Here is a 57,671-nt window from a genome sequence, read left to right as displayed (position 1 = left end):
TATTGAACGGTTTTCCCCCAGGTCACTGTGTCATGGGGATATTCCAGCACCAGCGCCCTTACTGCCGGAACTCCTGTCTGTGACGCTTCGTGGCACAGGGTGTACATGTAGGGGGTAAGCCGCTCCTTGATTTGTAGGTATTTCCGGTTAATGCCCGTGAAGGGTTCGCCAAACAACCAGGGTTGTTTGTCCTTGATTCCGTTCTTGTTGTTATAGGCCCAACCGGACATGGCCATGAAGACCGGCGTGAAGCATTTCCATTCCAAATCCCGCGTGTATGTGGAGTCGCTCCCTCCAAAGATGCCATCTACATCTCCCGTCGCGTAATTTTGTGCTGATAGGCCGCTCCCTATTACCGTAGGTATTTGCCAGCGAATGTAATTCCAACTGCCGGTATTGTCGCCTGTCCATAATACGGAATAGCGTTGGGCTCCTGTCCAACCGCATACCATCCAGACAAAGCCCCGTGCGTTGCTGTTATCCTCGATCCCTGCATAGGCCGTCCTGGCTGCATTCATGGCAAAATGAAAGCCCGGGCCAACCCACGCGACATCCAGTTTGCACAGCCGGGAGCCGTCCTTCCCTACTTCCCTGGCAATCTTCGCTACACCGTTCTCTGTCCATAAACCGGTATAGAACCCTCTTTCTTTCAGCGATCTGACCACCGAATCCAGATGTGTATAGCCACAGCCATACCCGTCATTGGGGATGATCCATCCCCGCGGCATATCTTCCTGGATATACTTGTCGGCTATCAGGTGGATCACGCTGGGAGTTAGTCCGTCATAACCGGTACTGGTGGAGCCATTGGTTTTCCCTGATTTTGCTCCCCGGTTGTAGCAATTGGAATCACCCATGCCTAAGCCCCATTCCGGTACCATGAAGGGTTTGCCCGTCAAATCGGTATAGTCATTGAGCAGCCCTTTTAATGTGGGGTTGACAAAGTAGTAGCAATCGAACCGGCTCTCGTTGTGTACCAGCTTGACGGTGTCCTGAAAGGAATAATAGCCTGGCGCGTAGGTATTCCTCACGGCTCCGTAGCCCCGGGTACTCATATAAAAGGTGGCGGGATTCGGGTTGCCGCTGTCTTCCCAGTTGTAATCGATCGTGAGCTTGATGGTGTCTCCCCGGTGCGAGAATCGCCCGTTTTGCATCCCTCCTCCATAGAACTGTTCTTCTTTGCCTCTCCTGAGGTATTGGATGGTTTGTTTTCCGTAGGTGATTCCCCGGGTTTCTTCCCAGACCAGCGTACGGTTGTCCGCCTTGTACAGGGCAAACCGCAGCGGGTGCTTATAGGCCCGTAATGACAGGTCGGGGGTATGCATCAAATAGTAGTCGCCTTTGTCTTCCGTGGTCAGCTCTACCGGAACATCGGGCGTGTGGATGATCAGATCGTTGCCTGCCGGATTGCTGAAGATGCCGTCATAGACCATCCACAGCCGGAACATGTCATCCCGCAGGAATTGTATCCTGAATGTGCTCCTGTTGCATTGGAGTTTGACCGTGTCCTTTTCCCTGCTAAAACCGGTGATGTTCCCTAAGCGACAGGCCTGGGAGTAGAGTTCCATCTTCAGGGTATCGTTGCTGGTGCGCATGTCCCCAGGCTGGGCTGTGTAAAATGTAATCTTGTGGATGCCGATATCGGTCAGATCTATTCCTGTGAAGCGAACCGTCATCGTATCTATGATCCCGAAGGGGTGTGACCCCGAGGCTTGTATCTCCGCCTTGAGTAGCGGACGCTGGTCGATCTGCAGGTAACACGGAAAATCGTGTTCTACCGGATAGGCGCCTAAATTGACGATCTTAAAGGAGAGGGTGTCTGCCTTCCGGAAGGTATTGCCTTCTACCTTCCTCCCGCTCAGGGCCAGGGCTGCCATATCCCTGTCATAGCCTTCCGACAGGCTGATGTTCCCTACCATCCAGTACCATTGGTACATGTGGTGCCACCAGAAACGAAGGTAGACGTGCTTGTAGCCTGCTGCTTCCCGCGTGATGTTCATCTCTACTTCCATCGGGTTGGGACAATCTTCTGCAGGCCCTATCCCGTTATGGACATCATAGTCCTTCCATGTTTTCCCGTCATGGCTTACGCCTACCAACAACCCCGAGTGGGTCATGTTTTGTTCCCATTCGCCCCAGAAAAAGTTCTGGGCAAAACGCAAAACAACCGACTTCTTCCCTGAACAGTCTATCGCAGGACTCTCCACACAGGCATCCGGATACAGGCCTGCCTTGCCCCATTCCCGCGCGTGTTTGCCTACTTTTACCCCGGGCGAAATCATCAGGTAGTATCCCCCGCCCGGCGATGCCAGCGGAGGTGCCTGGTAGTTCCGCCCATAAGAACCCGGATAGGGCTGGTCTGTCACTTGCCAAACCACTGAACTGTCATTCATCGCCTCCGACTTCCACCCAACTGGTAATACCCCACTCTTAAACGTCTCTTCCCAAAATACACGTGGTAACTGACTTTGACTGAACGTTAATACTGAACTTAATAATAGAATCCCTGTATAAAAAATGTTTTTCATGCTGATGATCGTATGGTTTCAAGATAAAAGGTGTATTTATTCCTATTCCTTTTTTGTTAAAATTATTCCACCCCGTTCATTTTGCTTGTCACGGGTTAGATAAAACTCCAATTCGGTACATGTCTCCCGGGTGACCTGCTGCGTTTGATTGACACTGTAATCCAACGGGCTCTCTTTGATCAAAAACTCCGGGGAAGATCGCTCTCCCTGGAAATAGAGCTGGACGCTGTCAACATGAAATGTGTTTAATCCTCCGTTTTGCGTAGGTACCAGCTTTACTTCATATTGACCCGGTTCCGGAATATAAGGGGTTAGATTGACTTTTAACCGGCAATGACCGCCTTTAAATAAATTTGGGCTCCATTCCGCACATTCCTTCCAGTCTGTTTTCCCATTATCCGGGAAGGGCTTGAATCCGGAAACTTCATATACGGCAAAGGAACGAATATAGGGCAGTGCGGCTGCCTGCAGAATCCGTAATCGGACGCGTGTTACTTTGATCGTAGGAAAATAGTCGATTTTCTTGCGCCCTACGGATATGCCTTCGGCAAGCTTTCTCCATTGCCCGTTCTCATATCCTTCTATTTCATAGGAGCGGATGCGTTCTCCATGCCGGTAATCTTCCATGGTGATGGCATGATTGATGGCTGTTGGAGACTGAAAGGTGATTCCTGCCATGTTCCCTCTTATATGTGCAACTTGCCCTGCCGGGTGGCTAAACCTGTGCTTGATCTCCTGTCCTAGCGCTGCATATAGCTTTACATCTGCCGCCGGGATAAGGCCTGTGGTATCCGGAGTTGCATTCAACAGCATAACGCCTCCATAGCCTACCGATTTATAATATATCTTCATAAGCTGGGATAAGGTTAGGCTCGTTTTCTCTTTCTCAGGGCTCCAAAACCAATAGTGGGTATATAAAGGGACATCTGCTTCTAATGGAGCCCACGCATCTCCATTGGGATTGCTTTGCGCTTCTGTGGCAACTCCTGTTTTCAAATCTTTTCCCGTTAGTGAATTCCATGCGGGATAGCTTAATATGCCGTCTTCATTACCTGCCCACCGGATTGTGGCTTCCGGCCCCTGGAAGACAACTGCGTGTGGTGCATATTTGGCTAATATGTCCTTGACGGGTATCATGCAGCTTCCATCAAACCAAACCTCCTTAATAGTGCCATATCGGCTAAGCACTTCCCTGAGTTGTTCCCGGTATATCTTATCGTAGCGTGCTTGTTGCGATGGATCTTTGGTTTTGCCCGCACTGCCAAGTTCTCCGGGATAGACATATATGCCTAAATTCAATCCGTATTTCTTACACGAAACTGATAGTTGCTTCAGTACGTCTCCTTTCCCTCCTTCATATGGAGTGTGGCTGATGTCGTAATCTGTCGTCTTGGTTGGCCACCAGCAAAAGCCTCCTACGTGTTTGGCAACAAAGAGGATTTCTTTCGCCCCCCATGATTTTGCTACACGGCACCATTGATCGGTGTTTAATTGTTTCGGATTTATCCGCCATAAGGGGGTTGAGTGGTTGTCGTATTCCCTTCCCTGCCACGTCGCAGGCCCATAGGTGATAAACATGATACGTCCTTGTTCGTGCCACGAATATTGATCCGGCGTGGGAGTGGCCAGTTTCGTAGGTTGTCCAAAAACATTAGGGCCTGTCAAAAGAAAAAACAAAAATAATAAGACTGTGATTTTATTTTTCATATCAAGATTACAAGTAGTGGGGTTAGTAAAACGTATTTCAATGACGGAGGTACTTAATCGTGATTTTTGATTTCAACATTCCCCTTTATTTTCAATACAATGACAGAGGAAATCTTATCGGGAGCCGACTGCGGCACATCCACTATCACGCTTTGGTTGTCCTGATGTATCTTTAGTCTCTTGTGGTAGCCAAATAAATTTCTTTTTAGTAAATAGGCCTCTGAGATGTGATTCTCCAATCCAGGGACTTCCAGCTTTCCATCTTTCGGCCAGTCAAATACATTGAGATAAAGCAGTGTCCCTCCTTTGCAGGATTTCAGGGTGCAGCGCCCCCAGGGTAACTGCCTCGTAAAGGGACTGGCGCTGGTGCCATAAATGGACTGCCCGTTGGCCTTCATCCATGCTCCCATGGCTTTGAGCCGTTGTTCTTCCGGCAGGGGAATAACGCCTGTGGAATCAGGCCCGACATTGAGTAAATAGTTGCCTCCTTTACTGGCTATATCAATCAGGTTATGTAAGAGTGTTTCTGTTGATTTCCAGTTATGGTCCCCGGCATCATAACCCCAGCTCCCATTGATGGTCATACAGGTTTCCCAGTCATGCCCCGGCAGACCATTGGAGGGAATCCTCTGCTCCGGCGTCTCGTAATCTCCCACGCCTTTTACTCTGTCATTTATAATTAATGCAGGATCTAATGCCCGCAGGTAATGGTATAGCGCCTGCCCGTCCTGTTCTGTCCATCCGTTCATCCATTCGCCGTCAAACCAAATCAGTCCGGGATGGTATTCTTCAATCAGTTCCTTGAGTTCGGTTTTCATATATGTGATATAGGCTTGCTTCTTCCCTGGCATAAAATGGGTCGGGTTATAGGTGGGATGCAGGGCGTTGGTATCGGCTGCCTGCTGGTCGGGACTGTGCCAATCCATGATGGAGTAGTACACACAGAACCTGACACCATATTTCCGGCATGCCTTACGTAATGCAAGTAAAGGATCCTGGTGCCATGGCGTGGCTTCTACGACATTGTATTGTGTAGCTTTAGTGTTGAACATGCAAAAGCCGTCATGATGCTTCGATGTGATAACCAGATATTTCATCCCGGCTGCTTTGGCTGACTTGACCCATTGGTCTGCATTAAATCTTGCCGGATCAAACCGTTTCGCATACCCTTCATATTGCCTGAGCGGCACATGTCCATTGGACATATACCATTCTCCCTGTGCCGGAACGGCATAGATGCCCCAGTGGATGAACATCCCAAACCGGGCTTTCTCCCACCATGCCATGCGCTGGGTGGAATCCGTGGTGGTGATGGCTGGGGTGGCGGTTACCCCTGACACTGTTTTGTCCCCCGCTTGTGCTGCTTTAGCTACGGTTATGCCTAAAAAACAGAACATGATGCCTGAAAATAGAATCCGGAAAGGTTTTCTTTGCCGGAAAGATTTTGAATTTGTGTGTCTCATAGTGTAATGAATTAGATCGTTGTGTTCTTTATCCGAATGGGTAATTATGTACTTTCAATCATTTCTGCTTGTGCCCGGAGGTTAATGTCCCAACATGAGGGATGGGATATCTTGTGGTGCTTCTCCTTCTTTATTGTATTGCAAATGCAGGGTGTATCCTCCGCCGCCTTCTATAAAATCAAGGGAGATGGGGTGTTCTCCTTTTTGTAATGCGATCTCCCCGTCTCGCTCTGTAGCACTGTGCAGCCCGTCATTGGCTACTACGGTTTTCCCGTCAATGTAGAGCATGCTTCCATCGTCCGAGGTGAGGGTAAAACAGTATATGCCGGTTTGTGATATGTGCAGGTAGCCGCGGAACTGTAAACCAAAGGCCGGCGCCTTGATATCCGGGGGGACTTGAATCGTATTGACCTGATAGGTGTATGCCGGAGTGGAGTGCATCATTCCTTTTGTATTATCAAACTGCCCAATGTAATAGATACATTTCAACCCTTGGCTAAGTGAGTTTTCTAATTTTACCGGAGGGATATAAGTCTCTTGGGTATATTGTACTGTATAGGTATCTCCCCTGTTCCCTTGTGGTGTATAAGCCGCCAACTTAATGGTTTCCGTATGATGGATGGGCAAATGGGCCGGTAAGAGGAGGGATTGCTGGGTGGGGATCTCTCCATTGAAGGTGTAATGGATATGCATGTCTGCCAAGGGTTTCTTTACGGTTAACAGGGTGCTGTCGATAAAAACGTTATGATCTGCAAATCCAGACAGGTCGGGCAAACGGTAATGGATATGCTGCAAATCCCAACGGTAATACTGCTTTTGTAAGCGTTCCAAATAGGAGTTATAATCCTTTGGGGTATTTGTCCAGGCTACTTCTGCCAGGGCCGTCATGCGGGGCATGGTCATATAATCAGCACGCTTTTCCGAAGGGATTCGCTCTGTCCATACACAAGCTTGAATACCAATAATATTTTTCTTTGCTTGTGCATCCAGACCATTAGGATAGGGATTGAAATGGTATATGTTGTATAGGGAGTTCTTATCCGGAAACCGATCAAAATAGAGGGGTTCACCCGGTGCCATAATCACTTTGTTCCCGTTTTCTGCTGCTTCTATTGGGGCTTTTGGCACCCATGTCCTCCAATACATGATCATTGCACTGGTGTCTATCCCGCCTTCCAGGATATCATCCCATCCTACCAGTCGCTTGCCATGGGCATGGAAAAACTGTTCCATTTGCTTTATAAAATAGCTTTGCAACTGGGATACATTGGTTAATCCTTCTTTCTGCATCAGTGTCTTGCATGCAGGACAGTTGGCCCATGTGGTTTTGTCTACTTCGTCTCCTCCGATATGGACATACCTGGAGGGGAAAAGGGTAAAGATCTCTTTATATACATTTTCTGCAAACTGGTAGGTCTTTTCCTGGCAGGGGCATAAGGGTTCCGAAAATACTGCCCCATGCCCGGCTTTCCCTGTACAGCTTAAATCGGGGAAGATCTTAATGGCTGCCATCATGTGTCCGGGCATGTCCAGTTCGGGGATAATGGTGATGTGCCTTGCTGCGGCATACCGGATGATGTTCCGCATTTGTTTTTGTGTGTAATAGCCTCCATAGAGTGTCTTCCCATCCCGGTGTATGATGTGGCTGGGGTCAATGGCAAAATCCGGATTGTCTTTCGATAAGCGCATGCAGGCTGAGTCATGGGCGTCAAAGGTTCGCCAGGCGCCTTGCTTTGTCAACTCCGGATATCTCTTTATCTGGATGCGCCACCCTTCGTCGTCCGTGAGGTGCAGATGCAGCTTATTGAGCTTGTAGAAGGCCATCCGGTCGATAAACTTCTTCAAATAGGCTTCCGAAAAGAAATGGCGTACTACATCCAGATGCATGCCACGCCATGCAAAGGCGGGATGGTCTTCAATGCTCACAGCCGGGATGTGTAGTTCTTTCGCTTCCTTGATCCCGGGATCATTTGATGGCGGAAGCAACTGCCGGATCGTTTCAATCCCCCAAAACAGCCCCGTAGGTGTCCGGGCCGAGAGTATGACCCTGGCGGAAGTAATCAAAAGGGTATAGCCTTCCGGATTGATGATGCTGGTGTCTTTCTTTAATACGATACAATTGTTCGGCATGGCATGCCCCTTATGCAGGGTGATTCCTCCTACATGCTTAATTAATGCGATCAAATCTGAGGCGTCCTGCCCGAAAGCTTTATCCTCTATATAAAGGGTAGTGTTGGCATTGATGGTAAATGCTCCTGTCTCCGGAATCAGTTTAGCCGGATAGGGAATGATCGGATAACGCTCTGAATTTGACATCGATTGCCCTTGTACTATAAAATTACATAGGACCAGAATGAGTAGCATCAATCCATATCGGAATCTAAAAATAAGAAATGTGTTCATGGGTATTTTATTAAAAAAGGAGATTCATATGCTATTTCTCTCAAATTAATTGACTCTATGTCTATTATTACTGGTTCTGGGAAAAGAACGCCCCGGGTTGCCAAAGAAATTACAGACAGGGGGGCTATTGTTCTACCAAAGATATTTTCTATTATAGCTTAAAGTTACACGCTTTAGGTTATTACCATAAAGGTTCTTTGCCTCATCCCCAGCAGTTGCGTTTTTACGAAAGCATCTGAAAATGACCTGCCTCATCTTAAAGGGATAACTCCATATTTGAAAAATAACATCTATTTTGGCAATAAAATCTATATTAATATTAAATTATGACAAAATATGAAACATTTGAACAATTCCATTATGTTGACACCAATTAAAGATATCAAAGGGCAATCTAAACTGGAAAAACAAAGATATAAGGCTTATAATGATTTGTTTTCAAAGACCGTATCTTCTATCAGACAACTAATTGAATAGCAATTCAATTGGCTTATTGAAACAACTAATATTCAGAAAGCCTCCAAAGTGCGCTCTACAAAAGAATTGTTATCCTTTCTCTGCGGAAGAATTGCAGCTGCTTTCATTCACTTGATTCTTTAATACCAACTCTTAATTCGCATTATATATAAACAAATAGATCAATAACACGATACTGCCAACATTCTCTAGTTATTATAAAACGAAAGGAATGTCCCTTCCCATTCATCGCATGCTCTATCCACAGGTATCTTGCTATCTCTGTTTTTTTAAAGTCAAAAGTATTCAATCAATTCTTATTCTTCCTTAATCATTCATTTATAGACAACAGGCCCAATCTTCAATTCCTGATCCTCATTAGTAGTGTCCCATTTGGCCAGTGTGATATGAAAGTCTGCCCATGAAGCAGGAACGCCTCCCAAGATATTGTTCAATATGATCATCTTTACCGGATAATATCCATTTGTGAATGGAACGGCTATATCTGTCCGTACAAACTTCTTAATTTGCCCTTCATTATCAATCAGCTTCTTCCCGTTAATCCACAGGACATCCGCATTGCTGTGGAGCCTGTATTCTCCCGGGTCTGTAATGTGAAGATACCCTGTGAGGATGGCGGCTCCCCGGGGCTCTCCAGGATAACTCTTCCCATCGGTATAGGTAGGTACCAAGTTGAAAAATTGATTGGGATTCGAAACAATCGTGTCCTTCCATTGTTTGACTGTTGTGAGTTGGCTAGTCCGGGTATAGTATCCTTGTCCCGTATAACGAAGCCGGATGCCTGCTTGGGTGTTGGGCAGGGTAGCTATCCCCTGCATGGAGGATGTCTTGGTTAAATGGATCGTCCGGACTGCACTCATCTTTCCCTGGGGTAAGATGGTTCGTAGTTTTAACGTCGTGGTTTTGGTGATTAAAATGGGAGTAGTATAGGTTTTTGATTCTCCTGTGGGAGTGGTGCCGTCAAGGGTATAGACTACGCGGACCGGTCGGTTCGTGGTAAAGGGTAACCGAAGGGAATCGGTAAATTCCATGTAATTCAGATTGCCCTCGGGCATCGGAATGTAGTAATGGATATGGTGTTCGTCCAGGCGGATTTGCTGGTCATCCATCCTGCGGATAAAGTCGTCTGTATTTTTATTCTCCGGTTGTGTCCACCCTGTCTCGGCCACGGCCAATGCTCTTGGGAAGAGTTGGTATTCGAACTCGTCGGGGGTATACAGGTATTCAGACCACAGGTTGCCCTGTAACCCCAATACATGGTGTTTCATGGCCGGGGAAATGGCTTTGGGGATCGGATTGTAGGCATACATTTGTTGCAGGGTGGTCAGACCTCCGATTTTAACGGGTTCGCATAAGGGGCTTCCCTGATAGTGATCCAGATATAATACGGAGCCGGGGGTCATAATCACGTCATGTCCTGCATTGGCGGCATCGATCCCGCCTTGCTCCCCTCTCCATGACATGATGGTGGCTGAAGGAGCTATGCCGCCTTCCAATATTTCGTCCCATCCAATGATCTTCCTTCCTTTCTTTGCTACAATCTTTTCCATCCGCTTGACGAAATAGCTCTGTAATTCTTCTTCGTTCTTTAATCCCTCTTTTTTCATAAGAAGTTGACATTGCGGGCTCTCTTTCCACCTGTTTTTGGGGCATTCGTCTCCTCCTATATGAATATATTGGGAAGGAAACAGGGTGCACACTTCGTCTAAAATGTTCGATAAAAAAGTGTATACCGAGTCGTTGGCCGGATTATAGACATTCTCTTCTACGCCCCAGACCGTACGTGGCTTAAATGGTCCTCCTGTATTCGAATATTGCGGGTAAGCTGACAAGGCGGCTAATGCATGCCCCGGCATCTCTATTTCCGGGATGACTGTGATATGGCGTGCGGCTGCATATTTTACAATTTCCCTTATCTGATCCTGGGTATAGTATCCGCCATATGGCTTCCCATCGTCTCCTATACGGGTTGATCCGATCTGGGTAAGCTTCGGATAGCGCTTGATCTGGATCCTCCATCCCTGGTCATCGGTCAAGTGCCAGTGAAATCGATTCATTTTATACATTGCCATTACATCCAGTATCTTCTTGATGCGCTCCGCCGGAAGGAAATGGCGGCATACGTCCAGCATGATGCCCCGGTAGCGAAAGGCGGGCGCGTCTTTGATCTGGACACAGGGGGCTTGCCATCTTGCTTTGGTATAACAGGGGCTTTCAATCTGGGGTGGCAGTAACTGCAACAGCGTTTGCACACCGTAATAGAGCCCTGTCTCCGTAGAGGCTTGCAGCAGGATGTGATGCGGCGTTACGCTTAATTGATAGCCTTCCGGGGATTGTATGGCACTGGTATCAATCTCCATGGTAATGGCAGATTGTTTATTTGTTCCATGGCGCAATCGGATCCCTGCGGCTGTGGAGAGTTTCCTTTCCAGCAATGCGGCTGCTCCGCTGTGTCCCGGTGAATATACCTGCATGCCTTGCCGGAAGGTAAAAACACCCGATGTTTCTTTTACATAATTGGGGCGCGGCACTACATTGATCATCGACCGGGCTCCCTCCATATGCATAAGCAATAATGTAGCTACTAAAACAAAATAAGTGGAAATTCGTTTCATAATCAAGATTATTTATTAGACTTAAATACTATCATTAAAGATAAGGCATAATCATATATAGAGCATCTATCTCCCAATTTTACTCATTCTCCTATATTACAAATCAACTTTTTTATCAAAATATTTTTTGAGAATTCATTTTCAAAAAACAACATCAAAGTTTCAGGATTCACTCTTCTATATGCCCTTGATAAACATTCGCAGATCGAATCCCTGGTTTTAGTTCTCCTCCAACTATAATAAAACTCTTTTTGTTGGTTATTAATGCACCTCCTGCCCGTGCTGTATGTTCAGTTTGGCCAAGGCATTCCCATTGTTTCAATTTAACATCATAAATCAAGACATCAGGATTATATTGGTACCATTGGACATCATGTGAAAGATACTTTTTCTGTTGGGATGAAAGTCTTTTAACTTCCGATTCATTTCTGGCAGCCTTCGCTTCCATTAATTGGTGATCAATCAAGAGTCCATACCGAAAAATTGTTTTATTAACACCACCAAAACATATAATATACCTGTTTAGGAAAGCCATTCCTGATCCACCAGCAATGGAGATGTCTTGATTGAATAAATGAGGAGACTTGATTTCCCGCCATCTGTTTAATGACGGGATAAAGACATATCCATTGGTATTAACTGTTCCCTGAATAGTATCAGAATAGGGGGTATAACCGCCTAACAGGAAAAAGCAATCTTCTCCGTTCATTTTCTGTCCTACTCCCACCGGTTGTACCCGTGGAGCACCAGGGAATGAAGCAAGAGCCTGCCATCCATTTTTTATATTACCAAGATCCAATCGGAAGCAAAAATTACAGGCCTTTCCATTAGCATTACCTCCCCCAACATAAATATAATTTCCGACTTTAGCACCTGTCATATTATCAAAGGTAAAAGGGAGGGATGGTAAAGGCTGAACAACAGAATGTTGCATCTGTTTATCCCATTTTAATAATAGGACATTCGAAAATTTGTGATTCGTATTACATCCCCCAATGCACAGGATTCCATTCGGTAAAGTTATAGAAACGCCATAACCAACAGGATAAGGGAGGGTTCCGCATGGTTTCCATCCTTTGTTTGGCTGGGAACCCTCCCGAAGGCAATATACAGATTTATAAAATACTTTTGATCCGCCATCGGCAACCGAGGTATTAGGAAAATTTGCCCCTCCTGCAACAAATAAAATGCCATCTATCGTTCCCGCAAAAGCCCCGGAGATTCCTTGAGTTCGATTTGTACCTACCGATAAATCCGGTAACTCCTTCCATCGGATATTGATCCCTTTCACACAATAAGGGAATCCAATCAAAAACAAAGCGAACAAACGTATGCCTACTTTCTTTGCCATCTTAAATAACCGGTTAATAAGAAACGAGCATGTACCCTATTTACATTCAAGGATATGATACGATTAACATGCAGGTTCCATGTGCCCTTTTAAAAACAAATTATAAACACATAAATTAAAAAATATCCCCTGTTTTAAATGTAGAAGCAGGAAATCCTGCCTTATTTACCAAATTAGCTCTCGTATAAGGCGTCCAGCCATAACGAACATACGCCGGATTCTTAACCCTGGGAGAAAATACCTGGACAGTATTCCCTACGATAGTAGCTTTGGCAGAATAGTAAGCACCATCCTGTCCGGCAACTTCAAAAGTACGTAATGGCTTCCCGTCGGCACTTCTTAGCCCCTTCGCAAACTTAAAATGCAAAATAGCAATTGATTTGCGAAATGTCACCGACTGAAATATGGGTCCCGATGGGATTACCGGATGTTTGTAAAGATAATACAAAGCACTACAAGCTAACCGTTCTCCTACCGGACGTTTATTTCTGGGGTGTACATTCAGAGAGTCACCAACATCGGAAGACACCGTCATGTAAATGTTAGGTATTTCTTGTGCCATAATGCGCTGGGCATTTCGGAAATTCGTCCAACTGGGACGGTCCAGACTTGGGAGCTGGACAAAATAAAAGGGGAGAGATTTTTTCCACACCTGCCTCCAGCTTTGAATCAATAAGGGGAAGGTTTCTTCATATAGTTCCATATTTTGGGCATCAGATTCTCCCTGATACCAGATAACGCCTCTGATGGAGAATGTATCTAATGGAAGGATTCCTGCCTCATATGCATAACATGGTTCGTAAGGATGGCGTTGCAAAGGATTTTTTGAAAGGGCCAGATTGGTATCAGTTCTTTGTTGAACCCAATCCTGGAACATGGGGTTTGTCCGCCAATGAAAGAATAAATTGACAAGATGGGAATTATGTTCAAGAGATGACCTATCAATCCAGGATGCAATATCCGAACCAGGGATTGCATTACATATCAAACCAACGGTCACGTGCAAGCTATCTGCCAACATCTTTCCAAAATAATACGCGACAGCGGAAACCTGAGCAGCATTCTTGCCCGAGAGAAAACTCCATTGAGTATGTTGATAATAATGCAGCTTATTAATCTGCGACAAGGCAAAAGAATCCCATGCCACATTATCTGTAGGATATTTAGGGAGGAGATTCAAAACACGCAGGTGTTGATCAGGATGATTTACCTCAGCCTGGCCTCCGATAGCAGCTCCCAAAGGGAAAGCCATATTGGATTGCCCTGAACAAAGCCACACTTCTCCAACCATTACATTCTTAAAAAGAAGCGATTTGGCTGTCGTTTTAACCGATAATTCATACGGACCACCCGCCTTCATGGGAGATAGCTGGACGTTCCAATGTCCATTTGCATCCGTTATAGCTTTTTTCTCCTGAGCACCTATCCTGACAACCACTGTATCCCTATAGTTCGCAATCCCGCGTATGACAATAGGAGTATTGCGTTGCAGCACCATATTATCGGAATAAGTAACTGGCATCTGAAGCCCGCCAAAATTTCCGGAGATAGCTTGATATGCCCGTTGTGCAAGCAATTTTGCTCCTTCCGCATTGGGATGCACCACATCATTGAACAGATCGGGACGATCAAACAATGGAGACTTAAAATCGATGAGGCCTGTGTGTGCCACTGATGCTACTTTCCTAATGCATTTTTGAATCAGATCATACCACGTCAAAGTTCCCGCTTCAAAACGGGGATGCAGTGGTGATATAGGCGTCATCAGGCAAATCCAAACTTTACAGAAAGGATTTACTTTTCGCAAAGAATCTATCAATGACAAATAATTAGGGATAAAACTACCTCCATAATTAGGCCAATCACGTGGGTCGGTATCATTTAAACCAAGATCTATAATGACCCGGTCGGCAGCAAAATGCATAGCCTCTTGAAATTCTTTCTGGGCAACATAAGGCCGATGTCCCTGATAAAGCAATGTAGCCCCTGATTTTCCAAAGTTTCTGACGTCATACTCTTTCTCTAAAAGCAATTGTAATTGAGTCGGATAACAATTTGTTTCACGATTATGTATCGTATACCCGTAGGTAACACTATTGCCGATGCATGCAACTTTTATTTTCTGTTGCCCAAACAAAGAGGCACTTATTATTAAAGTCAGAAACAATAAATATGATCTCATAGTTACCTAATATAAGGAATGATTATTTTCTTCCAAAGAAGATATCCCGGGCCTAACAAATGAAGACCATCGTTTGTATATTTAGGGTTCATTTTATCATCTCCTGGCTCTTTAAATGAATCATACAAATCGATATAAGTCAAATGTTTTTTCAGACATAAAGCCTGAAGCATTTTATTTGTATCAATCACCTCCTGCCCCTTGGATGTGTGATCTTTAAACGTGCTAAAGGTATTATTCACAGGTAAAAGACTTTGTATAAATAATTTGGTTCTGGGAGATTCACGTTTAACCCGATCCGCAATTTTATGAATCCCTCTTACAACACTATCAGGAGATGTACCTCTTGCAAGGTCATTAATCCCTATCAACAGAAAAATTTTTTCCGGTTGCCCTTTTAAGATCGGCTCCAGCCGATCATAAACGCCCTGAACGATATCTCCACTGATTCCTCTGTTTTTAACATGTTTGTTATTGAATAATTCACTCCACTCACATCCATTGGTAATACTGTTTCCCAAAAAGATAATATCCGAAGAATAAACCGGCAATTGTGCAAAAAGCGTTGCCCGTTGATAATAAAATGTTGAATACTGATGTGGATTTGCTTGCAACAACCACACATTACATAAAACAAAAATAGAAACCAAAACTGTTTTCATAACTCAAACAATTAATTAGTTAAACATTGTATCTACATTCAATCTGTATAATTTTTCGCTGTAGCAACCTTTATAGGACAAGTCCCTATTTAGATCTATCAAGAGAATAGCTGATGTTTGGAATAGCATCAGATCCATCCTGCGTAACAAGCACAAAAGAAAACATCCATTTGACAAGTCGTACTTGTTTCGTAGTAAAGCTTCCCACCGGAAGTTTTAACAGTATCTTATTCCATCCTTTCTTCAGAGAAACCGATATAGGGGGACGGGAGAAACTATTTTCATTCATTAATGATGGATCGGAACCCCGATACCAAACAGGGGGTAAGATAGGTTTCCCATTAATCCAAACCTTGCTTCCCTTAAAGTCCCACGCTCCCTGTGGAGGCGGAGTATCATGTTCCGAACGACTATAATCCTGAAACTCAACAAAAGCACCAATATTTTGTGAAATACGAGAATATACCCATGTGTATGCATAAGCGGTACAATCAGATTGTGGATCTTTATAAAAAGTAGGAGAAATCTGAGGTCCCCAGGTATGCCGCAAATAAACAGTTGCCCCAACAACTTCTTTTGTCCCATATTTTTTCCCCTGAAACAAATATGTTCGCTGTAACTTCACTTCTGGAGGGAATTTTTTCTCCAAATTTCCTCCATTGGGGAATGGGTCTGTAATATTCCATATTATGTTCGACTGGCGTACATAAGGGAATGGTTCTCCATGCAATGTATGACGCTTCTGATATAACAACCGATTTTCAAAATCAACGAAACGACGATACCAGAAACTTCCCTTTGGGGGCATTCGAGTCCCAATCTGAGCATAGGGAGCCATCCCTCCACCTCTCCATCCTCGTTCTGCCAGGGTTAGCATAACAGGATAGAAGCTATTTACCAAAAGTAACTTTCTGGTGGGAGTAATTACCCGGTCATTCCAAACAGATGCAATAGCTCCCGCCAACGTATCGTTTCCAATAGAGTGCCCTAATATCTTACAAAAAAAGACAGAAGACAAATCGGCAAACGGGTCAAAATGATTTAAGTAATAATAACGGGAATCAATTGCAGGAACACCTATAGGAGGAACTCCATTTGCCCAAAGCTGAACCATATCAATACCGCCGGCCTTAAAGTGCCAACCAGGATCCCAGGCTATTACTTTTTTACCTAAGAAATGCAGATAAGTTACCATGGAAGGGACAAAAGCCGGACTCTGGAATTTGACCTCATCAGTACCAATATGAATATAAGGGACATCTGAAAACAGGGAACAGACATTTTTCATGATGGGCTTCAATATTTTCATCCCTTCTGCACTTTGCATATTGCAATGAAACGCACGGGTAAAAGCATCGCTATGTCCCGGCATATCTATCTCAGGAATAATCGTGATATAATGCTCTTTGCAGAAAGCTAACAAATCCCTAACCTCAGAAGGAGTATAAAAATCTCCTTTAAGAGCCGTCATTGATGTTGAATCCGTTAATTCAGGATATTGCTTTATTTCAAGACGCCATGCAATATCTTCCGTTAAATGCCATTGAAACACATTAATCTTGTAATATGACAGTAGTGCTAATTCTTTTTTCAGTTCAGAGACAGGAATAAATCCCCGGCCTACATCTTGCATAAACCCCCTTATCCGAAAAGCAGGCCAGTCGGTTATATCACACCCTTCTATTAATCTCTTCCCCCTTTTTTTAATGATCAACTGATGAATTGTTTGAAGCCCCCGGTACACGCCTTCATTATCTATGGCTTCTATAATAACATGTCGGTTCCCTACATGCAACCGGTAAGCTTCTTTTTTATTCACCCTTGCTTGCTTAATATTAGAAACTTTATGAATGATAACATCATATCCGGTTTCTCGTCTCGATAGTGGCATCCCAAGAGAAGATAAAAAACCAGTCGCCATTTTTTGTGTCGCTGAATCGGAAGGACTAACCTTTAAAGTTACGCCTCCGTCTATAGGGAAATATCTATAATTGATTGTAAAATATTGTGGGTTGGGAAGTAAAACAGCTTTCTGCCCCAACAGTATCCCGGGGAAACACAACAATAACAATATCCAAAAACTTCGCATAACATCTAATGATATTTATTCTGAATAAACGCCAGATATTCAAGAGATTTACTGCTGGTTACTCTTGTGTACGGGGTTTCACAAAATACAAAGAAGCGGAAGCCAATAGGAGGCACCCTGAAGCAATGATAAAGACCACCGATAAGTCCACATGTGCATCTTTCAGAAATCCTGCAATATAGATCATCGTTCCACCGCAAATCGTAGAAAGGAAATTGAGGATGCCATAGCCTGTAGCACGAAGACGATCATCAATTACCTGACATAAAATAGGCATTAAATTAGAATCTGAAAATCCTCTTGCTACACCAAAAATACTTAGTCCAACAATAGCAAGCACGAATATATTAGTAGTTGCCGTGACAAAAAGAGCCGGTGTTGCAAGTACAAAACCTATTACCGGAAGGTATATCCTCCCTTTAATCGACCTTTTAATCCAATGGTCAGATAAAGTCCCCCCTATAAGGATTCCGGCAAAGGAGGCAATCTGAATGTATAATGTAGCAGAAATGCCGGCAACCCCTACGCTTAATTTAAAATGTTCTTCTAAAAAGAGGGGCAACCAGCCTGTAATAACCCAAAACGCCACTCCCAACAAACTAAAATAGCTGACCAGTAAAAGGAAAGAAGGATTTTTAATTAGAGAACCAAATGAAGATAAAAAACGGATTGAATTTTGGGGCGGTTCCACCGAGGGCACCTCTGCCTCATGTGTTTTCTTTTGCGTGGTACCTGAAAAATCATGTAAAAAGAAAGCCATCAATATGATATAGATAACTCCAAAAATACCTAAAAAATGGTACCCATAACGCCATCCAAAATATTGAGCAATAAATCCACCCAAGCCACCTAAAATATACCCCGTATATAAGCCGCTCATGTGAATACCTGTGGCCAAGGACCGGGTACTCTGTTTATGATAATCAACAATTAACGCCAAAGCAGCAGGGATATAAAATGCCTCTCCAATGCCCATAATTGACCTCAAAAACAATAATTCGGAATAAGTATGAACATATCCCATCCCTAGCGAAACTAATGTCCATACAAATAAACTGAACAATATAATTTTCTTACGGCTGAATTTATCTGCCAGAAACCCCCCTAATGGGCTGCTAATGCCATAAACCCATAAAAAAGCAGAAGTCAATGCCCCAAATTGTTTATTGTCCATAGGTATGCTGGCAACCAACGAATCGTGCATTGTGGTAAGCATAACACGATCCAGATAATTCAGCATTGCAATAACCCATAACATCCCGACAATATACCAGGCATAGGAAGAAGTGAGGTGGTTTTTCATGTCTATATAAATCTTGATATATAAGTTATAAATAAAATTGAGTGAAACGTTAAGCGTCTCATGGGAAAATGTTCGTATCCCTATTCAAGCACAACAAATAGGGTATAAAGCACTATTAATGAGAAAATTTGCAAACCATGTACATAGTATCAACTTACATCTCCAAAAAACATGACATTATTAGAATGTCAATTGCCGAAGTCTATTTTATTACTTTGGTTTCGTAAAAACATCAACTCCATTTGTCAGCCAACTCAATGAAAAGTTGATAAAATACAATGAGATTGGATCATTTTCTTCTACATAAGCCCCAATCGTTCCATCAGGTAAGATTGTCAATGAAGAATAGGCTGAACTTCCGGTACAAATGGATTTCTTAACAGGCCATGTTTTCCCTTCGTCATAACTCACAAAAACAGAAACATTATCCCGAAAAGTAGCGTCATTAGGAATTGAATGCAAAAGGCGGTTCTTATCATAGCCGTCTTTTGTAGAGGTATAACGTATTAAAGAACCGTTACAACCAGGTTCTGTTAATTCCGGCCATGAAGATACAGCTCCCCATGTGACCCCATTATCTGAGGATAGATTATAGTAACGAGCCCCTCCACCGTCATGCCTGATACTCATTAAAATATTCCCATTATTCAACTCGGCTACTTTTGCTTCATCTCCTCCAAGCATGGCTCGGTCTGAAACGTTCCATGTATATCCGTTATCATCCGAATAATATACAAAATTTGAAAGTTTACTGCTACTTGTTTCACGAACAGCCGCTACCAGCATTATGCGCCCTGAATGTGTTAACAACCCCCTTCCTGAAGCACAAAAAGAGGCATACCATAATTTCCTGATCGGGTCAGAACAACCGCTTCCATACAACTGATCCGTAATATCTTTAGGGGATGTCCATGTTTGTCCATTGTTGCTACTCCTGCAAATATAGGTTCGCAAAGGATTAGTAGGGGTAGATGCAGCTAATCCAGGACCACCAACAAAAACACAAATAATATCTCCGTTGGGAGCTAATGTAAGACTTGCATCTCCGTAACCTTTCCCCACCCCTTGCCCTTGAGCTATCGTAACTGGAGCCAACCATGTCTGACCTCCGTTTATACTCCTGGTAATCATCACATCAATATCATTGGGCAAATCACCTTGGTTATCTTTACGTTTATCATTAGCCAAGATAATCGAGCCATCGGGAGCAGTCAGAATAGCAGGAATCCTATAATTTGCAGAACCTAAATCTCCCGGAGCATACATTAATTTACGGGACAACAAAATCACACGTCCTCCTTGAGGTTGAAATTGGGTGATTTTATAAACTTCATTTGCTGTTGTCAAAGATAAGAAAGAAGCGGTTACGGTGTCCCCTTCGGTTGCCGTTCCTTTGATGTGATATGTCAACCAAAGATAATTGGTCCCAGGAGGAAAAATTCCATTGGTACTGCATACTATTTCACCATTTTGGGGAGTAGCTGTGCCCAACAAAGATGCATCCGCCGTAGTGCGTGGATCCAAATGGTTTGTTGCACCGGTAGAATAAATTTTTATAGAGTCAACATCATTTAATTTTGAAGTACCGTTCATACTAAAGCTAATCGATTTACACGCAACTGGGGAAGAGCTATTTAAATAAAATAGAACACCGGCAATAATTTCATTGTCATTCCCCCTACCAGTAAAATCATTATCTTTCGTAAGCACAATATTCTGTATTTGACTAATATTTGGTGATTGAGAAAAGACTTTATTGCAACTATAGGTACTCAATATTCCCAAAAAGACTAAGAAATTTATTAGGAAAGCTCGTTTCATCGATATAGATTTTGATGTTTTACTTACAATTCACATGAAGAATCTAGTTGATTAGTGTTCAACCACTAATTTGAGAGGGACACTATGAGTAACTGAATTTTTAATCTATAGCAAAATTAGAATTAAAAGGTTAGGTTTTCCCCAACCCTTTAATTCTAAAATAATTGAATCTATTCGATTTTATCAATAACCAGGATTTTGTGTCAATAATGGGTTGCCATTTAATGTATTTACATCTATTGGCCACAGCAACATATAACTTTCAGACGACTCCAATACCGGGCTAGTAGCAGGATAATCCGCGGCGCTCGAGAATGCCAGTGAATTCCCACTTGCATCATGCATTCTAACAAGATCAAACCAGCGCTGCCCTTCGCCAACAAACTCCTTATCATATTCATGGAGAATAGCCAGCTCATTTTGAGCAAAACCCTGATTGGTACAGCCATACTTCGCAGAATCCCAATTTACTCCATAAGCGCGTTGTCTAACTTCATTGATATACTGAGAAGGGTCATGCCCAAGCATATTCTCGCATTCGGCTAACATTAAAAGAGTCTCAGCATATCTAAACACAGGTATATCATCAACATACACGCGATTCCCCGTACTGTTAATTATGCCGATAAATTTCTTCATAACGCTACCAATCAATTGTCCTGAATTATTGTAATAATCCATGAAGGTTATATCACGCCGGGTATCTGTAGAATCAAAACTCTGCCAAAACTCATTTTTATACTCCTCCCTTTGTATCCCTGTACTTTTCAGATTAAGTGTATCCTTGGAAATCAATTGTCCATTCCTGCCATACACTTGATTGAGAAATACATTGTCTTGATATAAAAAATTGTTATACCAATTGGAGGCTTCTCCATCTGCAAAACGTAATGCAAAAATGATTTCATTATTCCCTTTGGACGGAATTACATCCTTGAAATTCGGCATTAATGAAAATCCCATTCCCTTAACTTGAAGCAAGGCTGATTCAGCCGTTTGAATATCCGCATTATTAGCAGCAGGAGATTGATCATCAGTTGTAACTTTCCCTGACCACAGATATACCTCTCCTTTTAGCATTAATGATGCGGCTAACGACCATTGAGATTTATTCCCATTAATCGTTGTATTTGTACCAAAATCTGCAATTGATTTATCTATGTCACTCTTAATAAAATCCATGGTTTCTTTCGCGGTATTCCGCTTGACATATAGATCTTTTGCATTTGTTACACCATTCATTACATCCGGTTTGGTCACAATTGGCACTCCTCCATAAGTACGATAAAGCAGGAAATAATAGAAAGCTCTTAATCCATATGCCTGCCCCAAAAAATAATCTTTATCTGCCGTAGGCAAAAACTTACAGTTATTTTCCACCTCATTAATAAATAAGTTTATGTCCAAGATTGGTCCGTAAAAACCACACCAATTAGTTACTCCAGTAGCAGCATTTGTAAAAGCATTAACTATTATTGGGCTACTATAATTAATAGATGTATTTTGAGAAGAGGTCCCATTTTTAAGGGTTCCACCTCTGGCTTCTCCCAACAAAAACAGATATTGATATTGGTTTCTCAATTGAGAATGTAACCCAACCATAAAACTGGAGACCTGAGCTTCATTACTCCAGTAGTTCCCGCTACCAAAATAATCAATAGGAGATAAGTTCAGTGAATTACAGGAATTTAATCCAATTACAGAGACTATCCCTATGAAATATATAATTAACTTTTTCATATTCATATATTTTAGCTATAAAAAGAATTAAATCAGAATTTTATATTTGCGCCGAGGATAAAAGTTCGTGGCAACGAATATCCTGCTCCCACTGATCCTGTAGCCTCAGGAGAATAAAGCTTCGAAGCCGTTAAGTATCCAAGATTTTGACCTGTAATAGACAAAACTATTTGTTGTATTCCAAGCTTACTGAGAATATTCTTAGGAAGTGCATAACTTAAAGAAACCTCACGAAAAGCAAGATAATCTCCACTATAAACAAACATACTAGACTGACGTGCATAATTTCGATATCCTAATTGATCTGCCCAAGTATATATAGGATATTTTGCATTGGGATTAGAAGGTGTCCAGGTATCTTTTGTCGCAATGATAGAATTATAAGTCCCCTGCATATCTCCCATAAACCAAGGCGTTTGGTTGTCATATTGAACAAAACCTAAGGCATAATCAGTACGTACGAATAAAGAAAAATCTTTCCAGGAAAGGGTAGTATTCAACCCACCAATCCAACGTGGAGTTGTATTTCCAACTTTAACCATGTCATACTGATCTATTTTCCCATCGTGGTTTACATCCTCCCAAATAACATCACCAGGAATAATGGGGAGGCCTTTTGCTTTTTGAGCATCAGTTAGTTGCGCCCATTGATCAGGCCCATATAATATTCTATTATTACTGCCATTGTTTCCAACCGACATATCAATGAGATTGCCTGCCAATTTTTCTACTTGTGCCTGATCCTTGTATATTCCAAGGGCTTTATAGGCATACAAAGCATCAGGGCTTTGCCCTTCTTGATAGCCACCAACCCAAATTAGATTTCCTGTTCTGGGATCATATACCTGAAATGCATTTTGTCGATTTTTCGGCAACCCGTTATCAGGTAATTTAAGAATTGTATTATTATTGTATGATATGTTCGCATTTACATTCCATTTCCAATCACCTTTATTTAAGATATTATACCCAAGTTCGATTTCAACTCCTCTATTCCTTAAAGTTCCGTTATTTGACATAATACCGGAAATACCCGAAGTAGATGGCAATGGAATAGTAGCATATTTATCAGTTGTTATTCGATTGTAAAAGGTAAACGATCCGGTAATGTTGTCAAACAATCCAAAATCCAAACCTGTTTCGAATGTATTGGATCGTTCCCAACGTAAATTCGGATTAGGAATCCCTCCTACAAGAAATCCTACCTGTCCGTTGTATGGAGTTACAGCACTATAACTCCCTTGTAAATCATATGGACCAATGCCCGAAGCATTTCCGTTTACCCCATAACTTAAACGCAATTTACCAAAAGAAAGAATGTTTGTCAGATCCTTTACATTTTTCACAAAGGCTTCTTTTGTAAATACCCATCCTCCAGATACGCCAGGGAAAAATCCCCAACGGTTATTGACGAAACTTGAATATCCATCCTGACGGCCAGTCAAAGCAAGTAAATATTTCCCCATATAATCATAATTGATCCTACCAAAAAATGACATAATGCGTTGTTCATTATGATAAGAGCTAATATTTCTCATATTTGCGAGAGCGGAGGTGTATTGCAAGGCAGCAAAATCATCTGTAGGGGCACCTGAACCAGAGGCATAATTTCCATAGGAGTATGTATCATAAAATTCAAACCCTAACAAAGCGCTTATAGAATGCACATCATTAATCTTGACATCATAATTAGCAATAGCATCATAAGTTTGCCGTAACGTTCTATCAAATTCAGAAGAAGTAAAACGTGTTGTATTCCAAACTCCTGGAGCACGGAGATAATCCTGATTAAAAGCCTCATAATAAGCTTCATCATACATCCACGTGCCACTTAATTTCAGGTACAAATCCTTCATGAGGTCAATTTTAAAACTTTGCCCTAACGTGAATTTGTCTGTAACATTTGTTCTTTTAAATTTAGGATCATTAAACCGTGGATTTTCGTCTCCTCCTCCTTTCCCCATAATTAAATCTCCATTGGCATTATACATCCGCATAGTGGGGGGCATACTCAGCATCCGACCGAAATAATTGGCTTCAGATGTAACCGCTGCGTCTCTCCATTTTGCTTCTGCAAAATTTATATTCGTTGTAGATAATAACCACGGTTTAATCCGGTAGTCACCATTAAATACATCGGTAAGATTTTTATAATAGGTATTAATTGGTAATCCTTGTGAATAATTGTACCCTAATCCGTTGTAATAATGTCCTTTATCATTTCCGCCAGAAAAACCCAATGAATAATCTTGCGTTAAGGCAGGACTATTGAACGCCTCTTTTTGCCAATTAAAGTCCTGATAAATAATCTGATTCCCATAAATAGGATCTGTCATTTGCTTCCATCCTTTTTGTAACAAAAATTTATTTTGATCATTAAGAAGCATCGGGCTCCAAATAGCGGCAGACGTCACATTCCCATCAAGAGGCGTTACCCCATCAGAAGCAAAATACTGATTACCTGTTCCATAAGGAGTAGCAGCACTTAAAGTTGACATATTGGTGAAACCATTCCAGGTCCCATTGGAAGATTGCCATACTTGAGAAGCATTCTTATAGCCCATGCGCATCCAATATAAATAGTCTTTCCCATTCATAAAGCGATAAGGGGAGTTCAAATAGTTTAATCCCACTTTTACATCGAGAGAAACCTCCGATGTCCCAGCCTGACCATGTTTTGTAGTAACTAAAATAACCCCATTACTGGCTCTTGCTCCATAAATCGCAGTAGCTCCTGCGTCCTTTAACACATCAATGGAAGCAATATCGTCAGGATTAATATCACTTAAGCTTGATCGTAATTCACCATCCACAAAAATCAGAGGAGATCCACTCCCGTCAAGATTGGTACCTCCGCGTAAAATAATATTCGGAGTTGCTCCAGGATTTCCTGAAGATTGAATAACGCGTAGACCTGGTATAGCTCCGGATAATGCTTGGGCAGGATTTGAAAAAACACCAATTTTTAAGTCTGATGGCTTTACTGTCGAAATTGAATTTGTTAATTTTGCCTTAACCTGTGTCCCCCCGTAACCAGTAACAACGACCTCGCTTAATTCTTTACTCTTTTCTCTTAAAGTCACATTAAACGTTTCTTGTGTTCCAACTTGAATATCTTGTGGTTGAAATCCGATAAATGAAAACTGAAGGATAGTTTTTTCAGACGGAACAGTCAAGTTAAATTTCCCATTATAATCAGTTAAGGTTCCTTGTGTTGTTCCTTTGATAACTACATTAACCCCTGGTAATGGCTCCCCGGTATTATCCTTCACTACACCGGAAATCTTTCTTTGTTGTGCCATCCCTATAATGCAGAAAGAGAAGAAAAATAGCATCATTACCATTCGCAAATGATAATGACTCTGTAAGGTTTTTAAATTCATAATAATATTTTTCATAGCATAATGTTTTGTGATGTTCTATGTTTAATCATTTTATTTAGTCTATTTATTCATATGAACAGAATAGATCCACAAAATTTATAGTCCAAATTAATGGGTCAACTTTTATCAGTAAGAATATGGTTATTATTAAATTACGCATACAAGCCAGCTATTGTTTATAAGAAACAAACGAAATATTTTGAATTGATAAGGGTGGCTCTATCCCCTAAAGAATTCATTGGGCACAGTTCAATATCATTTGATCCTATTGCAACGATCAAAAAAATGAATGGCTTCCAAGTCTTTTTTCATAGCCATTTCTTCCTCGTCCGTCATATTGAGGAAAGGAACTCTATTGAGGCCCATATCAAAACCAATAAGTTTCATAATGCGTTTACCTCCAACGATATTCCCTCTATAACGACTGATAATATTAATCACATCTTGGGCGTAATTCTGCAATTCTATGGCGTTGACAATATTCCCTTCTTTCCATGCTTCCAGAATGCCTGTCAACACTTTACCATTATAGTTGGTAGTGCCACCAATACCTCCCAAATCTCCGTTTACCATAGCTAAAGCAGGTAAAATAGTCTCGTCTTGACCATGTAGCATATCATATTTCCCATTTCTAAACAACCTGCATTGATTAAATTCATATAAGCTTTCAAATGTGTATTTTATTCCCGCGAAATTTGGGATTCTGCCATCAACTTTTTCTAAAAATGGCAGCATAGGCAAATAAACACCGTTTAAGACAGGTATATGGTAAAAATAAAAAGGCAGCTCTGGTGCACCACAAGCAATCTGCTCACAATACTGGGTTAATTGTTCAACATTACCAGCCTTAGGAAAGGGAGATGCCATTGCCCCAATACCCCATGCCCCAATTTTTTGTGCATGCGCAGCCAACTTATAACTCGATTTGACACAAGTGCTTCCGACATGAATAATTACTTTAAAGCCATTAGGTGCCACACTGACCCATTTTTCTGCCAATTGCATCCTTTCATCATCAGTAAGCAAATATCCTTCTCCGGAAGATCCATTTACAAAAACTCCAGATATTCCATTTTGAACCAATAAATTACAATATGAATTTATAAGATCATAGTTTACGTCTCCTTCTTCATTAAAAGGCGTAAATGGAGCGTTGATTAGTCCTTTGATTTTTTCCATTGTGAATGTTTTAAGCGAATAAGATGTAATACCAAATTAATATTTCCAGTTGCAAGATATGCAGTAAAACAACGCATTCCTAGCATATAATTCAAACAGAATACAAGGTAGAGTAGATTGTGTTATTCTTTTCAGCGCATTTTTCTATTGTATTCCAGCACTGGTATAGCCCTCTTGGGACATGAAAGCACCCTTTCCATTTCCCTCCTTTTAATGGTAGCAGTACTTCTCCTCGCCGGTTCAAATAGCCAAACCATTCCGGGAATTCATTATCTTTGAAATGCGACCATGTATACGTATGAACTTTCTCAAACCAATCCAGGCAAGCTTGAGAGCCTGTTAATTGGTATCCTTTAATCATCGTAATTAAGGTTTCAATATGAACCCACCACAATTTCTGATCCCATTCCAGTTGTTGGGTAGGATGCCCGTCCCTGTCCCTGTAATAAAAAATGCCGCCATATTGTTCATCCCACCCGAATTCTACCATTTGAACCGCAATTTGAGCTGCTTTTTCAACTAATTCAGGGCGATGCAACCTGACTCCCAAGTCCATAATAAACCACATGGCTTCAATTGCATGCCCGGGATTGATCACCCTGCCGTCGAAAGAATCAGAAAGGCCTTCGGTACCTACCAAAACATTTTCAACAATCAAACCTAGTTCGGGTCGGTAAAACACATCCATCACTTCATGAATGCAACTTTCAATAATAGAATGCATAAGATCTTCCGGTAGCAGGTGCTCAATCTCCAACGCAAGGTTGCAAAGGATCATAGGTAAAGCGAAATTTTTCAGATCACGTGTTCCGGGGACCGTTTTATTCCACTTACCTTTGGGATTATCTGTTTTTGATAAGATGAGGTCAAATGTCTTCTTCGCAATGTCTGCATATTCACCATTTCCTGTGGCTTTATACAACTGCCCAAATGCCATTGCGGCAAAAGTATACGAAAAGATATTATATGGCTCTATAAGGGGTCTCCCATCCTGTGTTAGAGAAAAATACCAATTGAATGAACCGTCATGTCCGAACCTTTTCAAAAATTCTCCTCCCTGAACAGCACATTGCAGCCATTCAGGATTAGGTTCTACATTGTTGTACATCATGGCAAAAAGCCACACCTCACGTCCTTGTAGCCAAATGAATTTATCAGTGTCATACACATGACCTTCACGGTCCAAACAACTAAAATATCCGCCAAATTGCTTGTCTTGCGAGTTATTCAACCAAAAAGGCAAAATATTTTCAAATAACTCTTTTCGATATTGATCAGCTAAAATATTAAAATCCATAGATCTCATTTTTTGGTATTTAACTGGTTACTCTATATACTTCTCAGGATAAAGAATGTAAATAGATTTATTATTCATAGGAGCAAACTAGTCATTACTTATTTATTATATAGCGAATATATGTAATAAATATAAATAATTATTGCGCATATTAAAAACATTATTTCTTTATATCGGAGATACTTTGTAAATATATTTATTATATACAGCGACAAATATAAATATATTGTTATTAAACATGCAATTATATCTCTCATTTTTTATATCACCATATAGTTAATCTATCACAAAAAACAGACAATGCATTATACCTCTATATTACAATGATTTAATAGCAACAAAAAAGCATGTTTACCTTATGCGTAGCTATCTATATACATTATTTATATTAAAATCAACATAAAACTGGATTATTTGAGCCATAAATTCTTGGCATTAATACGTGTCCCAGGCTAATTAACACTTATAAAAACAGAGACAACTCATTTTTATGAACAAATCTTAGATGGAGATGGATTCAAAAAAGGGGAAGATCACAACAAAAAGAAGTACCCTCTTTAAAGCGTTATCCAACGTTCTTGAGAAGAAATACATGCAACAATCTCGCTTTGAATATACGAAAGCGAAGCAAGTTCGATATTTTTGAAAGAAGATGGCGATGAAAAAACAATAAAGGGAAAGCAGAGATAAATACAAAAGGGGAAAAAGAAGGCAACGCCCCTTCTTCAGCGTAAACAAAACCAGGAATACTCGTGGAGGCTAATAGGGAGAAAATAGGTTCATAATAATTCCGCTAAGAGGGCACGGGCGGGTCTGAACTCCCAGCAAACACACTATTATGTGACACATACCATGCATGTGTCAGAGAATAACTTTTATGGAAAAGAATACCGTCTGAAAATAAGGCTATGCTCTTTTACCATAGCTAAGTCTACAGCAAAAGAGAAGGAGGTTGATTGAGCCACTCTTACAAAGCGGCATTTTATTGCACATCCATAACCTTTCCTGTCCCAGTGTACTTGACCGGAGAAGGAAGACCATCAAGGCCAACATTGCCAAACTCGACGCCAACACTTAGAACCAGGGAAACACTCTCAGGCAGATCATTCACATCAATTGGCATCTGCAGAGTTTGCGCTAACGCAGGAGCCGTACCACTTGTTGGCAACCATTCTGTCACAAAGGCTTCCTGAAATCGGGAAAAATCAGGGAATGCCGGCGCATACTGTTTCTTCTCTTCCGAGAAACAGATATCACAAACAGAACTAAAAGAAACGATAATCCTGAAATATGGCAAACTCCGGTAATTATAAAGATACATTCCGGTGTTATTAGCTGGAATGTTTATTCCGGCTGTACCTGTTTCCCGATGAATCAAAGCGGTAATAGGTACCCTCAGCACATTTTCCAATACCTGCTTCCGACTAAGGCTAAACCCAGCCAACAACTCTTTGTGCTGGGAAAGGTAGAGGGCACGCCTGCCGTGATTATTCCCGGCATCGAACGATTGAATTTGTTTTGCCATAGCATTCAACGATCCGATTACCGGATAATCCTCCACTCCTTTAAGCGCACGAAAAGCCTCGCGGATAGCACTTGCCATTTGAGTGCAACCTTTCCACTCTTCATTATTGCATCGAACCTTTTCAAATGCCGGAGATGTTTTAATCATCCGTTTACTGGGGCCTCCTTTCGTGCGGACATACACACGATCGCTCCCCTGAATCGTATAAAAGGTTGTGTTTTGCAACGAACCGGTTATTTGTTGAAATCCTTTTACAACTGCCATACTCAGCTATTTTTTATTAAGTGCTCAATGTATTTTGAAGCTGCTTTTTATTAGCCCTATTATAAGACTACAAATATATACATAATAAAGAAGTCATCTTGACTTTTTCTGTTTAGTAATTTTCTTAAGTAGTATCACGATAAAAGCGATAAGGTTAAAGCTTTGCCAACTGGAGCAAGTAACATCAAATCTGTTCAATAGAGATCTGAAACTATCCATCCATGCATTGGTTCTTTCTATGCAATAGCGTTGCTGATAGAGCAATTCATCGAAGAATATATCATCCGTATGTGCTGCGTTACGCCAGTTAATAGCGATGTTGGGTATTATTTCATGGGAAGAACAGAATTCTCTGAACTCCGCAGAGTCAAAACCTGCATCGGCATTAAGAAAAAGACCATCAACTCTTATATCGGAGTTATTCAGCGAATCAATAATGTCGGTAAAACGTTCTTTAATTTGATGTAAATCATTGTGATTCCCTTCTATCGGGTCTGATATGGCCAATGGGATACCTTGTCTGTCTGTAAGATAAAGAGCATTGGTAGTCTTCCTTTTCTTCCGACCCTGATAAGCAACCTGTTCTCCTCCACGTAATGCGGGGGTATGGCTGCCATCCAAATCAACACTGGACATGTCCAATGAGGCTCTGTATTTATTCAATAAACCAAACCAGATTTGTTGTAACACTCCTGATTTACACCATGTACGAAAATAACCGAAAACAGTCTTATAATGCAATACGACATTAGAAAATAAACTTTTAACGGGCAACATATGCCATTGACAACCTGTTTTTAATTTGTACAATATGCAGTTAACAATCTCGGCGATATCACACTTTGTCCTGAACCCTCTCTTGGGTACAGGGATGAATGGCACTATTTCTTTATTTATTGTATCTTTGTCGAGTACTAAGTACATGGGGAAGAGTGGTGTTTTATAGTTTTGCTTTTCATAAAACGGCTCTTCCCTTTTTTTAGTATTTAAAGCTTGTAAAAGTCAAGACGAATTCAAATTATTCCCATACTTAAATCTAATATATCCCATACTAATATAGTATGATATATCTATAGTATATCTATGGGATATCTATATTTTATCTATGAGATATAATATCGCTAAAATTTTTCATATAGGGCAAACTTGGCATTTAATCCCCGAAAAAAAATGGGAAAGAGGAGCTTTGCAGGGACTGCACAAAATAGAATCCCAAGCCAAAAGCAAAAAGCGACAGGCTTATATAAGACTAACCGCCAAAGATTTTTTGTAATTTTGCATCTTTGTTGTTCCTTGGGAGTGGTGTGTATATACAACCAGGCAAAGCGAAATTTGTGTTATTATGCAAAGATCTCAGTAAGCCTTAGGGGATACAAGAGACGAATCCCCTCCCCTTTTCCGAAAGGACAACAGAGGATATTACAAATCAGAAAAAGAATTTCAAACAGATGACATTATATTACGACGTTATTATAGTTGGGGCAGGCCACGCGGGATGCGAAGCCGTCAGCGCAGCTGCAAACATGGGATCAAAGACGCTTTTGATCACAATGGACATGAACAAAATAGCCCAAATGAGCTGTAATCCGGCCATGGGAGGCATTGCCAAAGGGCAGATCGTACGGGAGATCGATGCGATGGGAGGCTTTTCCGGCATTGTTTCCGACCGCACCGCTATTCAGTTCAGGCTGCTGAACCGCTCCAAGGGGCCTGCCATGTGGAGCCCTCGTACGCAAAATGACCGACAACAATTTATCCTTGAGTGGAGGCATATTCTTGAAAACACACCCAATCTGGATATCTGGCAGGATGCCGCCATGCAACTCCTTGTCACCGGGGACACGGTAGAAGGCGTGAAAACCCAGATGGGAGTTGAGGTCAGAGCGAAGTCAGTTGTGCTTACCAACGGGACTTTTTTAAATGGATTACTCCATATCGGAGCCACTCAAATAGCCGGTGGACGTATTTCAGAAGCTCCATCAACAGGGTTAACCGAGCAACTGAAACAATTAGGATTTGTTGCCGGGCGGATGAAAACCGGCACACCTGTACGCATCGACGGGCGAACCATAGACTTTTCGAAGACAGATGAACAACAAGGAGAAGATGACTTTCATAAGTTCTCATTCCTACCCTCTGTACAGCGTCAATTGCCACAAAAAAGCTGTTGGATTACGTACACAAACGAAACGACGCACGCCATTTTGCGGGGAGGACTTGACGTTTCACCGCTTTACAATGGGCAGATTCAAAGCATCGGTCCCCGCTATTGCCCGAGTATAGAGACAAAAATTGTCACATTTGCTGATAAAACAAGGCATCAACTATTCCTGGAGCCTGAGGGGGTCAACACTCATGAATTTTATCTGAACGGATTTTCATCATCCCTACCAATCGATATTCAGGTGAATGCCCTAAAGACAATCCCTGGATTGGAGAATGTAAAGATCTACCGGCCCGGGTATGCCATCGAATATGATTACTTTGACCCGACACAACTCAAACATACGTTAGAGACAAAAAGAATAAAAAATCTCTTTTTTGCCGGGCAAATCAACGGGACAACAGGCTACGAAGAAGCTGCCGGACAGGGTCTGATTGCAGGAATAAACGCCCATATCAACTGCCACGGAGGCACCCCATTCATCCTTTCAAGAGATGAAGCCTACATTGGCGTACTTATCGATGATCTTGTGAACAAAGGCGTAGATGAACCCTATCGGATGTTTACCTCGCGCGCTGAATACCGGATTTTACTCCGGCAAGACGATGCAGACATGCGACTGACTGAAAAATCACACGAAATGGGATTAGCAACAAAAGAGCGCATTGAGCTCACAAAGACAAAGAAAAAAGAGCGGGATGCCATAATTGATTTCATCAGGAATTACTCGATTAAGCCGGATGAAATCAACGGTTTTTTAGAAAGTATAAACTCCTCCCCTATTAAGCAACAAATAAAGCTTATTGATCTAACGCTTCGTCCGGAATTAACCATCGAAAAACTGAGTACTGTCATTCCTAATCTGAACGAAAAAATTGGCACTATTTCGGCACAAAAAAACGAAGTAATCGAAGCAGCAGAAATCGCGATTAAATACCAGGGATATATTGAACGGGAAAAACTGATCGCAGACAAACTACAGCGACTGGAAACTATCCGCATCAAAGACAAGTTTGATTACGAATCCATCCTGTCTCTCTCAATCGAAGCCAGGCAGAAACTAAAGCGAATTGACCCCGAAACAATAGGACAAGCGAGCCGAATTTCAGGAATCTCGCCAAGCGACATCAATATTTTACTGGTACTTTTAGGCAGATAAATAAATCGTTCCACGTGGAACAAGGAACAAGGAGCTCTCATTATATGTTCCACGTGAAACATAAACCTTATACAAATGGACTTGGAAGTTATTAAATTATCTATCCGTGATGTTCCCGACTTTCCTTCGAAGGGAATTCTTTTTAAAGACCTGACAACTGTTTTTAAAAGCGGGGAACAATTGAAAGAGTTGACCAATATCCTCTATGAGCACTACAAGGGGAAAGGATTAACCAAGATTGTCGGTATTGAATCAAGAGGATTTATTATGGGCCCTATCCTTGCTGAAAAATTAGGGATTGGATTTGTCCCCGTCCGCAAAAAGGGGAAATTGCCGGCAGATACCATAGAAGAAAGCTACGAAAAAGAATATGGTATCGACACCATCCAGATACACACGGATGCACTTACTGAAAATGATGTAGTGTTGCTCCACGATGATTTATTAGCTACCGGTGGGACAATGAAGGCAGCCGAAAACCTTGTAAAGAAATTCAACGTAAAGAAAATCTACATTAATTTCCTTGTCGAGCTGGATTTTCTGGAAGGCAGAAAATTGTTCGGGGAAGAGATTGAAGTAGACTCTATCATTCATTTTTGATTTGAAAATTTAGAGAGGGACTCCCGATGCCTCAGCCGAAAATAGATATAAGCACACTTCCGGAAGAGCCCGGCGTTTATCAATACTTCAACCAGGAAGGGGAGATAATTTACGTAGGCAAAGCGAAGAATTTAAAAAAGAGAGTCTCCTCCTATTTCTCCAAGCAACATGAAAACCGGAAACTGGTTGCATTGGCCAGACAAATCGCCAGTTTAAAATACATCGTTGTTGAAAGCGAAGAAGATGCATTGCTGTTAGAGAATAATCTAATCAAGCAACATCATCCGCGGTACAACATCCTGCTAAAGGATGACAAAACCTATCCGTGGTTATGCATTACTAACGAACGATTCCCACGTGTATTCAAGACCCGTAAAATTATCAACGACGGATCCAAATATTTTGGGCCTTTCAGCTCTGTTAGCACCCTCACTACCCTACTCAATACGTTGCATGAGATTTATCCTATCCGTACATGCAAGCTACGATTAACTCCTGAGAATATTGAAAAAAAAGCATTCCGTGTATGTTTGCAGTACCATATTCACAGATGCCTCGGCCCTTGCGTCGGATTGCAAAACGAGGAAGATTACAATCGGATGATTGCCGAAATTGAGCAAATTACAAAAGGAGATATCCAAGCTGTAAGCAAATATATGCTACAGGAAATGCAACAGCTAGCAGGTCAGCTACAATTTGAAGCCGCACAAAAAATCAAAGAAAAATATGAATTACTCGAGCGATACAAAGCGAAATCTATTGTCACGACTCTAACAGAACATGAATTTGATGTCTTCTCTTATGATGAAAATGAAGATTCTGCATATATCAATGTACTCCATATTGCAAATGGAGCTATTGTACAAGGAGTTACGGTAGAATATAAAAAACGCTTAGATGAACCGAAAGAAGAGATCCTTGGGCTGGCAATTGTAGAATTAAGAGAACGACTGAAAAGTAATGCCAGAGAAATTATTGTCCCTTTTGCTCCCGACCTACATGAGGAAAAACTAACCCTAACAATTCCAACAAGAGGAGACAAGAAGAAACTTTTGGCACTATCCATTCAAAATACAGAGACCTATAAAGCTGAAAAACAGAAGCAAGCAGAGAAATTAAATCCAGACCAAAGAGTAATCCGAATATTATCATCACTTCAGAAAGACTTGAATATGAAAGAATTGCCAATTCACATCGAATGTTTTGACAATTCAAATATTCAAGGGACAAATCCAGTAGCCTCATGTGTCGTCTTTCAACGAGCCAAACCTGCAAAAAAAGAGTACCGTCATTTCAATATAAAGACTGTCGAAGGCCCTAATGATTATGCTTCTATGGAAGAGGTCGTATTCAGACGCTACCACAGACTAAAAGAAGAAGGGACTCCCCTACCCCAACTTGTGGTGATTGACGGAGGGAAAGGGCAACTTGGCATGGCAATGGGAGCACTAAGGCAATTAGAGTTGGATAACCAAATTACTGTTATCGGCATTGCCAAACGCTTAGAAGAAATTTATTTCCCTGAAGATCCTATCCCACTATATCTAGATAAGAATTCAGAAAGCCTCAAACTGATACAACAAATCCGGGACGAAGCGCACCGTTTTGGGATCACCCACCACCGGCTTAAACGATCGAAGACACAAGTAACATCCGAGCTTGATTCCATTCATGGAATAGGAGAAAAAAGCAAGCAAGCATTACTTCAGCATTTCAAAAGTGTGAAACGACTCAGAAGCGCAACAAAAGAAGAAATTGCTGAAATTGTCGGAAATGAAAGAGCTTCACGAATTTACAATCACTTTAACCCCGATTTGACGCGTTGAGAATTGAATATTTACATTCTGATGTCCATCTGGGAGCAAAATTTTCAAAGGTAACCCTCTTAAACGGGGGAAAAGGTAAGCAGCAAGACGGAGACGAAAAATGATGCGTTGTTGAAACGAATCGGATTTCGTAACTTTGTAGCCATAACAAAAAACGATTTTGCTGTGAACATCATAACGAACTTATCCATTCAAGACGGAGAGCAAATCGCTGCCACCGTAGGTTTTTTTGATGGCGTACATCGCGGCCACCAATACATCATCGAACAGTTAAAAAAAGTAGCAAAGGCTAACGATATAAAATCTGCCGTAATAACCTTCAAGACACATCCACGCAAGGAGCTCCATAGCGAATTCGTTCCCCAGCTGTTAACTACCCTTGACGAGAAACTCGAACTACTAGCAAAGACAGGAATCGATTATTGCATCCTACTAGACTTCAACCCAGAGATTCAAAACCTTTCCGCCGAAGAATTCATAAAGACTGTATTAAAGGAGAAATTACATGCCAGCCATTTTTTAACAGGCTATGACAACAGGATCGGAAAGGGAAGAAATGATGATTTTGAAAAATATGTTCAATATGGGGAAGAAGTTGGGATAAAGGTGATAAAAACAGAAGAATTTTTATTTGAAGGGAAACAGGTCAGCTCATCCGAAATAAGGAGACTGATGAGTGAAGGAGATATTGCCGTTGCCAACAAACTATTAGGATATAATTTCAAACTTACAGGAACCGTGGTAGAAGGGCAACGGAACGGGAGAAAAATAGGCTATCCCACAGCAAACATACAACCATATGATAAAGAAAAGATAGTCCCATCCAATGGAGTTTATGCCACATGGACCATTTTTGAAAACCTCAGATACCCAGGGATGCTCAACATCGGTCAACGACCTACTTTAATAGAAGTTCCCAACAAGGAGACTATAGAAGTGCATATTCTAAATTTCGATAAAATGATTTACGGACAAGAAATAACGATAGAAATCATAAAAAGGTTCCGTGGAGAAAAGAAATTCGAAAACCTAATAGCATTAAAAGCCCAACTTGATAAGGATAAAAAAAGAGTAATCAGTATATTAAATAAAAACAACCATCCATAGAATCTCCTTATCTACCTATGAAAACCACATTGATAACCTTTATAACAATAGTTATGCTAAATACAACAGGCGCAACCGTTGCAAATACTAACCCGTTTTTTGAGAAATATAATACTCCATACGGAGTACCCCCCTTTGATAAAATTGTTGCCTCAGACTACCTCCCTGCATTTGAAGAAGGGATAAAGCAACACGAAAAAGAGATTGAAGCAATAGCCAATAATCCTGCTCCACCGACATTTGAAAACACAATTGCCGCTTTGGATTACTCGGGAAAATTGCTGTCGAATGTAAGTATGGTATTTTTTAATTTGCTGGAATCGACCAGTAATGATACCATGCAAAGTATTGCAGAGAAGATAACTCCAATGCTTACAGCGCATAATGACAACATTATGCTAAACGAAAATTTATTTCACCGCATTGAAACTCTCTATAACAACAGAGAAAAACTGAAACTTACACCTGAACAACAAAGGGTTTTAGAAGAAGAATACAAGGATTTCGTCCATCAGGGAGCCTCTTTAACCCCAGCACAAAAAGAGCAACTCAGGGAGATCAACACAACGCTGGCGATGCTTGAACTTAAGTTCAGCAATAATCTGCTGGCAGAGACCAACGATTTTAAACTTATTCTTGATAATAAAGCCGACCTTGCAGGGCTGCCGGAAAATGTTATCCAGACAGCAGCCGAACAGGCCAAAACCGATGGTGTACCCGGGAAATGGGTTTTCACCATGCAAAAAAACAGTTGGATACCCTTCCTGACATACAGTACACACCGCGACCTGAGGGAAAAGTTATACCGGGGGTATTTCATGCGCTGCGACAACAACAACGCATATGATAACAAGCAGATCATCCTTGACATTATGAAAAACAGGATTGAACAAGCCAACCTGTTAGGATATAAAACACCTGCCGATTATATTTTGTCAGATAAGATGGCCAAGACTCCGGCGAGAGTTGATACGCTCCTCATGCAGCTCTGGAGGCCTTCTGTAGCAAAAGCCAAAGAGGAAGTAAATGAAATGCAGGCTATTATTGACAAGGAGCATGGTGGATTTAAACTGGCCCCATGGGACTGGTGGTACTATGCAGAAAAGGTTAGAAAAGAAAAGTATGACCTCAATGAGGATGAGTTAAAGCCCTATTTCAAACTGGAAAATGTAAGAAACGGAGCTTTTGAGGTAGCCCATAAGCTTTATGGACTAAATTTTACGCAACTAAAAGATATGCCGGTATATCACTCAGATGTGGATGTCTTCAAAGTTACGGATGCAAGTGGGAATCTGATAGGTATCCTGTATACAGACTATTATCCAAGACCCAGTAAAACAGTTGGGGCATGGATGGACAACTTCCGTGGTCAATATATCGAAAATGGGGAAAATGTAAGGCCCGTTATTGTAAATGTAGGAAATCTGGCAAAACCCACAGCAACAGAGCCTTCCCTCCTCTCAATGGACGATGTCACTACGCTCTTTCATGAATTCGGGCATGCGCTTCAGGGGCTTCTATCGCAAGTGACTTATCCAAGTATAAGCGGCACAAACGTACCAAGAGATTTTGTAGAGTTTCCCTCCCAGTTTATGGAAAATTTTGCATTTGAACCTGAAGTTATGAAACTCTATGCTTTCAACTACAAAACAGGTAAGCTCATGCCGCAGGCGTTGATGGACAAAATTCACAAATCAGCTTATTTCAATCAGGGATTTGATATGACTGAACTACTTGCTGCAGCCATTCTGGATATGAAATGGCATGAATTATCAAGCATTAAAGGCATCCAGATAGATCAATTCGAAAAAGAGCAAATGGAACAAATAGGGCTGATCCCCGAAATATTACCCCGTTATCGGTCGACTTATTTCAAACATATTTTTAGCGATGACTATGCAGCAGGCTATTACAGTTATCCCTGGGCCGCCGTAATTGACAAGGATGCATTTTCATTATTCAAAGAAAAAGGTATCTTTGATCCGGCAACAGCTAATGCATTAAAAACTGATATTCTGGAACGGGGTAACAGTGTGGATCTAATGAAAGCCTATGTAAAATTCAGAGGTAGAGAGCCTAAAGTTGATGCACTATTAAAAAGTAAAGGGCTGGAATAAAAGCAGGATTAGACCGGCTATTTCGGGGAAAACTATTTGTTTTTGAAAATTTCAATAGCTATATTGCCACAAAATTTCGGACAAAGGGACATCCGATAATCAGGTTTTAGAGCTATACATGTTCAGGGAAGGATGGGTTTCTGATCAATTATGGCAAAGGCCAGTAAAACATCACAATGGGAATAAGCTTAAAGAATTACTTACGACCAAGCGTAACCAATATAGTCGTTACCATTGGAATTGCCATAGTATTATGGTTGAAAGAACTGCTTATCCCCACCCTACCCCATGTACTTAACCAGACAGCCATAGGTGAACTTTCAGATGCCACGTCCATCTGGCTTTCGTTATTCGCCACACTAGCTACCGGATATCTACTTTTCCTGCTTACTGAAAAGTTTAATTTTATTCAGAACCGTACCTACCTCCCCTTCTTCCTGTACGTAATTTTCAGTAGCACTCTCCCTGGCTTTTGGATTTTTTCCAACGGGAAAATCGGATTTCTACTGCTTTTGCTGAGTATCTGGGAAATACTTTCAACGTATCATAAGACAGATCCCACCAAATTAGTATTCAATGCATCAATGTTGTTGTCATTGAGCATTTTGATTGTACCGGAATATATCATTTTAGTTTTGTTTTTATTTATCAGCGTGTTTACCATCAACACCCTATCTTCACGAATTGTGCATGCAATCATACTAGGGTTAGCCACACCTGTCATTCTGTTAGGTGGAATTTATTATGCTACAGGTTCGCTACAGGAAAACACCATGCAATTCGTTCAAGGGCTGACGTTCAGGCTTCCGGCATGGGGAAATGATAATGTGTATATTATTTACCATATCGTCTTATTCCTGCTATCGCTCTTAGCGATAAGAGGCTGTCTCATGAATCGTTACCAAAGTAACATAAGTGAACGTAAAAACATTCATGTTATGATATGGCTTTTTGCTTTTCTGAGCATCATCATCACCCTGCGGATGGGGCAAAGCTCGGAAACATCAGCTGCATTTACAGGTATTATTGCTTTTCTGTTTGCCATCTTTTTTTCAAGCAACACATCTTCCAAAAACACTATTTTTTATTTCGTACTCGTAATGATATTTATAATTTATAACATCATCATGAGCTATGGAAGGATTGGTTGAATGGGGTTATATCGGATTATTCATTGCTTCGTTTCTGGCTGCCACCATTTTACCCATTGGCTCAGAAATCGTTTTTGCCGGCCTTATTTACGGAGGTTGGGATGTGTGGACATGCATTGCAGTGGCGACAATTGGCAATACACTCGGAGGTATAACAACTTACTGGCTTGGCCGATTAGGAAAGATCGAGTGGATTGAAAAATACATGAAAATCAAAAAAGAGAAAGTTGAACGGTTTGAACAAAAGATGTACAACCGTGGAGACTGGCTCGCTGTTTTTTCATTCGTACCAGGCATCGGCGATGTTATTGTTGTTGCCTGTGGATATTTCCGAACCAATTTCTGGGGTACAACTATTGCTATGACAATCGGGAAATTCGGGCGTTATGTAATCTGGATGTATGTACAAGGATGGCTAATGCACTAAAAGCGTTTTCTCCTGCTTAAAAGATGACTAATGGCTATCATGAGTTATTGACAATAACTCTGATAGTCGAAACTTTTTTATACATCTCCCAAATAGGTCTGTTGAATCTCATCAAATATCCGGAACAATTCATCGAGCGTTTCAGCCCTCAACATTCTGATCCTCATTTCACGAAAAAATGGGATACCCTTAAAAAGAGGAGAGGCTGCCAAATGGCGTCTGATGTGAAGAATTGCTTTTCTTTCATCCAGCCAGTTGATACTCTCATTGATTTGTCTTTTCAGTATATTAAACTGAAAATCAGATGATAATTCAGGAAGAGGTTCATTATGAAGTAAATAATGTTTCATTTCTCTGAACACCCAGGGCCTGCCAATGGATGCCCTTCCTACCATTACTGCATCAACACCATACGTTTGAAAACATTCTTTTGCCCTTTCGGGAGTAGTCACATCACCATTTCCGATAACCGGGATATGAACCGAAGGATGATTTTTCACCTCTCCAATCAAAGTCCAGTCAGCATCCCCGGTATACATCTGAGCACGGGTCCGACCATGAATTGCCAGAGCAGCAATGCCACAATCCTGCAACTGTTGAGCCAAAGAGACAATTATTTTAGAACGGTCATCCCAGCCCAATCTGGTTTTAACAGTAACAGGAAGAGAGACAGCTTTAACCACAGCAGAGGTAATGGCAAGCATCGTGGGAATATCACGGAGCAAGCCGGCGCCAGCACCTTTCCCAGCCACGCGCTTTACAGGACAACCAAAATTCAGATCAATAATATCAGGCTTAGCCTCGGCAGCAATTTTTGCTGCCTCTACCATAGAATCAATATCCCGACCATAAAGCTGAATAGCCACGGGCCGTTCCACGTCGCTCAAAATCAGTTTTTGCTCTGTCCGTTGCACGCTTCGTATCAAAGCATCGGCTGAAATAAATTCTGTATAAACCAAATCGGCTCCAAATTCTTTGCATAATAAACGGAAAGTCCGATCCGTAACATCTTCCATCGGAGCCAGAAACAAAGGATAAGAAGAAAAAGTACAATTACCGATCTGCATAGCGTAAAAATAAGCTGCAAAGATAGAGCGAAAATAAGTGGTTTCACATAACAAAACAGCGAGAGGAAGCAGAAACAAGATGCTTTATCCTTCATCTGAAGGGAATCCCATAAAGCGTGAAACCATGCATATTATTGATTTAATGATATTTGAAACACACAAAACAAAAGCAACAAGTATGGATAAATTCAATTATTATTGTATAACTTTGCGCCCCAAAATTCAGGCGGTACAAAGCCACCAATAAAATATCAATGTATGGACTCAATCACAACCATTGAGACTTTTATTCAACACATTCCCAAAGCAGAGCTTCATCTTCATATTGAAGGGACACTGGAACCTGAACTTATGATGAAGATTGCAAAGCGGAACGAGATTTCGTTAGACTACGAATCAGTGGATGAAATTAAAAAAGCCTATCAATTCAGCAACTTACAAGATTTTCTGGATATTTATTATGCCGGTGCAAATGTTTTAAGACACGAGACGGATTTCTTCGATCTGACGTGGTCGTATCTTACAAAAGCACATTCGCAAAACATTGTTCACACCGAAATCTTTTTTGATCCCCAAACCCACACAGAACGAGGAGTTGCATTCTCAACAGTTATTACCGGTATTCATAAAGCGCTTGAAAAGGCTCAAAACGAGCTTGGGATAAGCTCAAAGATTATCATGAGCATATTACGTCACCTGGATGAAGATTCGGCCTTAGAAACGCTTAAAGAAGCCCTTCCGTATAAAGAATGGATTACTGCTATCGGACTCGATTCGTCCGAAGTAGGCAATCCGCCGTCAAAATTTGCCCGAGTGTTTGAAAAAGCGAAGACAGAAGGATTTGAAACAGTGGCACATGCCGGGGAAGAAGGAGATGCCGGTTATGTACGCGAAGCAATTGAAATTCTGAAAGTATCGCGCATTGACCATGGCAACCGCTCGCTAGAGGACGAATTATTGATTAAGCATATTGTCGAGAATAAAATACCCCTTACTGTCTGTCCGCTGTCTAATTTAAAACTGAAAGTGGTAAAAGAGGCTATCGACCATCCACTGCTGAAAATGCTCAATCGGGGAATGGTTGCTACTGTTAATTCAGATGATCCGGCTTATTTTGGCGGATACATAAACGAAAATTTTCTGGCGATGTCTGAAGCTCTTAATCTTACGGCAAAACATGTACATCAATTATCACGCAATTCGTTTATAGCAAGCTTTTTAACTCAGGAAGAAAAAAGTAAATGGATCAGGGAAACCGATCTCTATTATGAACAATATCATGGCCGCATCGAATAATAAACCCGTTTTGATTATTCAAAATGCTACTGCTGAGTCGGCAGGTCTTTTTGAAGAATTATTAAAAGAAAACTCCATTCCATATCAGGTTGCTGACCTTGAAAAGAAAGAAAATCTTCCGCCAACGACAAATTTTGGAGCCATCATAGTGATGGGCGGGCCAAGCAGTGCTAACGATGCAACAGATGTTATGATTCAGGAACTCATAACGATTAAAGATACATTAGCGGCAGAAATACCTTATCTTGGGGTGTGTCTGGGGTTACAAACACTGGTAAAAGCTGCAGGAGGAAGCGTCATTCAATGCAAAGAAAAAGAGATCGGATTCAGAAAGAGCCAGGAAGAGTTTTTTAAAATAAAGCTATCCGAAGCCTGCAAAAATGATCCCCTTTTGCAGGCAATCGATGACGAGTTTCCGATCTTTCATTTGCATGGAGAGACAGTTGTGACAACAGATTCAATGCAGCTTTTAGGGAAAGGAAACGGATGTATAAATCAATTGGTAAAAGTTGGCAATAACAGCTACGGAATCCAGGGGCACATTGAATTAACCCAATCTCTATTTGGACAATGGATGGAAGATATAGTTGATTTTAAAACTATTGACAAGAACCAATACCAAGATGATTTTAAGAATCTATGGGCAGATTATCATAAAGCCGGCAAACAGTTCTTTCTGAATTTTCTGAATGTTGCAGGTTACTTAGAAAGGAAATAACCATGATTTGCTGAGCAAAAGAGGAACAGGAAGGTTACCAGCTTCCGCTTGCTCCTCCACCACCAAAGCCTCCGCCACCAAAGCCTCCGAAGCCGCCACCGTCGCTACCACCACCAAAGCCGGAATCGCCTCCAGAGCCAAAAAAGCCAGGAAAGAAGATGAATGGGGCTCCCCCACTCGTTCCGGAGCTGCCGAAATGATGGAAATGATTACGTCTTAGGAAAGAGATGAAAAAGACAATCAACATGATCAACAAAATCACCAATTCTGAGGAGTCATTTTTTTTAGCTTTCAGCGGGCTTGCCTTATAAAGACCCGAACATAACCCGATAATGACATTTGTAGCAGAATCAACCCCTTGAAAATATTGGTTTTGTTCAAATGCAGGAATCATTATCTGGTGAATTAACTGCGAAGAGATAGCGTCTGTAATTGTAGGTTCCAGTCCATAGCCTACCGAGATTCTTACATAACCGCGATCTGAATCCGATGTTTTTGGTTTTATGAGGATCATTAAGCCATTATCAATTCCCTTACGACCAACGCCCCATTTTTGAGCCAACTGATCCGTAAAATCGGTTATATCATAGCCATACAGGTTGTTCATGGTGACAATAGCTATCTGAGTAGAGGTAGAATCGTTGTAATTAACCAGTTTTTTCTCCAGATACGAAGCTTGTTCAGGTGTAAATATGCCGGCCAAATCGTTTACCAAACGGGGTGGTTCGGGACGTTTGGGAAAATCAGACTGAGCAAAAACAGACATAACTATTCCTGTGAACAAAAACAAGAACAATATTCTTTTTGGGAATGTATATTTCATAAAATTCATGCGATTAGGAACCGAAAGAAATTTCGTCAGGGAGTTCGTTCACGTCCGATTCCTGATGAGGAAAATGTTCTTTTAATTTTTCACCTGTAGCTAAAATGGAAGCTATCAAAGCTTCAGTATAATGATTTTCAGCAAATAATTTCATCATATTTGCCGATTGTTCATCCCAAAACGACTGGCTGACATGGTGATGAATCGCCGTATCTCCTATTATTGCCAATTTATGACTTTTCAAGGCTATGTAAAACAACACACCATTATGCAGTTTTGTTTTATGCATGCCAAGAGAATGGAATAATGAAACAGCACGTTTCAAGGGATCACCATTGCAATAAGATTCAATATGTACCCTAATTTCGCCAGATGTATTCAACTCCGCTTCGACGATTGCATTCAGAATAGCATCCTGCTGATCTTTTGAAAAGAAATGACTTACATCCATGTTTTCATCATTTTATATGATTTGAGAACAGTCTAAAATTTAACAACAGGCGCGGTTTGAGCTTCCTGCGTAGCTGTGAAATAGCCTTTTGCCTGGAAATTACCAAGACCGGCAACCATATTAGCTGGGAAACTACGAATCTGCGTGTTGAATTGCTGTGCTACTTCATTGTATTTTCGACGTTCAACAGCAATACGGTTTTCGGTTCCTTCCAACTGCGATTGCAAATCTAAAAAATTCTGATTTGCTTTCAAATCAGGATACCGTTCCACTGTTACCATCAAACGGGATAAAGCACTGGATAAACCCGATTGGGCTTTTTCGAATGCAGCCACATTTGTCGCGTTCAATTTGGAAGGATCAATTGTAATCTGGGTAGCTTTAGCACGTGCTTCGACAACTTCAGTCAATGTTTTTTCTTCATGTGTTGCATATCCTTTTACTGTTGCCACCAGGTTCGGGATCAAATCAGCACGCCTTTGGTATACGTTTTCAACATTTCCCCATTGTGATTTAACAGCTTCATCCTGAGAAACCAGGTTGTTGTAGGTACCAATACTCCAAAACACAAATATTGCCAAGACAGCAACTACGATTACTAATGCTACGACTCCCTTTTTCATGTGAGTATACTTTAATGATTTGATTAAAACAGAATGTGCTTATTGAATTTGTATCGCATAATAATTCGTCCCCTCGCCTACCATAAATGTCACGATACCTATTTTTTGATCATTTATTTTACATTCATGCTATTTATGATAATAGATTGAGATACAGAACGGATGGTAAAGATACAGCTTTTTTCCGTACTTTTGCAAATTCAAAAATATAGATTCCAGCTATTTTTCATAAGGAATTATATTACTTAAAATCAATAAAATAGAAATAGATATCAATTATTCATGAATATTGCGGCTTTAGTTTCAGGAGGCGTTGACAGTTCAGTAATGGTTCATTTGCTAAAAGAAGCAGGATATGACCCCACCATCTTCTATATCCAAATCGGGATGGAAGAAAAAGACGGATTTGTTGACTGCCCATCTGAGGAAGACATTGAAATTACATCGTTTATAGCAAAAAAATATGGTTGCCGCTTTGAAATTGTTTCGCTACATGAAGAATATTGGGAAAATGTAGTCAGCTATACTATTGATGCTGTAAAACGCGGCCTGACTCCAAATCCAGACATGATGTGTAACAAGCTGATTAAGTTCGGATCATTTGAACAAAAATGGGGAAAAGAATTTGATAAAATAGCTACTGGACATTATGCCACCACCACCATTATCAATGATAAAACCTATCTTTCAACGGCAGCAGACCATGTAAAAGATCAAACTTATTTTTTAGGACAGATTAATTACTTGCAGGTAAGTAAACTAATGTTTCCTATCGGCCATCTTCAAAAAAAGGAAGTGCGTGAAATTGCAGTAGCTGCGCAACTTCCAAGTGCACAACGTAAAGACAGCCAGGGAATTTGTTTCCTTGGAAAAATCAATTACAATGATTTTATCCGTCGTTATCTGGGAGAAAAAGAAGGATTGATCGTAGAGCTTGAAACCGGACGGATTGTAGGTAAGCACAAAGGATACTGGTTTCACACCATCGGTCAACGAAAAGGCTTGGGATTAAGCGGAGGTCCCTGGTTTGTAGTGAAAAAAAATCCAGAGGAAAATATTCTATATGTTTCAAACGGATATGATCCTGAAACACAATATGGAAAAACAATTAATCTACGAGGATTCCAATATATAACCGAAGATATCTGGGGAGATTTTCAGGATGAAAAAGAGATTACATTTAAGATTCGTCACACTCCGGAATTTACCAGAGGAAAATTGAAAAAAATAAATGATATTTTTCGGATTCAATCGGAAGAAAAAATTCAAGGCATTGCAGCCGGACAATTCGGAGTTATTTATGACAGCGATTCGCGCCTTTGTTTGGGAAGCGGGATGATTATAGAATAACTCACTTACAAAAATGAAAATATAGCTTATGCAATTATCTGATTTTGAAATAATGGCTCCTGTTGGTTCCTGGGAATCACTTACGGCAGCCATACAAGGAGGCGCCGATTCCATCTATTTTGGAATAGAAAACCTCAATATGCGTTCACGCTCATCCAATAACTTTACCATAAATGATTTAAGTACGATTGTATCTATTTGCAAAGAGAATGGCATTAAAAGCTACCTGACTTTAAATACCGTCCTTTATGATAAGGATATCTCGCTTATGCATAAGATCGCTGATAAAGCAAAAGAATCGGGTGTGTCAGCTATCATAGCATCGGACATTGCAGCCATGCAATATGCCAATCAGATCGGACTGGAAGTTCATCTTTCAACTCAGTTAAACATTTCAAATATCGATGCATTAAAATTCTATGCACAATTTGCCACTGTCGTTGTTTTAGCGAGGGAACTTAATTTAGATCAGGTTTCTGCTATCCATCAGCAAATTATCAATGAAAATATAAGAGGAAAAAATAATCAGCATGTCCGAATTGAAATGTTTGCCCATGGTGCACTTTGCATGGCCGTGTCTGGAAAATGCTATTTAAGTCTTCATGAAATGAATGCTTCCGCTAACCGGGGCGAATGTATGCAGGTTTGTCGCAGAGGCTATACGGTAAAGGACAAAGATTCAGATATTGAATTAGAGATAGATAATGAATACATTATGTCTCCTAAAGATCTGAAAACAATCCATTTCCTCAATAAAATGATTGATGCCGGCGTTACTGTTTTCAAAATAGAAGGAAGAGCACGCAGCGCCGAATATGTAAGAACAGTTGCCTCCTGCTATAAAGAAGCAATAATTGCTTATTTGGACAATTCATTCACAGATGAAAAAATTGCAGAATGGGACAGGCGTCTCAAGCAAGTTTTCAACAGAGGCTTTTGGAATGGATATTATTTAGGACAACGGTTGGGTGAATGGAGTAAAAATTATGGTTCTGAAGCCACCAAGCGAAAACTCTACATTGGTAAAGTTACCAATTATTTTAATCAAATTGGTGTTGCCGAATGCGTTATAGAAACAAACGAAGTCAACATAGGAGACGAATTACTGTTCGTTGGCGCAACAACAGGAAGCCAGCTTGAAAAAGTAAATGAAATCAGAGTCGATTTGCAACCTGTGGAATCGGCAAAAAAAGGTACCTATTTTTCTCTTCCTGTCGCTGAAAAAGTACATCGTAACGACAAAATCTATAAATGGATCGACGTCATTCCGGGAAAAAAATAGTCAATATTTTTATTTATCTGCATGATGAAACCATCTCAAAGTATGATGTGACACACGTTGAACAGGTTTGTTGAGCCATTTATTCAATTTAAAAGTCAACCAAGCACTCCCAGCTCCAAAAACAGCGCCAACCAATACATCCGATGGATAATGCACTCCTTCGTTCATACGGCTATATCCCACTGCAGCAGCCCATGTAAAAGAAGGAACAATAACATACCATTTTGGACAATACATACTTAACGAAGTAGCTGTACTGAAAGCCAAAGAAGTATGTCCTGACGGAAACGAAGGACTACCTTCCAACCCACGAGGATGAATATAACCCGGATAGGAAACATAAGGACGCGGTCTATCAACAGCATACTTCGTAGCTAATGTAAAAAAGCTTGATATTACTAACGAAGAACCCATGTACCATCCGCCTTCTGTTAGTGATTCGTCATTACTTAAATATCCAACTCCAAGCAAAACAACCGGGAGACCGACTGACACATAAGGAGTCGTATTGGATAAAAAGGTACTACTGCTATTGAGAAATGGAGTTGTGTGTGTGTTAATCGCGTGAAGCCATCGAGCATCCAGTGTTTGGCTTTCTGCCATACCAAAATGCAGAAAAAAAATAGTGGCAATCAAAAATATAGTTTTACTTTTCATACGATAAAAATTTCATTGTTAAAGGAAATATGGAGCTTACATGTCAAGATTATGATATTCATAAATGTACTTTACATGTCCTTCTCATACTTTCATTTTTTGCTCATTTCTAACATTTTACGAATAGGTTTTTCTGCTTTTAAGCGAACCGTTTCATCAATCTCAATAAAAGGAAATTCATTTTTCAAACATAAATACATTTTTTTTAGTGTATTCATTTTCATAAAGTTACAGTCATTACATCCGCAAGTACTGTCCAAAGGAGGAGCAGGAATAAACTCCTTTTGCGGAGATGCTTTTTTCATTTCATGAAGAATCCCGCTCTCAGTGGCTACGATAAATTGAGTTGCATCGGATGTTTTTGAATAATTCAGAAGAGCAAGTGTCGATCCGATGTAATCAGCAACGTTTAAAACAACACGCTGACATTCGGGATGTGCTAAAATTTTAGCCTGTGGATATTGATTTTTCAGATCTAAAATCTTCTCCAATGAAAATTGTTCATGGACATGGCAGGCGCCGTCCCATAAAAGCATATTGCGTCCTGTGACGCTATTTATATAGTTTCCTAAATTTCTATCAGGAGCAAAAATCAATTTTTCATCTTTGGGAAAGCTTTCTACAATCTGCCTGGCATTACTTGAAGTTACCACAACGTCAGTAAGCGTTTTTACAGCCGCAGAGGTATTGACGTAAGAAATTACCTTATGATCAGGATGAGCCTCAACAAAGAGCTTAAAATCGTCATATGGACAACTTTCGGCTAAAGAACAACCTGCATGCATATCAGGTAGCAAAACTTTTTTGGATGGATTTAGAATTTTGACTGTTTCAGCCATAAAATGCACACCAGACATCACGAATACATCAGCCTCTAATTGAGTTGCCTGTTGAGCTAAAGCCAAACTATCGCCAACAACATCAGCAATATCCTGAATTTCATCCTTTTGGTAATAGTGTGCTAAAATGACAGCATTCTTTTCTTGTTTCAATCGATTTATTTCACTCACCAGATCAATTGAATCGTCAATATGTTCATCCGCAAATCCATTTATCAACCAACTATTTTTTATATTCATATTTTAAATCTAAAGTCTTACTTGTTTCTGATGATGATATATTGTTGATAATGCTGATAACTTTTCAAAGAAAGGTGATTTCATGAAAGAAATATATTTTTGAAGAAGAAATCAACAGGTTTTGATGACTGTAAAATATTTATTTTTACGAGACAATGAAGTTATCAACAAGATATTCATAAAGTACAAAGTTAACAAGAAAATTACCTCTTTACAATTGCTGTAAGTTCAAAAAGGGGTGGATGAAATCAGAATAAGTTTTGAAAACTCTTTTTGGAAAAAAATTTGATTGCTCGCTTAAGAAAATATGCAACAAAAACAAGTACTCTGATGAAAAAGATATCTCAAATTAATAACAACTAATCAACAGTATTTTCAACTTGATTTTTTTGGCGGTAAATTATAGTATTTTGAATCATAAATGGTTATCCCATATTGTTTTATTCGTAAAAAAGAGTACATTTGCAAGAAACTTAAACAATAAGCTATGGGACATGTTTTGGATAAACTAGATAAAAAGATATTGCATTTCATATCGCAGAATGCAAGAACTCCTTTTCTGGAAATTGCACGTGAATGTAACGTATCGGGTGCTGCTATTCATCAAAGGGTTCAAAAACTAATGCAACAAGGTGTTATACGTAGCTCTGAATTTGTAATAGATCAATATAAAGTAGGTTATCAGACATGTGCCTACATAGGAATTGTACTGAAAAGCAATGTTGAATTTCAAGATGTTGTAAATCATATAAAGGAAATACCCGAAGTTGTCGAGTGTCATTATACAACCGGAAAATATGCTATGTTCATAAAAATTTATGCTAAGGATAACCGTCATTTACTAAGATTATTGCTGGATAAATTGGCTGTTATTCCGGGGGTTGCAAATACTGAAACCTTTCAGCTTTCTTTAGAGGAAATTTTCAGAAGACAATTGTCAGTGTTTGGAGAAGAGGTAAATACGGAACAGGATAAAAATTAAAGGTGCGTGATTAGTTTTGATGAATTTTGTCAGGTCTCACCGTTTTTTGAAAAAAAGTGGGGAAGAAAAATAGCCAGGATCATTTACAAAATTACTGCACAGGAAAAAATTTACTCTGTAAGTCTGCTTGCACAAAGTAAGAGTTACAATGATCATGAATTTTTAGATGAGATTTTTAGGTCGTTTGGCGTAGATACTTTTGTCGAAAATCCGGAAAATATACACTATTTTATTGATAACGAAAGATTTGTAACAGTTTCAAATCATCCTTACGGAACATATGACGGGATGTCAATAATTCGGATTCTTCGTGATGTAAGACCTGACATTAAGGGATTGACTAATTTTTTTCTAAGCTTTATAAAGCCACTTTCTCCTTACTTTATTCCTGTAAATCCATTTCAAAAAAACACAAGTAACCGGTCGAGTCTTCCCGGATTACGAGTTGCAAGAAAATGGCTGGATGAAGGTCATCCTCTTTTTTTCTTTCCCTCAGGACAAGTTTCGCATATCGATAAGCGCCTTAAAATAAGAGACAGAGAATGGCAATTGTCTTCTGTAAAGTTTATTCAGAAGGCAAAAGTTCCTATTATCCCTATTTATTTTTACGGGCATAACAGTTGGTTTTTTTTATTGACAGGCCTTATTCATCCTATCATCAGGTCGATGTTTATCTCAAGGGAGGTGGTGAATAAAAAAGGTAAAGTTATCCGGTTACGGATAGGAGAACCTATTTCGGTCGAAGAACAAAACCGTTTTAAGGATCCGAAAATATTTGGTAAGTTCCTTTATGACAAGACTTACGCCCTGAAAAAAGCGGCAAAACATATACAATAATTATTCGTCGAAAGAGATTAATCGGGAGCCATCCTGCTCTTCCGAAATAATAAGTTTCAATGTTTCTTCCGGTAATATTGTTTCTATTTTTTCAGGCCACTCTATAAAGCAGTAATTCCCACTGTAGAAATAATCTTCGTATCCGAAATCAAATGCTTCTTCAAGTTTATTGATTCTATAAAAATCAAAATGATAAATAGGGTTGCCAGTCTTTGTATCATATTGATTTATAATGGCAAAAGTAGGACTGCTAATGTTGTCGGATACTCCCAGCTCGTTGCATAAAGCATTGATAAATGTTGTTTTTCCAACACCCATGGGTCCGTAAAACGCTATGATCTTATGTTTCTGCAAAAAAGGAATCAATTGTTTTGCAGCTTCAGAAAGTTTTTCAAGTGAAGAAATTTGAATTTTCATACGTAACAGATAGAATCAATTTTAGATATGAAAGAGAGCAATTGAGTCTTCTATAATTTCAGATAGAACTTCCGAAACAGTGAGTCCGGCATGTGGAATTTGTTGAGGAATAAAACTGGTAGGAGTCATTCCCGGAGTGGTATTTACCTCCAATAAATTGATTTTATTTCCATTCGTGATAATATAATCTATTCTGGCAATGCCTCTACATCCCAGAATGTTATATATTTTTGATGTAGTTTGTTGAATTTGTTGTGTTAATTCAGGAGATATACGGGCAGGAGTAATTTCTTCCACTTGGCCTTTGTATTTTGCATCGAAGTCGAAGAATTCATTTTTTGATACCACTTCCGTAACGGGCAAAACTTTTTCTCTCTTATTTGTTTTGAAAATTCCGTTAGTAACTTCAGTTCCTTCTAAAAAGCTTTCAATCAACACTTCTTCTGCTTCTTCAAATGCTTTTTTAATAGCAGGTTCCAATTTATTAACCTCTTTTACTTTGGTAACACCAAAACTTGACCCCCCTAAATTAGGTTTTACGAAACAAGGCAACCCAACTTCAGATACTATCTTTTCACCTTGATAGAGTTCATTACGTTTTATCCGAACAGAAGGAGCAACAGAAATGCCAAATCCTTTAAGTAGTTGATTGCAAATATATTTATTATATGTTAGGGCCGAAGTTAGTACATTGCAGGAAGTGTAAGGCATATCAATCATTTCAAAATAGCCTTGTAGTCGTCCATCTTCACCCGGAATGCCGTGGATCGTGATATAAGCACAATCAAAATGAATTTCTTGTCCGTTTAGCCTGAAGGTAAATTGATTTTTATCAATTGGCAGAGTTGATTCACTTTCCAGTAAAACGTGCCAGTTGTTTTTTTCAATTACAGTAATGAAGGGATTAAATTTTGATTTATCCAGAAAAGAGACAATCCCTTTGGCGCTTTTGATGGAAACAACCACTTCAGATTGTTCTCCTCCGGCAACAACAGCAATGTTCAATTTTTTATACATGATATTGATTAATAATTGAATACAACAATATTTTATGAACTGAATCAGCGTACAAAGTTACTTTAATTTGTTCATTTGATAGCAAAAATGTCTTTTTACCCTATTTTTGTGCAAATATATTTGAGAGAAAACTGATAATGAATATTCCAAAGATGAGAATTGATAAACGTCATTTACTTTTTGTTGCTGCTATGGCGTGGTTAGTCGCAAGCGGCATGTTATTTTGGCGCAGCACCACATATTTTGAATTGAGAAAGGGATGGAAGCTTGAGACAGCAGCTTCTTTAGTGGGAGGAATTCTTTTTTTCAGAGTACTTTTTTTGCGAATCTCATCAAAGCATATAAAGCGTATCATTTCACTGGAGAAACGAAAACCTTCTGTATTCTCTTTTTTCAGTAAACGCTCTTACTTATTGATGGCAATAATGATTTCAGGCGGTGTTTTATTACGCGAAAGCCATATTTTACCTACCTATGATCTTTCATTTTTCTATTTTTTCATGGGAACCCCTCTTTTTTTATCATCCATTCGATTTTTCAAGGCATGGGTTCGTTATCCAATTGAAGTTTTAGATGTCGAAAATTGATTTTTTAGGGGGTTCAATGAGAAAAATGATCATTTTTCGCTCATATTTCTGTCAAAAAGTAGGGCTAAAATCAATTTAACTATTATTTTTTCCAAAAATTGATTTGAACTACATCAGTATATAAAAAAGATATTCTATCTTTGTTCCCATAAAATTAAAATAAGAATTGATTATGGCAAAATTACGTTTTTCCGCATTGCAAGAGCTAGCAACTCGAACACCGCTAGAGGTGCAAACTCCATCTAACCTTGAGAATTTTTTCGGAATCAATGTTTTTGATAAGAAAAAAATGCAGGTTTATCTTTCGAAAGAAGCTTACAAAGCCGTAGTTGAAGCAATTGAAGAAGGAACTACTATCGACCGGAAAGTGGCTGATCAAGTTGCAACAGGTATGTGCAAGTGGGCTAAAGAACGTGGAGCAACTCATTATACACACTGGTTTCAGCCTTTGACTGACGCCACTGCAGAAAAGCATGAACGTTTGTTCGATTTTGGAGAAAATAACGAAGTTCTGGAACGTTTTTCCGGAAAACTATTAATTCAACAAGAACCAGATGCTTCTTCCTTCCCAAGCGGAGGTATTCGTAATACATTTGAAGCACGTGGTTATACCGCCTGGGATGTTTCTTCCCCTGCTTTTATTGTTGATCACACATTGTGTATTCCTACTATCTTCATTGCTTACACCGGAGAAGCATTAGACTATAAAACTCCGTTACTTCGTGCCTTGAGTGCAGTTGATAAAGCTGCCGTACGTGTTTGCCAATATTTTGACAAAGATGTGAAGAAGGTTAATGCTAATTTAGGTTGGGAACAGGAATACTTTTTGATTGACAAAGCTTTATATAATGCACGTCCTGATTTGGCATTAACAGGCCGTACCTTGATGGGCCATGCTTCTGCAAAAGATCAACAATTGGAAGATCACTATTTTGCATCCATTCCTACCCGTGTGATGGCATTTATGAGTGAATTGGAATTGGAAGGTCATAAATTAGGTATTCCTTTGAAGACCAGACATAATGAAGTAGCTCCAAATCAGTTCGAATGTGCTCCGATTTTTGAAGAAGCAAATCTTGCAAATGATCACAACCAGCTTGTGATGGATTTGATGAAACATATTGCACCAAAGCATAATTTTGCTGTTTTATTACACGAAAAACCATTTGCCGGCATCAATGGATCAGGGAAACACAACAACTGGTCGTTGAGCACTAATACAGGCGTGAATTTATATAGCCCGGCTAAGAATCCCAAAGGCAATTTATTGTTCTTGTCATTTATCGTGAATACACTGAAAGCAGTACATGATAATCAGGATTTATTACGTGCTTCTATTATGAGTGCAGAAAACTCGCATCGTTTAGGTGCTAACGAAGCTCCTCCTGCAATTTTGTCTGTATTCTTAGGTTCATATTTAACCAATATGCTCGATAACTTAGCTGAAAAAGTTTCAGATTCGCGCATGACGCCAGAAGAAAAGACGGCATTGAAATTAGGAATTGGCCGCATTCCAGATATCCTTTTGGACAGCACAGACCGAAACAGAACATCGCCGTTTGCATTTACAGGCAATCGTTTTGAATTCCGCGCTGTTGGTTCATCTGCCAACTGCGGCTCGGCTATGACAGCTCTGAACGCAGTAATGGCTGCTCAATTGACAAAATTTGCCGACGAAGTTGATGCTTTAATTGCAACCGGCAAGGGGAAAGATGAAGCGATTTTTAATGTTATGAAACGCCTGATTATTGAATCCCGTCCTATTCGTTTTGAAGGGGATGGTTATTCCAAGGAATGGGTGGAAGAAGCTGCAAAACGTGGGTTAACCAACATTACGACAGCTCCGGATGCTATTAAGAAATATCTTGATAAAGAATCAGTTAAGTTACTTACAGGACTAGGTGTTTATTCTGAAGTGGAACTGCATAGTCGTGTTGATGTTGAGTTTGAGAAATTTACTAAGAAAATTCAGATTGAAGCTCGTATTTTGGGTGATTTGGCAATTAACCATGTTGTACCAACTGCTATTGCTTATCAAAACCGTCTGATTGAGAATATTCGTGGTATGAAGGAAGTCTTTGATAGCGAAGAGTTCGAAAGATTGGCAAGTGATAGGAAGAACTTGGTACGTGAGATTGGTGAACGTATTGTGGCCATCAAAACAATGACTTATGAAATGGTTGAGGCTCGAAAAGTTGCCAATAACATTGAAAATGTAGAAGAAAAAACATTTGCTTATAGCACTACCGTTCGTCCATATTTTGATAAAATCCGTTATCATATTGATAAGCTGGAAGAAACGATAGATGATGAAATTTGGCCATTGCCAAAATATCGTGAATTGTTATTCATGAAATAATTTTCAGCGATAACAGTTTGAAAAATAGCGGTTGTTTCAGAGCGAAGCGGCCGCTTTTTCTTTTTAAATACATAGGTGCTTTAGTCCCAATGGATTCAGTATCACGATCTCTTTTTTATCGACTGCGATCAATTTCTCCTCTGTCATTTCACTGATTGTGCGTGCTAAAGCCGGACGTGTTACGCCAAAAAGATCAGCCAGTGCCTGCTGGCTTTCTGGAATTATAAAGTGGGTAGAACCTGTGTTTTTTATTTTCTCCAAAAAGAACAGGGCTAGTTTGCTTTTAATCGTGCCAAATTTCAGAAACCGGATTTTATCCGTTAGAAATTGTGTGTGATCTGAAATCATGCGTAAATAGTTGTCTAATATTTTCGCATTTTCTTGCAGGAGCCTGCTAAAGCTTTCTTTTCCGATCGTCAATATCGATAGCGGGGAGATTGCCGTTACGTTGATGGGAAACAGATTATTAGTGGCGTAAATAAAAGCAGGGGCTAGGATATCAGGTGCTTTTAGGATAGCAATAGTTACCATCTTACCCGTCGGATCCGTCATGTCACAACGTACAGAACCTTCAAGAATCATCATTAATGCAGCGCACCGATCCCCTTGCAGTGCTACTATCTCTCCTTTGCTAAAGGTTGTAACAGGTTGATTGTGTAATATTTTTTCCAGATGGTCATTCGGAATGTTTTTGAATAACGGACTTTTGGGTAATTGCTTCATAGTGTAGTGATTGTGTTTTATCATACAAAAATAATGATTCTCTGCAGTTTTTATGATTCGAAATCATAAAATGGATTTTTATACTTCGAAATTGTGCGCTATAAATTTAGGAGTGTAATGTATGTTACAGTTTTTGCCGTTTCGCGTGTACTACTTTTGTGGTCGAAAAAGATGTCAATCTTGAGTTGACACAAAAACCGAGTATTCATTTCTAAATTTTATTATATGTCAATGTTTTGTTATCAATGTCAGGAAGCGGCAAAAAATACCGGATGTACAATTCGCGGCGTTTGCGGAAAGACGGATGAAGTGGCAAATTTACAGGATTTGTTGGTATATGTCTGCAAGGGACTTTCATTTGTGACACTTGAGGCTAAAAAGCAAACAATTAATACAGAAAAAGAGGATAGGTTCATTGTCAAGTCATTGTTTGCAACGATTACCAATGCTAATTTTGATCCGGAAATGTTTGTCAAGTCTATAAAGACAGGTATTGCGTTACGTGATTCATTGAAAAGCAGATTGCAAAATGTTCGGTTTGAGCATGACTCGGTTTTGTGGACAGGCAACGGGAAAGAAGAATTCGAAGCAAAGGCGCTTGAGATAGGGGTTGAATCAACCGATGCCAATGAAGATATCCGTTCCTTGAAACAATATGTCATATATGGCATTAAAGGATTAGCCGCTTACGTTGAACATGCATTTGTGCTTGGTTATGAAGATCGTGATTTATATGTGTTTATTGAAGAATCCCTGGTAATGACTACACGCGAAATGAGCGTGAATAGCATGCTGGATTGGGTATTGAAAACAGGGGAATATGGAGTGAAAGGCATGGCGTTGTTAGATAAGGCAAACACATC

Annotated in this window: 43 protein-coding genes (2 of these 43 only partly in view); 17 read left to right on the top strand and 26 right to left on the bottom strand. The window is 40.3% G+C overall.

Annotated elements, in window-relative coordinates:
- Window positions 1-1,418: the 5' portion of a glycoside hydrolase family 31 protein gene (locus FHX64_RS13910; protein ID WP_343053523.1), read on the bottom strand. It extends 643 nt beyond the left edge of the window; the window shows 1,418 of its 2,061 coding nt (coding positions 1-1,418); it begins with the start codon at window positions 1,416-1,418; its stop codon lies off the left edge, out of view.
- Between FHX64_RS13910 and FHX64_RS14435 the strand changes: the two genes are divergently transcribed.
- A complete protein-coding gene (locus FHX64_RS14435; protein ID WP_343053525.1) occupies window positions 1,320-1,541 on the top strand; it encodes a hypothetical protein in 222 nt (73 codons plus the stop codon). The two genes, FHX64_RS13910 and FHX64_RS14435, sit on opposite strands and share 99 nt — an antisense overlap.
- Before the next feature lie 1,029 nt (window positions 1,542-2,570).
- On the opposite strand, the gene FHX64_RS13905 is transcribed toward FHX64_RS14435, so the two are convergent.
- From FHX64_RS13905 to FHX64_RS13830, 16 genes are all read right to left on the bottom strand, one after another.
- Window positions 2,571-4,235 carry an alpha-L-fucosidase gene (locus FHX64_RS13905; protein WP_183414437.1) on the bottom strand — a complete coding sequence of 555 codons (1,665 nt, stop codon included), beginning with the start codon at window positions 4,233-4,235 and terminating at the stop codon, window positions 2,571-2,573.
- A 53-nt stretch (window positions 4,236-4,288) separates the two neighbouring features.
- Window positions 4,289-5,698, bottom strand: a complete 1,410-nt coding sequence (locus FHX64_RS13900; RefSeq protein ID WP_183414436.1) for an alpha-L-fucosidase — start codon at window positions 5,696-5,698, stop codon at window positions 4,289-4,291.
- An 81-nt stretch (window positions 5,699-5,779) separates the two neighbouring features.
- Window positions 5,780-8,014: a family 20 glycosylhydrolase gene (locus FHX64_RS13895; protein ID WP_221202222.1), complete on the bottom strand. Its 2,235-nt coding sequence runs from the start codon at window positions 8,012-8,014 to the stop codon at window positions 5,780-5,782.
- Window positions 8,015-8,892: 878 nt separating this feature from the next.
- The gene (locus FHX64_RS13890; protein WP_183414435.1) at window positions 8,893-11,193 is read right to left on the bottom strand and encodes a family 20 glycosylhydrolase; all 2,301 of its coding nucleotides are present in this window, start codon (window positions 11,191-11,193) and stop codon (window positions 8,893-8,895) included.
- Between the two features lie 169 nt (window positions 11,194-11,362).
- Window positions 11,363-12,544, bottom strand: coding sequence for a cyclically-permuted mutarotase family protein (locus FHX64_RS13885; protein ID WP_183414434.1), 1,182 nt, complete (start codon window positions 12,542-12,544; stop codon window positions 11,363-11,365).
- A 115-nt stretch (window positions 12,545-12,659) separates the two neighbouring features.
- Window positions 12,660-14,726, bottom strand: coding sequence for a GDSL-type esterase/lipase family protein (locus tag FHX64_RS13880; protein ID WP_183414433.1), 2,067 nt, complete (start codon window positions 14,724-14,726; stop codon window positions 12,660-12,662).
- Between the two features lie 2 nt (window positions 14,727-14,728).
- Window positions 14,729-15,388, bottom strand: coding sequence for a GDSL-type esterase/lipase family protein (locus FHX64_RS13875; protein ID WP_183414432.1), 660 nt, complete (start codon window positions 15,386-15,388; stop codon window positions 14,729-14,731).
- A gap of 85 nt (window positions 15,389-15,473) precedes the next feature.
- Window positions 15,474-17,477: a family 20 glycosylhydrolase gene (locus tag FHX64_RS13870; protein ID WP_183414431.1), complete on the bottom strand. Its 2,004-nt coding sequence runs from the start codon at window positions 17,475-17,477 to the stop codon at window positions 15,474-15,476.
- A 58-nt stretch (window positions 17,478-17,535) separates the two neighbouring features.
- The gene (locus tag FHX64_RS13865; protein ID WP_183414430.1) at window positions 17,536-18,780 is read right to left on the bottom strand and encodes an MFS transporter; all 1,245 of its coding nucleotides are present in this window, start codon (window positions 18,778-18,780) and stop codon (window positions 17,536-17,538) included.
- A gap of 210 nt (window positions 18,781-18,990) precedes the next feature.
- Window positions 18,991-20,490, bottom strand: coding sequence for an exo-alpha-sialidase (locus FHX64_RS13860; protein WP_343053519.1), 1,500 nt, complete (start codon window positions 20,488-20,490; stop codon window positions 18,991-18,993).
- 294 nt (window positions 20,491-20,784) lie between these two features.
- Window positions 20,785-22,341: a RagB/SusD family nutrient uptake outer membrane protein gene (locus tag FHX64_RS13855; protein ID WP_183414428.1), complete on the bottom strand. Its 1,557-nt coding sequence runs from the start codon at window positions 22,339-22,341 to the stop codon at window positions 20,785-20,787.
- A gap of 32 nt (window positions 22,342-22,373) precedes the next feature.
- Window positions 22,374-25,691, bottom strand: a complete 3,318-nt coding sequence (locus tag FHX64_RS13850) for a SusC/RagA family TonB-linked outer membrane protein (RefSeq protein ID WP_425487974.1) — start codon at window positions 25,689-25,691, stop codon at window positions 22,374-22,376.
- A 288-nt stretch (window positions 25,692-25,979) separates the two neighbouring features.
- A complete protein-coding gene (locus FHX64_RS13845) occupies window positions 25,980-26,903 on the bottom strand; it encodes a dihydrodipicolinate synthase family protein (protein ID WP_183414427.1) in 924 nt (307 codons plus the stop codon).
- 91 nt (window positions 26,904-26,994) lie between these two features.
- Complete coding sequence (locus FHX64_RS13840) at window positions 26,995-28,200, bottom strand: n-acyl-d-glucosamine 2-epimerase (protein ID WP_183414426.1); 1,206 nt, start codon at window positions 28,198-28,200, stop codon at window positions 26,995-26,997.
- Between the two features lie 982 nt (window positions 28,201-29,182).
- Window positions 29,183-29,989, bottom strand: coding sequence for a hypothetical protein (locus FHX64_RS13835; protein WP_183414425.1), 807 nt, complete (start codon window positions 29,987-29,989; stop codon window positions 29,183-29,185).
- A 93-nt stretch (window positions 29,990-30,082) separates the two neighbouring features.
- Entirely contained in the window at window positions 30,083-30,913 is an 831-nt protein-coding gene (locus tag FHX64_RS13830) for an IS5 family transposase (protein WP_183411862.1), read from the bottom strand.
- A gap of 524 nt (window positions 30,914-31,437) precedes the next feature.
- Here FHX64_RS13830 and mnmG point away from each other — a divergent pair.
- The 7 genes from mnmG to FHX64_RS13795 all read left to right on the top strand — a co-directional run bounded on the left by mnmG (window position 31,438) and on the right by FHX64_RS13795 (window position 40,540).
- Window positions 31,438-33,312, top strand: a complete 1,875-nt coding sequence (gene mnmG, locus FHX64_RS13825) for a tRNA uridine-5-carboxymethylaminomethyl(34) synthesis enzyme MnmG (RefSeq protein WP_183414424.1) — start codon at window positions 31,438-31,440, stop codon at window positions 33,310-33,312.
- A 75-nt stretch (window positions 33,313-33,387) separates the two neighbouring features.
- The gene (locus FHX64_RS13820; RefSeq protein WP_183414423.1) at window positions 33,388-33,912 is read left to right on the top strand and encodes an adenine phosphoribosyltransferase; all 525 of its coding nucleotides are present in this window, start codon (window positions 33,388-33,390) and stop codon (window positions 33,910-33,912) included.
- Window positions 33,913-33,938: 26 nt separating this feature from the next.
- Window positions 33,939-35,738, top strand: coding sequence for an excinuclease ABC subunit UvrC (gene uvrC / locus FHX64_RS13815; RefSeq protein ID WP_183414422.1), 1,800 nt, complete (start codon window positions 33,939-33,941; stop codon window positions 35,736-35,738).
- A gap of 111 nt (window positions 35,739-35,849) precedes the next feature.
- Complete coding sequence (locus FHX64_RS13810; RefSeq protein WP_221202221.1) at window positions 35,850-36,845, top strand: bifunctional riboflavin kinase/FAD synthetase; 996 nt, start codon at window positions 35,850-35,852, stop codon at window positions 36,843-36,845.
- A 53-nt stretch (window positions 36,846-36,898) separates the two neighbouring features.
- Window positions 36,899-38,962: a M3 family metallopeptidase gene (locus FHX64_RS13805; protein ID WP_246392497.1), complete on the top strand. Its 2,064-nt coding sequence runs from the start codon at window positions 36,899-36,901 to the stop codon at window positions 38,960-38,962.
- Window positions 38,963-39,138: 176 nt separating this feature from the next.
- The gene (locus tag FHX64_RS13800; protein WP_183414420.1) at window positions 39,139-40,113 is read left to right on the top strand and encodes a DUF6427 family protein; all 975 of its coding nucleotides are present in this window, start codon (window positions 39,139-39,141) and stop codon (window positions 40,111-40,113) included.
- Window positions 40,097-40,540, top strand: coding sequence for a YqaA family protein (locus FHX64_RS13795; protein WP_183414419.1), 444 nt, complete (start codon window positions 40,097-40,099; stop codon window positions 40,538-40,540). Before FHX64_RS13800 ends, FHX64_RS13795 begins: the two co-directional genes overlap by 17 nt.
- Before the next feature lie 77 nt (window positions 40,541-40,617).
- On the opposite strand, the gene dusB is transcribed toward FHX64_RS13795, so the two are convergent.
- Complete coding sequence (gene dusB / locus FHX64_RS13790; RefSeq protein WP_183414418.1) at window positions 40,618-41,607, bottom strand: tRNA dihydrouridine synthase DusB; 990 nt, start codon at window positions 41,605-41,607, stop codon at window positions 40,618-40,620.
- A 258-nt stretch (window positions 41,608-41,865) separates the two neighbouring features.
- On the opposite strand from dusB, the gene FHX64_RS13785 reads away from it, so the two are divergent.
- Together FHX64_RS13785 and FHX64_RS13780 are read left to right on the top strand one after the other, a co-directional pair.
- A complete protein-coding gene (locus FHX64_RS13785; protein WP_221202220.1) occupies window positions 41,866-42,903 on the top strand; it encodes an adenosine deaminase in 1,038 nt (345 codons plus the stop codon).
- Complete coding sequence (locus FHX64_RS13780; protein ID WP_183414417.1) at window positions 42,875-43,621, top strand: type 1 glutamine amidotransferase; 747 nt, start codon at window positions 42,875-42,877, stop codon at window positions 43,619-43,621. The genes FHX64_RS13785 and FHX64_RS13780 overlap by 29 nt, the downstream gene beginning before the upstream one ends.
- A 34-nt stretch (window positions 43,622-43,655) precedes the next feature.
- Here the strand turns inward: FHX64_RS13780 and FHX64_RS13775 are convergent, their stop codons facing one another.
- From FHX64_RS13775 to FHX64_RS13765, 3 genes are all read right to left on the bottom strand, one after another.
- On the bottom strand, window positions 43,656-44,387 hold the full coding sequence (locus FHX64_RS13775; RefSeq protein WP_246392495.1) for a TPM domain-containing protein: 732 nt from the start codon (window positions 44,385-44,387) through the stop codon (window positions 43,656-43,658).
- 70 nt (window positions 44,388-44,457) lie between these two features.
- Window positions 44,458-44,895: a TPM domain-containing protein gene (locus FHX64_RS13770; RefSeq protein ID WP_183414415.1), complete on the bottom strand. Its 438-nt coding sequence runs from the start codon at window positions 44,893-44,895 to the stop codon at window positions 44,458-44,460.
- A 32-nt stretch (window positions 44,896-44,927) separates the two neighbouring features.
- Window positions 44,928-45,518 (bottom strand): LemA family protein, encoded by a 591-nt coding sequence (locus tag FHX64_RS13765; protein ID WP_183414414.1) that lies wholly within the window; start codon window positions 45,516-45,518, stop codon window positions 44,928-44,930.
- Window positions 45,519-45,800: 282 nt separating this feature from the next.
- Here FHX64_RS13765 and mnmA point away from each other — a divergent pair, with 282 nt between their 5' ends.
- Both mnmA and FHX64_RS13755 read left to right on the top strand, forming a co-directional pair.
- The gene (mnmA, locus tag FHX64_RS13760) at window positions 45,801-46,868 is read left to right on the top strand and encodes a tRNA 2-thiouridine(34) synthase MnmA (protein WP_183414413.1); all 1,068 of its coding nucleotides are present in this window, start codon (window positions 45,801-45,803) and stop codon (window positions 46,866-46,868) included.
- Between the two features lie 28 nt (window positions 46,869-46,896).
- Window positions 46,897-48,150, top strand: coding sequence for a peptidase U32 family protein (locus tag FHX64_RS13755; RefSeq protein ID WP_183414412.1), 1,254 nt, complete (start codon window positions 46,897-46,899; stop codon window positions 48,148-48,150).
- Window positions 48,151-48,159: 9 nt separating this feature from the next.
- On the opposite strand, the gene FHX64_RS13750 is transcribed toward FHX64_RS13755, so the two are convergent.
- Together FHX64_RS13750 and nadA are read right to left on the bottom strand one after the other, a co-directional pair.
- Window positions 48,160-48,807 (bottom strand): phosphatase PAP2 family protein, encoded by a 648-nt coding sequence (locus FHX64_RS13750; RefSeq protein WP_183414411.1) that lies wholly within the window; start codon window positions 48,805-48,807, stop codon window positions 48,160-48,162.
- 92 nt (window positions 48,808-48,899) lie between these two features.
- The gene (gene nadA / locus FHX64_RS13745) at window positions 48,900-49,886 is read right to left on the bottom strand and encodes a quinolinate synthase NadA (protein ID WP_183414410.1); all 987 of its coding nucleotides are present in this window, start codon (window positions 49,884-49,886) and stop codon (window positions 48,900-48,902) included.
- A 487-nt stretch (window positions 49,887-50,373) separates the two neighbouring features.
- Here nadA and FHX64_RS13740 point away from each other — a divergent pair, with 487 nt between their 5' ends.
- Both FHX64_RS13740 and FHX64_RS13735 read left to right on the top strand, forming a co-directional pair.
- Window positions 50,374-50,868, top strand: a complete 495-nt coding sequence (locus FHX64_RS13740) for an Lrp/AsnC family transcriptional regulator (protein WP_183414409.1) — start codon at window positions 50,374-50,376, stop codon at window positions 50,866-50,868.
- A 6-nt stretch (window positions 50,869-50,874) separates the two neighbouring features.
- Entirely contained in the window at window positions 50,875-51,705 is an 831-nt protein-coding gene (locus FHX64_RS13735) for a 1-acyl-sn-glycerol-3-phosphate acyltransferase (RefSeq protein WP_183414408.1), read from the top strand.
- On the opposite strand, the gene tsaE is transcribed toward FHX64_RS13735, so the two are convergent.
- The gene (tsaE, locus tag FHX64_RS13730) at window positions 51,706-52,122 is read right to left on the bottom strand and encodes a tRNA (adenosine(37)-N6)-threonylcarbamoyltransferase complex ATPase subunit type 1 TsaE (RefSeq protein ID WP_183414407.1); all 417 of its coding nucleotides are present in this window, start codon (window positions 52,120-52,122) and stop codon (window positions 51,706-51,708) included.
- A gap of 21 nt (window positions 52,123-52,143) precedes the next feature.
- Window positions 52,144-53,139 carry a D-alanine--D-alanine ligase gene (locus FHX64_RS13725; protein ID WP_183414406.1) on the bottom strand — a complete coding sequence of 332 codons (996 nt, stop codon included), beginning with the start codon at window positions 53,137-53,139 and terminating at the stop codon, window positions 52,144-52,146.
- Between the two features lie 152 nt (window positions 53,140-53,291).
- Between FHX64_RS13725 and FHX64_RS13720 the strand changes: the two genes are divergently transcribed.
- A complete protein-coding gene (locus tag FHX64_RS13720; RefSeq protein WP_183414405.1) occupies window positions 53,292-53,726 on the top strand; it encodes a hypothetical protein in 435 nt (144 codons plus the stop codon).
- 172 nt (window positions 53,727-53,898) lie between these two features.
- The gene (locus FHX64_RS13715) at window positions 53,899-56,085 is read left to right on the top strand and encodes a glutamine synthetase III family protein (RefSeq protein WP_183414404.1); all 2,187 of its coding nucleotides are present in this window, start codon (window positions 53,899-53,901) and stop codon (window positions 56,083-56,085) included.
- Between the two features lie 63 nt (window positions 56,086-56,148).
- Here the strand turns inward: FHX64_RS13715 and FHX64_RS13710 are convergent, their stop codons facing one another.
- A complete protein-coding gene (locus tag FHX64_RS13710) occupies window positions 56,149-56,808 on the bottom strand; it encodes a Crp/Fnr family transcriptional regulator (protein ID WP_183414403.1) in 660 nt (219 codons plus the stop codon).
- 231 nt (window positions 56,809-57,039) lie between these two features.
- On the opposite strand from FHX64_RS13710, the gene hcp reads away from it, so the two are divergent.
- On the top strand, window positions 57,040-57,671 hold the 5' end (the start) of the coding sequence (gene hcp / locus FHX64_RS13705; RefSeq protein WP_183414549.1) for a hydroxylamine reductase. Its footprint extends 1,003 nt past the window's final position; 632 of the gene's 1,635 nt are visible here — the first part of the coding sequence; it begins with the start codon at window positions 57,040-57,042; its stop codon lies beyond the right edge, outside the window.

This window comes from Microbacter margulisiae (genome assembly GCF_014192515.1).
GTDB classification, from domain to species: domain Bacteria; phylum Bacteroidota; class Bacteroidia; order Bacteroidales; family Paludibacteraceae; genus Microbacter; species Microbacter margulisiae.
The sequence above is the reverse complement of the archived record's forward strand: the minus strand, read 5'-3'. Positions and strand labels throughout refer to the sequence as shown.

Bases quoted from the DNA above. Each gene is read 5' to 3' on its own strand.
- FHX64_RS13865 (WP_183414430.1), bottom strand. From the start codon at position 18,780: ATGAAAAACCACCTCACTTCTTCCTATGCCTGGTATATTGTCGGGATG.
- FHX64_RS13880 (WP_183414433.1), bottom strand. From the start codon at position 14,726: ATGAGATCATATTTATTGTTTCTGACTTTAATAATAAGTGCCTCTTTG.
- FHX64_RS13875 (WP_183414432.1), bottom strand. From the start codon at position 15,388: ATGAAAACAGTTTTGGTTTCTATTTTTGTTTTATGTAATGTGTGGTTG.
- nadA (WP_183414410.1), bottom strand. From the start codon at position 49,886: ATGAATATAAAAAATAGTTGGTTGATAAATGGATTTGCGGATGAACAT.
- FHX64_RS13780 (WP_183414417.1), top strand. From the start codon at position 42,875: ATGAACAATATCATGGCCGCATCGAATAATAAACCCGTTTTGATTATT.
- FHX64_RS13720 (WP_183414405.1), top strand. From the start codon at position 53,292: ATGAGAATTGATAAACGTCATTTACTTTTTGTTGCTGCTATGGCGTGG.
- FHX64_RS13715 (WP_183414404.1), top strand. From the start codon at position 53,899: ATGGCAAAATTACGTTTTTCCGCATTGCAAGAGCTAGCAACTCGAACA.
- FHX64_RS13895 (WP_221202222.1), bottom strand. From the start codon at position 8,014: ATGTCAAATTCAGAGCGTTATCCGATCATTCCCTATCCGGCTAAACTG.
- FHX64_RS13710 (WP_183414403.1), bottom strand. From the start codon at position 56,808: ATGAAGCAATTACCCAAAAGTCCGTTATTCAAAAACATTCCGAATGAC.
- FHX64_RS13820 (WP_183414423.1), top strand. From the start codon at position 33,388: ATGGACTTGGAAGTTATTAAATTATCTATCCGTGATGTTCCCGACTTT.
- FHX64_RS13750 (WP_183414411.1), bottom strand. From the start codon at position 48,807: ATGAAAAGTAAAACTATATTTTTGATTGCCACTATTTTTTTTCTGCAT.
- FHX64_RS13900 (WP_183414436.1), bottom strand. From the start codon at position 5,698: ATGAGACACACAAATTCAAAATCTTTCCGGCAAAGAAAACCTTTCCGG.
- FHX64_RS13855 (WP_183414428.1), bottom strand. From the start codon at position 22,341: ATGAAAAAGTTAATTATATATTTCATAGGGATAGTCTCTGTAATTGGA.
- mnmA (WP_183414413.1), top strand. From the start codon at position 45,801: ATGAATATTGCGGCTTTAGTTTCAGGAGGCGTTGACAGTTCAGTAATG.
- FHX64_RS13800 (WP_183414420.1), top strand. From the start codon at position 39,139: ATGGGAATAAGCTTAAAGAATTACTTACGACCAAGCGTAACCAATATA.
- FHX64_RS13755 (WP_183414412.1), top strand. From the start codon at position 46,897: ATGCAATTATCTGATTTTGAAATAATGGCTCCTGTTGGTTCCTGGGAA.
- uvrC (WP_183414422.1), top strand. From the start codon at position 33,939: ATGCCTCAGCCGAAAATAGATATAAGCACACTTCCGGAAGAGCCCGGC.
- FHX64_RS13835 (WP_183414425.1), bottom strand. From the start codon at position 29,989: ATGGCAGTTGTAAAAGGATTTCAACAAATAACCGGTTCGTTGCAAAAC.
- FHX64_RS13725 (WP_183414406.1), bottom strand. From the start codon at position 53,139: ATGTATAAAAAATTGAACATTGCTGTTGTTGCCGGAGGAGAACAATCT.
- FHX64_RS13785 (WP_221202220.1), top strand. From the start codon at position 41,866: ATGGACTCAATCACAACCATTGAGACTTTTATTCAACACATTCCCAAA.
- FHX64_RS13830 (WP_183411862.1), bottom strand. From the start codon at position 30,913: ATGTACTTAGTACTCGACAAAGATACAATAAATAAAGAAATAGTGCCA.
- FHX64_RS13885 (WP_183414434.1), bottom strand. From the start codon at position 12,544: ATGGCAAAGAAAGTAGGCATACGTTTGTTCGCTTTGTTTTTGATTGGA.
- FHX64_RS13905 (WP_183414437.1), bottom strand. From the start codon at position 4,235: ATGAAAAATAAAATCACAGTCTTATTATTTTTGTTTTTTCTTTTGACA.
- mnmG (WP_183414424.1), top strand. From the start codon at position 31,438: ATGACATTATATTACGACGTTATTATAGTTGGGGCAGGCCACGCGGGA.
- FHX64_RS13795 (WP_183414419.1), top strand. From the start codon at position 40,097: ATGGAAGGATTGGTTGAATGGGGTTATATCGGATTATTCATTGCTTCG.
- FHX64_RS13765 (WP_183414414.1), bottom strand. From the start codon at position 45,518: ATGAAAAAGGGAGTCGTAGCATTAGTAATCGTAGTTGCTGTCTTGGCA.
- FHX64_RS13740 (WP_183414409.1), top strand. From the start codon at position 50,374: ATGGGACATGTTTTGGATAAACTAGATAAAAAGATATTGCATTTCATA.
- FHX64_RS13845 (WP_183414427.1), bottom strand. From the start codon at position 26,903: ATGGAAAAAATCAAAGGACTAATCAACGCTCCATTTACGCCTTTTAAT.
- FHX64_RS13775 (WP_246392495.1), bottom strand. From the start codon at position 44,387: ATGTCTGTTTTTGCTCAGTCTGATTTTCCCAAACGTCCCGAACCACCC.
- FHX64_RS13870 (WP_183414431.1), bottom strand. From the start codon at position 17,477: ATGCGAAGTTTTTGGATATTGTTATTGTTGTGTTTCCCCGGGATACTG.
- FHX64_RS13840 (WP_183414426.1), bottom strand. From the start codon at position 28,200: ATGGATTTTAATATTTTAGCTGATCAATATCGAAAAGAGTTATTTGAA.
- dusB (WP_183414418.1), bottom strand. From the start codon at position 41,607: ATGCAGATCGGTAATTGTACTTTTTCTTCTTATCCTTTGTTTCTGGCT.
- tsaE (WP_183414407.1), bottom strand. From the start codon at position 52,122: ATGAAAATTCAAATTTCTTCACTTGAAAAACTTTCTGAAGCTGCAAAA.
- FHX64_RS13770 (WP_183414415.1), bottom strand. From the start codon at position 44,895: ATGGATGTAAGTCATTTCTTTTCAAAAGATCAGCAGGATGCTATTCTG.
- FHX64_RS13805 (WP_246392497.1), top strand. From the start codon at position 36,899: ATGCTAAATACAACAGGCGCAACCGTTGCAAATACTAACCCGTTTTTT.
- FHX64_RS13890 (WP_183414435.1), bottom strand. From the start codon at position 11,193: ATGAAACGAATTTCCACTTATTTTGTTTTAGTAGCTACATTATTGCTT.
- FHX64_RS14435 (WP_343053525.1), top strand. From the start codon at position 1,320: ATGCATCAAATAGTAGTCGCCTTTGTCTTCCGTGGTCAGCTCTACCGG.